General features: G+C 69.7%; 55 protein-coding genes, 1 tRNA gene and 1 pseudogene (1 of these 57 only partly in view). 39 read left to right on the top strand and 18 right to left on the bottom strand.

Annotation, left to right across the window (positions count from 1 at the left end; translation table 11 throughout):
- The 5 genes from ACIQ7D_RS10645 to ACIQ7D_RS10625 form a co-directional block, all read left to right on the top strand.
- Window positions 1–651: the end of a hypothetical protein gene (locus ACIQ7D_RS10645; protein ID WP_403935905.1), read on the top strand. Its footprint begins 678 nt before the window's first position; the window shows 651 of its 1,329 coding nt (coding positions 679–1,329); its start codon lies beyond the left edge, outside the window; it ends in the stop codon at window positions 649–651.
- Window positions 652–706: 55 nt separating this feature from the next.
- Complete coding sequence (locus tag ACIQ7D_RS10640) at window positions 707–3,508, top strand: tetratricopeptide repeat protein (RefSeq protein ID WP_403935903.1); 2,802 nt, start codon at window positions 707–709, stop codon at window positions 3,506–3,508.
- A gap of 3 nt (window positions 3,509–3,511) precedes the next feature.
- Window positions 3,512–4,909, top strand: coding sequence for a protein phosphatase 2C domain-containing protein (locus tag ACIQ7D_RS10635; RefSeq protein WP_403935901.1), 1,398 nt, complete (start codon window positions 3,512–3,514; stop codon window positions 4,907–4,909).
- Between the two features lie 193 nt (window positions 4,910–5,102).
- Complete coding sequence (locus ACIQ7D_RS10630; RefSeq protein ID WP_403935899.1) at window positions 5,103–6,461, top strand: VWA domain-containing protein; 1,359 nt, start codon at window positions 5,103–5,105, stop codon at window positions 6,459–6,461.
- A gap of 81 nt (window positions 6,462–6,542) precedes the next feature.
- Entirely contained in the window at window positions 6,543–7,808 is a 1,266-nt protein-coding gene (locus ACIQ7D_RS10625; protein ID WP_403935897.1) for an FHA domain-containing protein, read from the top strand.
- On the opposite strand, the gene ACIQ7D_RS10620 is transcribed toward ACIQ7D_RS10625, so the two are convergent.
- Window positions 7,809–8,852, bottom strand: a complete 1,044-nt coding sequence (locus ACIQ7D_RS10620; RefSeq protein WP_403935895.1) for a methyltransferase domain-containing protein — start codon at window positions 8,850–8,852, stop codon at window positions 7,809–7,811.
- Between the two features lie 115 nt (window positions 8,853–8,967).
- On the opposite strand from ACIQ7D_RS10620, the gene ACIQ7D_RS10615 reads away from it, so the two are divergent.
- Window positions 8,968–9,372 carry a globin gene (locus ACIQ7D_RS10615; protein ID WP_403935893.1) on the top strand — a complete coding sequence of 135 codons (405 nt, stop codon included), beginning with the start codon at window positions 8,968–8,970 and terminating at the stop codon, window positions 9,370–9,372.
- A gap of 90 nt (window positions 9,373–9,462) precedes the next feature.
- Here ACIQ7D_RS10615 and ACIQ7D_RS10610 read toward each other — a convergent pair whose 3' ends face one another.
- The 7 genes from ACIQ7D_RS10610 to ACIQ7D_RS10580 all read right to left on the bottom strand — a co-directional run bounded on the left by ACIQ7D_RS10610 (window position 9,463) and on the right by ACIQ7D_RS10580 (window position 18,444).
- Window positions 9,463–10,218, bottom strand: coding sequence for a hypothetical protein (locus ACIQ7D_RS10610; RefSeq protein ID WP_403935891.1), 756 nt, complete (start codon window positions 10,216–10,218; stop codon window positions 9,463–9,465).
- The gene (locus ACIQ7D_RS10605) at window positions 10,215–10,640 is read right to left on the bottom strand and encodes an acyl-CoA thioesterase (RefSeq protein WP_384909917.1); all 426 of its coding nucleotides are present in this window, start codon (window positions 10,638–10,640) and stop codon (window positions 10,215–10,217) included. Before ACIQ7D_RS10605 ends, ACIQ7D_RS10610 begins: the two co-directional genes overlap by 4 nt.
- Window position 10,641: 1 nt before the next feature.
- Window positions 10,642–12,306, bottom strand: a complete 1,665-nt coding sequence (gene ettA, locus ACIQ7D_RS10600) for an energy-dependent translational throttle protein EttA (RefSeq protein WP_403935890.1) — start codon at window positions 12,304–12,306, stop codon at window positions 10,642–10,644.
- A 232-nt stretch (window positions 12,307–12,538) separates the two neighbouring features.
- Window positions 12,539–13,990, bottom strand: coding sequence for a Cys-Gln thioester bond-forming surface protein (locus tag ACIQ7D_RS10595; protein ID WP_403935888.1), 1,452 nt, complete (start codon window positions 13,988–13,990; stop codon window positions 12,539–12,541).
- Between the two features lie 224 nt (window positions 13,991–14,214).
- A complete protein-coding gene (locus tag ACIQ7D_RS10590; protein ID WP_403935886.1) occupies window positions 14,215–14,721 on the bottom strand; it encodes a single-stranded DNA-binding protein in 507 nt (168 codons plus the stop codon).
- Window positions 14,722–14,938: 217 nt separating this feature from the next.
- Complete coding sequence (locus ACIQ7D_RS10585; protein ID WP_403935884.1) at window positions 14,939–16,834, bottom strand: GTPase; 1,896 nt, start codon at window positions 16,832–16,834, stop codon at window positions 14,939–14,941.
- 5 nt (window positions 16,835–16,839) lie between these two features.
- Complete coding sequence (locus ACIQ7D_RS10580; RefSeq protein ID WP_403936104.1) at window positions 16,840–18,444, bottom strand: dynamin family protein; 1,605 nt, start codon at window positions 18,442–18,444, stop codon at window positions 16,840–16,842.
- Between the two features lie 314 nt (window positions 18,445–18,758).
- Between ACIQ7D_RS10580 and ACIQ7D_RS10575 the strand changes: the two genes are divergently transcribed.
- A tRNA-Arg gene (locus ACIQ7D_RS10575) sits at window positions 18,759–18,834 on the top strand.
- Window positions 18,835–19,554: 720 nt separating this feature from the next.
- On the opposite strand, the gene ACIQ7D_RS10570 is transcribed toward ACIQ7D_RS10575, so the two are convergent.
- Complete coding sequence (locus ACIQ7D_RS10570) at window positions 19,555–20,946, bottom strand: tyrosine-type recombinase/integrase (RefSeq protein ID WP_403935882.1); 1,392 nt, start codon at window positions 20,944–20,946, stop codon at window positions 19,555–19,557.
- Window positions 20,946–21,143, bottom strand: coding sequence for a helix-turn-helix transcriptional regulator (locus tag ACIQ7D_RS10565; protein WP_403935880.1), 198 nt, complete (start codon window positions 21,141–21,143; stop codon window positions 20,946–20,948). The genes ACIQ7D_RS10570 and ACIQ7D_RS10565 overlap by 1 nt, the downstream gene beginning before the upstream one ends.
- Before the next feature lie 1,490 nt (window positions 21,144–22,633).
- Here ACIQ7D_RS10565 and ACIQ7D_RS10560 point away from each other — a divergent pair.
- Complete coding sequence (locus tag ACIQ7D_RS10560; protein ID WP_403935878.1) at window positions 22,634–22,813, top strand: hypothetical protein; 180 nt, start codon at window positions 22,634–22,636, stop codon at window positions 22,811–22,813.
- 5 nt (window positions 22,814–22,818) lie between these two features.
- Window positions 22,819–23,334, top strand: coding sequence for a hypothetical protein (locus ACIQ7D_RS10555; protein ID WP_403935876.1), 516 nt, complete (start codon window positions 22,819–22,821; stop codon window positions 23,332–23,334).
- 231 nt (window positions 23,335–23,565) lie between these two features.
- Here ACIQ7D_RS10555 and ACIQ7D_RS10550 read toward each other — a convergent pair whose 3' ends face one another.
- On the bottom strand, window positions 23,566–23,784 hold the full coding sequence (locus ACIQ7D_RS10550) for a DUF397 domain-containing protein (RefSeq protein ID WP_403935874.1): 219 nt from the start codon (window positions 23,782–23,784) through the stop codon (window positions 23,566–23,568).
- Window positions 23,784–24,671 (bottom strand): helix-turn-helix domain-containing protein, encoded by an 888-nt coding sequence (locus ACIQ7D_RS10545; protein ID WP_403935872.1) that lies wholly within the window; start codon window positions 24,669–24,671, stop codon window positions 23,784–23,786. The genes ACIQ7D_RS10550 and ACIQ7D_RS10545 overlap by 1 nt, the downstream gene beginning before the upstream one ends.
- Window positions 24,672–24,956: 285 nt before the next feature.
- Here ACIQ7D_RS10545 and ACIQ7D_RS10540 point away from each other — a divergent pair, with 285 nt between their 5' ends.
- The 25 genes and pseudogenes from ACIQ7D_RS10540 (at window position 24,957) to ACIQ7D_RS10420 (ending at window position 47,726) form a co-directional block, all read left to right on the top strand.
- A complete protein-coding gene (locus tag ACIQ7D_RS10540) occupies window positions 24,957–25,457 on the top strand; it encodes an ATP-binding protein (protein WP_403935871.1) in 501 nt (166 codons plus the stop codon).
- The gene (locus tag ACIQ7D_RS10535) at window positions 25,454–25,954 is read left to right on the top strand and encodes a GntR family transcriptional regulator (RefSeq protein ID WP_403935869.1); all 501 of its coding nucleotides are present in this window, start codon (window positions 25,454–25,456) and stop codon (window positions 25,952–25,954) included. The genes ACIQ7D_RS10540 and ACIQ7D_RS10535 overlap by 4 nt, the downstream gene beginning before the upstream one ends.
- Entirely contained in the window at window positions 25,954–26,490 is a 537-nt protein-coding gene (locus ACIQ7D_RS10530) for a hypothetical protein (RefSeq protein WP_403935867.1), read from the top strand. The genes ACIQ7D_RS10535 and ACIQ7D_RS10530 overlap by 1 nt, the downstream gene beginning before the upstream one ends.
- A 178-nt stretch (window positions 26,491–26,668) precedes the next feature.
- Complete coding sequence (locus tag ACIQ7D_RS10525; RefSeq protein WP_403935865.1) at window positions 26,669–28,006, top strand: ATP-binding protein; 1,338 nt, start codon at window positions 26,669–26,671, stop codon at window positions 28,004–28,006.
- Between the two features lie 3 nt (window positions 28,007–28,009).
- Window positions 28,010–28,468 (top strand): roadblock/LC7 domain-containing protein, encoded by a 459-nt coding sequence (locus tag ACIQ7D_RS10520; RefSeq protein ID WP_403935863.1) that lies wholly within the window; start codon window positions 28,010–28,012, stop codon window positions 28,466–28,468.
- Complete coding sequence (locus ACIQ7D_RS10515) at window positions 28,465–28,818, top strand: DUF742 domain-containing protein (RefSeq protein WP_403935861.1); 354 nt, start codon at window positions 28,465–28,467, stop codon at window positions 28,816–28,818. Before ACIQ7D_RS10520 ends, ACIQ7D_RS10515 begins: the two co-directional genes overlap by 4 nt.
- Complete coding sequence (locus tag ACIQ7D_RS10510; RefSeq protein WP_403935860.1) at window positions 28,799–29,398, top strand: GTP-binding protein; 600 nt, start codon at window positions 28,799–28,801, stop codon at window positions 29,396–29,398. Before ACIQ7D_RS10515 ends, ACIQ7D_RS10510 begins: the two co-directional genes overlap by 20 nt.
- Window positions 29,395–30,708, top strand: coding sequence for a cytochrome P450 (locus tag ACIQ7D_RS10505; RefSeq protein ID WP_403935858.1), 1,314 nt, complete (start codon window positions 29,395–29,397; stop codon window positions 30,706–30,708). The genes ACIQ7D_RS10510 and ACIQ7D_RS10505 overlap by 4 nt, the downstream gene beginning before the upstream one ends.
- Complete coding sequence (locus tag ACIQ7D_RS10500) at window positions 30,621–32,114, top strand: cytochrome P450 (protein WP_403935856.1); 1,494 nt, start codon at window positions 30,621–30,623, stop codon at window positions 32,112–32,114. Before ACIQ7D_RS10505 ends, ACIQ7D_RS10500 begins: the two co-directional genes overlap by 88 nt.
- The gene (locus ACIQ7D_RS10495; protein ID WP_403935854.1) at window positions 32,114–32,341 is read left to right on the top strand and encodes a response regulator transcription factor; all 228 of its coding nucleotides are present in this window, start codon (window positions 32,114–32,116) and stop codon (window positions 32,339–32,341) included. The genes ACIQ7D_RS10500 and ACIQ7D_RS10495 overlap by 1 nt, the downstream gene beginning before the upstream one ends.
- Before the next feature lie 50 nt (window positions 32,342–32,391).
- A complete protein-coding gene (locus ACIQ7D_RS10490) occupies window positions 32,392–32,727 on the top strand; it encodes a hypothetical protein (protein ID WP_403935853.1) in 336 nt (111 codons plus the stop codon).
- 269 nt (window positions 32,728–32,996) lie between these two features.
- Entirely contained in the window at window positions 32,997–33,368 is a 372-nt protein-coding gene (locus ACIQ7D_RS10485) for a hypothetical protein (protein ID WP_403935851.1), read from the top strand.
- Window positions 33,369–33,378: 10 nt separating this feature from the next.
- Window positions 33,379–34,011: a JmjC domain-containing protein gene (locus tag ACIQ7D_RS10480; protein WP_403935849.1), complete on the top strand. Its 633-nt coding sequence runs from the start codon at window positions 33,379–33,381 to the stop codon at window positions 34,009–34,011.
- An 82-nt stretch (window positions 34,012–34,093) separates the two neighbouring features.
- Entirely contained in the window at window positions 34,094–34,927 is an 834-nt protein-coding gene (locus ACIQ7D_RS10475) for an endonuclease/exonuclease/phosphatase family protein (RefSeq protein ID WP_403935847.1), read from the top strand.
- Window positions 34,928–35,238: 311 nt separating this feature from the next.
- Window positions 35,239–36,459, top strand: a complete 1,221-nt coding sequence (gene fxlM / locus ACIQ7D_RS10470) for a methyltransferase, FxLD system (protein ID WP_403935845.1) — start codon at window positions 35,239–35,241, stop codon at window positions 36,457–36,459.
- Between the two features lie 54 nt (window positions 36,460–36,513).
- Window positions 36,514–36,720, top strand: a complete 207-nt coding sequence (locus ACIQ7D_RS10465; protein ID WP_403935843.1) for an FxLD family lanthipeptide — start codon at window positions 36,514–36,516, stop codon at window positions 36,718–36,720.
- 88 nt (window positions 36,721–36,808) lie between these two features.
- Complete coding sequence (locus ACIQ7D_RS10460; RefSeq protein WP_403935842.1) at window positions 36,809–39,868, top strand: lantibiotic dehydratase; 3,060 nt, start codon at window positions 36,809–36,811, stop codon at window positions 39,866–39,868.
- Complete coding sequence (locus ACIQ7D_RS10455) at window positions 39,865–41,091, top strand: lanthionine synthetase C family protein (RefSeq protein WP_403935840.1); 1,227 nt, start codon at window positions 39,865–39,867, stop codon at window positions 41,089–41,091. Before ACIQ7D_RS10460 ends, ACIQ7D_RS10455 begins: the two co-directional genes overlap by 4 nt.
- Window positions 41,092–41,126: 35 nt before the next feature.
- Complete coding sequence (locus tag ACIQ7D_RS10450) at window positions 41,127–42,074, top strand: thiopeptide-type bacteriocin biosynthesis protein (protein ID WP_403935838.1); 948 nt, start codon at window positions 41,127–41,129, stop codon at window positions 42,072–42,074.
- Window positions 42,071–43,240, top strand: coding sequence for a hypothetical protein (locus ACIQ7D_RS10445; protein ID WP_403935836.1), 1,170 nt, complete (start codon window positions 42,071–42,073; stop codon window positions 43,238–43,240). The genes ACIQ7D_RS10450 and ACIQ7D_RS10445 overlap by 4 nt, the downstream gene beginning before the upstream one ends.
- 279 nt (window positions 43,241–43,519) lie before the next feature.
- Window positions 43,520–44,757 (top strand): IS3 family transposase gene (locus tag ACIQ7D_RS10440; protein ID WP_403935834.1). Its coding sequence is split into 2 segments (ribosomal slippage): window positions 43,520–43,844 and window positions 43,844–44,757, totalling 1,239 coding nucleotides; the frame shifts between segments, so codons are not numbered across the junction.
- Between the two features lie 89 nt (window positions 44,758–44,846).
- Window positions 44,847–46,091 carry a transposase gene (locus ACIQ7D_RS10435; RefSeq protein WP_403935832.1) on the top strand — a complete coding sequence of 415 codons (1,245 nt, stop codon included), beginning with the start codon at window positions 44,847–44,849 and terminating at the stop codon, window positions 46,089–46,091.
- Window positions 46,092–46,449: 358 nt separating this feature from the next.
- Window positions 46,450–46,632, top strand: coding sequence for a transposase family protein (locus ACIQ7D_RS10430; protein ID WP_403935830.1), 183 nt, complete (start codon window positions 46,450–46,452; stop codon window positions 46,630–46,632).
- 8 nt (window positions 46,633–46,640) lie between these two features.
- Window positions 46,641–46,838, top strand: a pseudogene (locus ACIQ7D_RS10425) (transposase); the annotation flags it as partial.
- Window positions 46,839–46,925: 87 nt separating this feature from the next.
- A complete protein-coding gene (locus ACIQ7D_RS10420; RefSeq protein WP_403935828.1) occupies window positions 46,926–47,726 on the top strand; it encodes a transposase in 801 nt (266 codons plus the stop codon).
- 325 nt (window positions 47,727–48,051) lie between these two features.
- Here ACIQ7D_RS10420 and ACIQ7D_RS10415 read toward each other — a convergent pair whose 3' ends face one another.
- A complete protein-coding gene (locus ACIQ7D_RS10415) occupies window positions 48,052–48,273 on the bottom strand; it encodes a hypothetical protein (protein WP_403935826.1) in 222 nt (73 codons plus the stop codon).
- A gap of 293 nt (window positions 48,274–48,566) precedes the next feature.
- Here ACIQ7D_RS10415 and ACIQ7D_RS10410 point away from each other — a divergent pair, with 293 nt between their 5' ends.
- Window positions 48,567–49,334 carry an endonuclease/exonuclease/phosphatase family protein gene (locus ACIQ7D_RS10410; RefSeq protein ID WP_403935824.1) on the top strand — a complete coding sequence of 256 codons (768 nt, stop codon included), beginning with the start codon at window positions 48,567–48,569 and terminating at the stop codon, window positions 49,332–49,334.
- Between the two features lie 6 nt (window positions 49,335–49,340).
- Here ACIQ7D_RS10410 and ACIQ7D_RS10405 read toward each other — a convergent pair whose 3' ends face one another.
- The 5 genes from ACIQ7D_RS10405 to ACIQ7D_RS10385 form a co-directional block, all read right to left on the bottom strand.
- The gene (locus tag ACIQ7D_RS10405) at window positions 49,341–49,928 is read right to left on the bottom strand and encodes a hypothetical protein (RefSeq protein WP_403935822.1); all 588 of its coding nucleotides are present in this window, start codon (window positions 49,926–49,928) and stop codon (window positions 49,341–49,343) included.
- A gap of 633 nt (window positions 49,929–50,561) precedes the next feature.
- Window positions 50,562–51,155, bottom strand: a complete 594-nt coding sequence (locus ACIQ7D_RS10400; protein WP_403935820.1) for a hypothetical protein — start codon at window positions 51,153–51,155, stop codon at window positions 50,562–50,564.
- Window positions 51,145–52,341, bottom strand: a complete 1,197-nt coding sequence (locus ACIQ7D_RS10395) for an MAB_1171c family putative transporter (protein WP_403935818.1) — start codon at window positions 52,339–52,341, stop codon at window positions 51,145–51,147. The genes ACIQ7D_RS10400 and ACIQ7D_RS10395 overlap by 11 nt, the downstream gene beginning before the upstream one ends.
- The gene (locus ACIQ7D_RS10390; RefSeq protein ID WP_403935816.1) at window positions 52,338–52,787 is read right to left on the bottom strand and encodes a secondary metabolite protein; all 450 of its coding nucleotides are present in this window, start codon (window positions 52,785–52,787) and stop codon (window positions 52,338–52,340) included. The genes ACIQ7D_RS10395 and ACIQ7D_RS10390 overlap by 4 nt, the downstream gene beginning before the upstream one ends.
- A gap of 259 nt (window positions 52,788–53,046) precedes the next feature.
- Window positions 53,047–53,529: a transcriptional regulator gene (locus ACIQ7D_RS10385; protein WP_403935814.1), complete on the bottom strand. Its 483-nt coding sequence runs from the start codon at window positions 53,527–53,529 to the stop codon at window positions 53,047–53,049.
- Between the two features lie 624 nt (window positions 53,530–54,153).
- On the opposite strand from ACIQ7D_RS10385, the gene ACIQ7D_RS10380 reads away from it, so the two are divergent.
- The 4 genes from ACIQ7D_RS10380 to ACIQ7D_RS10365 all read left to right on the top strand — a co-directional run.
- On the top strand, window positions 54,154–55,059 hold the full coding sequence (locus ACIQ7D_RS10380; RefSeq protein ID WP_403935812.1) for a helix-turn-helix domain-containing protein: 906 nt from the start codon (window positions 54,154–54,156) through the stop codon (window positions 55,057–55,059).
- A 7-nt stretch (window positions 55,060–55,066) separates the two neighbouring features.
- Window positions 55,067–55,765 (top strand): hypothetical protein, encoded by a 699-nt coding sequence (locus tag ACIQ7D_RS10375; protein WP_403935810.1) that lies wholly within the window; start codon window positions 55,067–55,069, stop codon window positions 55,763–55,765.
- 145 nt (window positions 55,766–55,910) lie between these two features.
- Window positions 55,911–56,549, top strand: coding sequence for a WhiB family transcriptional regulator (locus ACIQ7D_RS10370; RefSeq protein WP_403935808.1), 639 nt, complete (start codon window positions 55,911–55,913; stop codon window positions 56,547–56,549).
- Window positions 56,546–57,671: hypothetical protein (locus ACIQ7D_RS10365; protein ID WP_403935806.1), on the top strand; the 1,126-nt coding region annotated here is incomplete at its 3' end. The genes ACIQ7D_RS10370 and ACIQ7D_RS10365, both read left to right, overlap by 4 nt.

Below are 57,671 nucleotides of genomic sequence, written 5' to 3'. Positions count from 1 at the left end.
CGGCCCGCGCCGGGCAGTTCGGCCCCGGGCGGCGGCCGTCCCGACACCGAGCGCTACGACCGGGCGGCCCGTGCGCTGGAGGACGTACGGAGCGAGATCGAGGCGGTGCTGCGGGTGCGCCAGGACTCGGAGGAGCGGCTGATGCGGCTGCGCGACGTACTGTCGCGGGCCGACCGTACGCTCACCGAGGCGCGCGCGGCCCGCGGTGAGGTGCTGGCGAAGATCGCCGCGTCCGAGGTGCCCGCGGTGAGCGGCCCGCCGACCGTGCTCCACGAACGGCTGACGACGGCCGCCGAGTACCGCAGGCATGCCCAGTGGCACCGGCTCTCGCCGCTGCTGGAGTCGCTGGAGCGGGACGCCGAGGACGAACTGCTGCGGGCCCGCGCCTCCCTGACCGCCGTCACGGCGCCGCTCGCGGTCCGCGCCGAGCTGCGCGGCCGGCTGGACGCGTACAAGGCCAAGGTCGCCCGGCACGGCATGGCCGAGGACCCGCTCCTGGTGGAGCGGTACGACGCGGCGCGCCGGATGCTGTGGAGCGCGCCCTGCGATCTGCGCGTCGCCGAGGAGGCCGTGCTGCGCTACCAGCGGGCAGCGGCGGACGTCCTCGTCCCCGGCCCGCCGGGACCCGCCGATCGCGGGGGTGGGGCGTGAGGGCGAACGGCTCGATCACGGACAGCGGAACGACAGCGGGAGAGCGGGGGGACGGATGAGCGGGAACACGGCGTGCCAGCGCCCCGGCTGCGAGGGCTCGTACGAGGACATGGGCGGCGGCGAGCTGTACTGCGACACCTGCGGTCTGGCGCCCGTCGTCTCCCCCAACGGGTCGCTCACCTCGCCGCCCACCGGCATCACGGGCGGCGGCCGGGGCGGCGGCGGTTCGGGCGGCGGCGGGGGGAAGGACTCGGGGAAGGGCTCGGGCAGCGGGGACTCCTCGCGTTCGTCGACCTCCCGTTCCTCCCGGGCGTCCTCGCGCTCCTCGACCTCCAGGCGCTCCGTCTCCGGGCGGCTCTCGCGCACGCTGTCGGGCCGGGTGTCGTCCCGGTCGGTCTCGGTGCGCAACTCCGGCTCGTCACCCAGCTCCTCGGGGCGCAACCGGCTGGGTGCGGGCCTGGTCTCCGTACCGGACGTACCGCGCCCCGATCCGCGCTCGGCCGTGATGGAGCGTCCGGAGGTGCCGGAGCGCAAGCGGTACTGCTCGCGTTCGGACTGCGGGGCGGCGGTGGGCCGGGCGCGCGGCGACCGCCCCGGGCGTACGGAGGGGTTCTGCACGAAGTGCGGACACCCGTACTCGTTCGTGCCCAAGCTCGATGAGGGCAATGTGGTGCACGGGCAGTACGAGGTCGTGGGGTGTCTGGCGCACGGCGGCCTGGGCTGGGTCTATCTGGCCATCGACCGCGCCGTGTCGGACCGCTGGGTGGTCCTCAAGGGCCTGCTGGACACGGGTGACCAGGACGCCATGGAGGCGGCGATCTCCGAGCGGCGCTTCCTCGCCGAGATCGAGCACTCCAACATCGTCCGTATCTACAACTTCGTGGAACATCTGGACCAGCGCACGGGCTCCATGGACGGCTACATAGTCATGGAGTACGTGGGCGGCAAGTCACTCAAGGAGATCGCCAACGGACGGCGTACGAGCGCCGGCAAGCGCGACCCGCTGCCGGTCGAGCAGGCGTGCGCGTACGGCATCGAGGCGCTGGAGGCGCTGGGCCACCTGCACAGCAGGAATCTGCTGTACTGCGACTTCAAGGTCGACAACGCGATCCAGACCGAGGATCAGCTCAAGCTGATCGACATGGGCGCGGTCCGCAGGATGGACGACGACGAGTCGGCGATCTACGGCACGGTGGGCTACCAGGCCCCCGAGGTGGCCGAGGCCGGTCCTTCGGTCGCCTCCGACCTGTACACGGTGGCGCGCACCCTGGCGGTGCTGACGTTCGACTTCCAGGGCTACACCAATGTGTTCGTGGACTCGCTCCCGGACCCGGACAACATCGACGTCTTCCGTACGTACGAGTCGTTCTACCGGCTGCTGGTGCGGGCGACGGACCCCGATCCAGCCCAGCGGTTCTCCTCGGCCCAGGAGATGGCGGAGCAGCTCACGGGGGTGCTGCGGGAGGTCGTCGCGCTCCAGACGGGGCGCCCACGCCCCGCGCTGTCCACGCTGTTCGGCCCCGAACTGCGGGTCACGGACACGGAACTGTTCGCGGAGCTGACGGAGGACGTCTCGCGGCTGGGGGTACGGGCGGAGCCGAAGGGCGGCCTGTTCGCCCGACGCGCCGGGGCGGTGGGCGGCACGCGGGCCAGGCCCGCGGTCGAGGCGCCCGCCGCGCTGCCCGCGCTGCCCGCGCTGCCCGCGCTGCCCGCGCTGCCCGCGCCGGGCGCCAGACCGGGCACCGCCGGATACGGCGGCCTCGATCCCGCGGTGCCGCCGGTGCGCCCCCCGGTGGCCGCGCTGCCCGCGCCGCGTGCCGAAACCCCGGCCGGCGGTGCGGAGACCGCCTTCGGCGTGCCGGTGCACGAGGCGGCGGGGGCGCCCCGGCTCGCGCCGCTCGACGCGGCGGCGACGGCGCTTGCCCTGCCGGTGCCGCGCGTCGACCCGAACGATCCGAACGCCGGGTTCCTCGCCGGTCTGATGGCCTCCGCCCCCGCCGAGCTGATCGCGGCGCTGGCCTCGGCGCCCACCGACTCCGTGGAGCGCGGGCTGCGCGAGCTGCGCGCCCGGCTGGAGATGGGCGAACTGGCCACCGCGACCGAGGCGCTGAACGTGCTGGAGGAGCGCCGCCCCGACGACTGGCGGGTCGTCTGGTACCGGGGGATCGCCTCGCTGGCCACCGGGAACCACGAGATCGCGGCGCTCTCCTTCGACGCGATCTACGACGCGTTCCCCGGCGAGCCCGCCCCGAAGCTGGCGCTCGGCGTCTGCGCGGAGGTGCTCGGTCAACTGGACAACGCGGCCGAGTACTACCGTCTGGTGTGGACGACGGACCCGAGCTATGTCAGCTCGGCGTTCGGTCTGGCCCGGGTACGGCTCGCCGCCGGGGACCGGGCCGGCGCCGTACGGACCCTGGAGTCGGTGCCTGAGGCGTCGATCCACTACACGGCGGCGCGGGTCGCGGCCGTACGGGCCCGGCTGCGGCAGCGCGGTGTCCCGGCGCCCGGGGAGGGCTTCGGTACGGAGCCGGCGTTCGGTACGGAGCCGGCGCTGATCGACGATCTGACGGCCGCGGCGCAGCAGGTCTCCGCGCTCCAGCAGTTCGATCTGGACGCCGTACGGCGGGAGCAGTTGTCGACGGAGGTACTGGGCACCGCTCTGGACTGGGTACTCTCCGGTAGTCCGGGCTCCCGCCCCGTCCAGAGCGTGCTGCTCGGCAGCGAACTGGACGAGCGTGGTCTGCGTCTTGGACTGGAACGCTCGTACCGGGTACTCGCCCGGCTCGCTCAGCGCGGCGAGGAGAGGATCGAACTGGTGGAGCGGGCCAACCGTTTCCGCCCCCGGACGTGGGTGTGATTGATGTCCCAGATGCACCGGTCGGCCGACCTGCCGACCTGCCCGAGCTGCGAGGAGCCGCTGGAGTCCGGCGACCTGTTCTGCGGCGGGTGCGGCTACGACCTGTCGGGCGCCCGGCAGCACCCGGACGATCACCCCACGCTGGTCATGCACGGCGCGGGACAGACGGAGCCGCACCCTCCGGTCACCCCCGCGACGCCCCCTCCGTCCACCGCGTCGGGCGCTCCTGCGGCCGGTGTGGAGTGGCCCCCGGCCACCGGTGTGGACAGTTCGGGCACCCCCGTACCGGCCCATCTGCCGGAGGAGGTGCCGGGGCTGGACTCCACGGGGTCGCGGCTGCCCGCGCACCCGGGCGACTTCGAACTCCCCGCGCCCGCCCGCCCGTCCGTCGCACCGCCCGCCCCGGCGGCCCCGGCGCCCCCGCCCGCGCCGCCGGTCAGGTCGGACGACCCCCGGACGTCCGCCGCCGGGGCGGGGCCGCCGGCCGGGGCGAAGATCTGCGTGGCCTGCCGCGCGGGCCGCGTCGACACCGACGGCTACTGCGAGAACTGCGGCCACGCGCAGCCGCGCGAGCGCGACCACATGGAGCAGGAGCTGTGCTCGGTGGCCGCGGTCAGCGACCGCGGGCTGCGCCATCACCGTAACGAGGACGCGTTCGCCGTGTCGTCGGCCGCGCTGCCGGACGGTTCGCCCGCCGTGGTGGCGGTCGTCTGCGACGGCGTGTCGTCGGCGACCCGCCCGGACGAGGCGTCGGCCGCCGCGTCGGCGTCGGCCAACGAGTCGCTGCTGGGCGCCCTGGAGCGCGGGACACATCCGCAGCAGGCGATGCACGATGCGATCGTGGCCGCCGCCGACGCCGTCAACGCGCTGGCCGGCTCCGTCGCCCCGGAGCGCGAGCACCACCACCAGAACGCCCCGGCCTGCACGATCGTCGGCGCGGTCGTGGCGAACGGGCTGCTGGTCATCGGCTGGATCGGCGACAGCAGGGCGTACTGGGTCCCCGACGACCGCGGCGGTCCGCCCGCCCGGCTCACCGAGGACGACTCGTGGGCCGCGCAGATGGTCGCCGCGGGGCTGATGAGCGAGGCGGAGGCGTACGCGGACGAGCGCGCCCACGCGATCACCGGCTGGCTGGGCGCCGACGCGTACGAACTGGAGCCGCACACCGCGTCGTTCAAGCCGGACCGCCCCGGTGTGGTGGTGGTCTGCACGGACGGGCTGTGGAACTACGCGGAGGGCGCCGACGAGATGGCCAGGGCGCTGCCCGCCGACGCCGCGCGCCGCCCGCTGCACGCCGCCCAGGTCCTGGTCGGGCACGCGCTCGACGGCGGGGGCCACGACAACGTAACGGTGGCGGTGCTGCCGTTCGCCGTACCGGCGCAAGGGGCAGGATCCGCCTGAGTGCGGCGTGGGGGCCCTGCGCCGCCGCGCCGCCGCCGAACGCGCCCCACGCCCTTTCCCTTCCCTCTCCTCTCAACTCTCCTTTCTCCTCTCGTTTCTCCTCTCGTTTCTCCTCTCGGCCTGTCCCACCGATCTATCTCACCGACTTCTCCCACGGGTCTCCGTCGTGCGGAGCGTCAAGGAGCCGATACAGATGGCGAACTTCTCCAAGTCGAACGTGCCGCAGTTCTCCGTCGACGTGTACCAGAACGCCTACCTTCCGGAGGGCGGGCGTGAGGTCAACGCGATCGTGACGGTCACGTCGACGGGCGGCGGGACCACCGGTGGCGTGCCGCTCGCGGGAGCCTCGCCATCGCCCTCCACCCTTCCCGGGTACAGCCCGAACGCGGCTGTGGTGATCATGGTCGACTGCTCGGGTTCGATGGACTACCCGCCCACGAAGATGCGCAACGCGCGCGACGCCACGGCCGCCGCCGTCGACACCCTGCGCGACGGTGTCGCCTTCGCGATCGTCGCCGGTACGCATGTGGCGAAGGAGGTCTACCCGGGCGACGGGCGGCTGGCGGTCGCCGACGCGCGCACCCGGGCGGCGGCCAAGGAGGCGCTGCGCAGGCTGAGCGCGGGCGGCGGCACGGCGATCGGCACCTGGCTGCGCCTCACCGACCGGCTGCTCGCCTCGGCCGACGTACCGATCCGGCACGGCATCCTGCTCACCGACGGCCGTAACGAGCACGAGGCGCCGGAGGATCTGCGGGCCGCGCTCGAAAGCTGTGCGGGCCGATTCACCTGTGACGCGCGGGGTGTCGGTACGGACTGGGAGGTGAAGGAGGTCACCGCGATCGCCTCCGCGCTGCTCGGCACGGCCGACATCGTCGCGGATCCGTCGGGGCTGGCCGCCGACTTCACACGGATGATGGAGAACGCGATGGGCAAGGAGGTCGCGGATGTCGCCCTGCGGCTCTGGACCCCCGTCGGCGTGGAGATCGTCTTCGTCAAGCAGGTGGCGCCGACGGTCGAGGAACTGACCGGCCGGCGTACGGAGTCGGGGCCGCGGGCCGGGGACTACCCGACCGGGTCCTGGGGCGACGAGTCCCGCGACTACCACGTGTGCGTACGGGTCCCGGAGGCGGGCATCGGCCAGGAGATGCTGGCCGCGCGGGTCTCACTGATCCTGCCCGCGCCGGGCGGCGGTACCCCCGAGGTGCTGTCGCAGGGACTGGTACGGGCGGTGTGGACGGACGACATGGCGGCCTCCACCTCGATCAACCCCCAGGTCGCCCACTACACGGGCCAGGCCGAGCTGGCCCAGGTCATCCAACAGGGGCTGGATGCCCGCAAGTCGGGTGATTTCGACGGCGCGACGGCCAAACTGGGCCGGGCCGTTCAGCTCGCCGCCTCCTCCGGGAACGCCGATACGGCGAAATTGCTTTCGAAGGTGGTGGACGTGGTCGATGCGGCGACAGGTACTGTGCGACTGAAGGCGAAAGTCGCGGATGCGGACGAGATGACCCTCGAAACGCGCTCCACCAAGACCGTTCGCGTCAAGAAGTAGCCAAGAAGTAACCGTCGACAGCGGCCCTGGGGCCGAACACGAGAGCGGCCCGCGGGCCGGACGAGAGGAGGAAGCGCCGACATGCCGACCTGCCCGAACGGACACCAGTCGGGTTCCGAGGACTGGTGCGAGGTCTGCGGCCATCGCATGGCCGGCCCCGGCGCCCCGGCGGGCGCCGTACCGCCGCCGCCTCCCCCGCCGCCCCCCGCGCCCGGCTACGGCTATCCGCCGGGCGGGCCCGACGCCACCGCGCAGGCGGAGCTGTGCCCGCAGTGCCGCACGCCTCGGGAGCCGATGGCTCCGTTCTGCGAGGAGTGCCGCTGGAACTTCCTGACGAACACGGCGACGTCGTACACCCCGCTGGCCCCGCACCACGGCCCGAGCGGCGGTTCCGGTGGTCCAGGGGGTCCCGGCGGTCCCGGGGGCTTCGGCCCGCCCGGCGGCCCTGGTGGCCCCGGCGGGTCCGGCGGTCCGGGTTCCGGGCTGAATCTGCCGCCCGGTTTCCAGGCGCAGCAGCCCCGGCCGCCCGAGCCGTTCGAGTACCAGAGTTCGCGCCCCTCGCAGCTCAACCGGCCCGCCGAGCCGCTGTCGCCGGACCAGTCGGCGCCGCACGGGGCGTCCCCGGGTACGTCCGCCCCCTCGCGCCCCGCGCAGGACTACGCGCGTCCCGACTACCAGCAGCAGGGCCCGCCGCCCCCGCCGCCGTACCAGCAGGGGCCGCCCTCGCCGTACCAGCAGGACGGTCCGCCGTCGGCGCCGCATCTGCCGCTCTCGCCGGTCTTCCAGCAGTCCTCCGCTCCCCCGGCCCCGGCGCGGCCGCAGCAGAGCGGCGAGGACGACTGGATGCTGCCGCCGCCCTCCTCCTCGGCGCCCCGGTCACAGGCGCCGCAGGGCCCGCAGGAGTCCCCGCGGCACGATCCGGCGCAGCAGTATCAGCGCGCGGCGAGCTGGACGGCGGTCGTCGGTCCCGACCGCGACTACTTCATGGCGATGATGCAGCGCAGCGGCCCCGAGGCCACCGGGCTGAATCTGCCGGCGTACTCCCCCGAGCAGCGGCTGTCGCTGTCCGGCAGCCAGATCGCGATCGGCCGCCGCCGGCACTCCACCGGCGAGTCCCCTGACATCGATCTGTCGGTGCCGCCGGAGGACCCGGGCGTCTCGCACCAGCACGCGGTCCTGGTCCACCAGCCGGACGGGAGCTGGGCGGTCGTCGACCAGAACTCGACCAACGGCACGACGCTGAACGGCGCCGAGGACCCGATACAGCCCTTCGTCCCTGTCCCGCTCAAGGACGGTGACCGGGTGCATGTCGGCGCCTGGACGACGATCACGATCCGCCGCGACTGATCATCCGCCGCGACTGGTCCGCCCCGGCCCGGTCCCGGGGCCGTCGTCCTGGCCGAGCGGCCAGACGTACGGTCCCGCCGGGTCGTCCAGCCAGGCCCACTGACCGTCCTGGGTGACGGTGACGCCGTACCGCTCCCGCGCCGGGCGTCCTTCGCGCTCCCAGAGCGAGAGCGCCTCGCGCGGATCGAGCCGGCCGGCGGTCAGACTGAGCAGGAAGCGGAACAGCTCGTGCTCGCTCGCGCGCCGCGGCAGTCCGCCGAGGGGACGGTGCGGTCCCGCCCGCCCGGCCGGGACGCCCCGCAGCGGTACGAAGTACGCGGCGGTGTGCAGGAACCGCCCCTCCGCGTACCGGCCGTGCGGCGCGTCGGTCACCCCGAGCGCGATCAGCCCGGTGGCGAGCGGGGCCAGGATCCGCGCCCCGGGGCTCGACTGCGCGGTCCAGGCCCGTGGCACCGACGGCAGGGTGCAGGTCGCGATGATCCGGTCGAACGGCGCGCGCTCGGGGCAGCCGCGCGCCCCGTCGCCGGTGAGCACGGTGGGCCGGTAGCCGGCCGAGGCGAGATGGGTACGGGCCGACTCGGTGATCTCCGGTTCCAGATCGACGGTGGTCACCCGCGCGTCGCCGAGCCGGTGGGAGAGCAGGGCCGCGTTGTAGCCGCTGCCCGCGCCGATCTCCAGGACGCGGTGCCCGTCCCGTACGTCCAGCTCCACCAGCATGCGGGCCATCAGGGAGGGCTGGCTGCTGGACGAGATCAGCTCGCCGTCGCGCACGCGGATGGCGAGCGGGGCGTCCGCGTACGCGCCCCTCAGCCAGCGCCGGCGGCGCCCGGGGTCGGGATCGCCGCCCCAGAGCCGGTCCCAGCCGCCGGGCCGGCTGGTGAAGTAGTACGGGACGAAGAGATGACGCGGCACCTCCTCGAACGCCGCGCGCCAAGCGGGATCGTCCAGCGCCCCGGTCAACGCGATCTCCCGGACCAGCCCGGCGCGCGCCTCGGCGGCGGCCGCTTCGTCGGGGCCGTACGGATCGACCGGATGTGCGCCCACCCCTCCACTGTCGTGGCTGAGGGCCCGGGAAGCGAACGGACCCGCCCGTGGGGCACGGGGGCCGGGTGGGACCAGGACCTGGGTCCTCGGCCGTGGTGTCTGAGACGATGGACGGGTGAACGATATTCCGCACGGCACGCTTCAGGAGCAGACCTTCTACGAGCAGGTCGGCGGCGAGGAGACCTTCCGGCGCCTGGTCCACCGCTTCTACCAGGGGGTCGCCGAGGACCCGCTGCTGCGGCCGATGTACCCGGAGGAGGATCTGGGTCCGGCCGAGGAGCGCTTCGCGCTCTTCCTCATGCAGTACTGGGGCGGCCCGCGCACCTACAGCGACCAGCGCGGCCACCCCCGGCTGCGGATGCGGCACGCCCCGTTCGCGGTGGACAGCGCCGCGCACGACGCCTGGCTGCGGCACATGCGGGTGGCGCTCGACGAGCTGGGGCTGTCCGAGGCGCACGAACGGCGGCTCTGGGACTACCTGACGTACGCCGCCGCGTCGATGGTGAACACCGCCGGCTGAGATCCCGTACGGGGGCGGCGCTCAGGCCGGGGCGAGACCTCAGGCCAGGGCGCGCCTCGGGCCGGGGTGACCGTCAGGTCGGGGTGACCGTCAGGTCGGGGTGACCGTCAGAGCGCCGAGCCCGGCCTGGCGGACCGCGATGGAGCCGAACGCCGTACGGAGCCGGAGCCAGCTCCCGGACTCCAGCAGCGCCAGCGGCTCCTCGGGGGCGGCGCCGGCGGGCACCAGCGCGCGCACCGGGCGCAGGAAGCCCAGCGACTGCGCGGCGTGCACGGCCCGCAGCGGCAGACGGGTGTCGCCGAGGGTGCGGGACCAGATCTCCCGGCCGATCCGGTCGCGCGCGGCGCGCGTCCGGTCGCCGGGCGCCAACTGTTCGTCCCTGGCGCGGAACTCCGCGACCGCCCCGGCCAGCGCGCGCCGTACGGCCTCCGCGCCAGGGAGCCCGGGCACCTGGCGCCAGCCGCCGCGCGGCGGCAGCACCCCGGCCCATGGCGGCCCGGTGACGGCGGCCGGGACGACCGCGGTGCGCGCGGCCTCCCCGGCGGAGTCGGGGGCGGCCGGTGCGTCGAGGGAGTCGAGGAGTTCCCCGGCGGAGACGGTGACGTCCAGCGGGGCCGCCGCCCGCGGGCTGTACGGGGCGCCGAGCCGGACCGTACGGATGGCCAGCACCTCGAAGGACGCGGGGCGGCCGAAGACCGCGAGCGCGCCGCCGCCCGCGCCGCCGCCGGCGGCCTGGAGCCGGACGGCGGCGGCACGGTCGTAGTGGATCAGCCGCGCGAGGAAGGCACCGAGATCGGCGGCCTCCCGCGCATCGGCGAACTCCAGGGTTCTGACGGACAGGGTCATGCTGCGAGCGCGTCCTCGTCGTCCAGATACTGCAGGAGGTGCGACTTCTCCTCGGCGGAGATCCGCCGAGGTCTGGCCGCTTCCAGGTCGTACGGCACGACGACCGTCGAGGCCCTTACGTACACCTGGTCACCGTCCTTGATCTCGTACGCGATCGTCAGCGACGCCGCGTTGATCTTGGTCACCCAGGACTCGATGGTCACCGGCTGGTGCCGGTGGACCAGCGGTCGCTTGTAGTCGATCTCGTGCCGGGCGACCACGGATCCACCCGAGAAGGACGGCGAGCCGTCCCCCGGCGCCAGCCGGAACATGAAGTCGATGCGGGCTTCTTCCAGGTAGCTGATGAAGACCGCGTTGTTGACATGCCCGAAGGCGTCCATGTCCGACCAGCGCAGGGGGCAACTGTAGATATGACGGGCCATCTCAGCCCCGCGTGAGCTTCTTGTAGGTGGCGCGGTGCGGGCGGGCGGCGTCGACGCCGAGCCGCTCGACCTTGTTCTTCTCGTACGACTCGTAGTTGCCCTCGAACCAGAACCACTTGGAGTCGCCCTCGTACGCCAGGATGTGCGTCGCGACGCGGTCCAGGAACCACCGGTCGTGGGAGACGACCACGGCCGCGCCCGGGAACTCCAGCAGCGCGTTCTCCAGCGAGGACAGGGTCTCGACGTCGAGGTCGTTCGTCGGCTCGTCGAGGAGGAGCAGGTTGCCGCCCTGCTTGAGGGTGAGCGCCAGGTTGAGACGGTTGCGCTCACCGCCGGAGAGCACCCCGGCGGGCTTCTGCTGGTCCGGGCCCTTGAAGCCGAAGGCGGAGACGTAGGCGCGCGAGGGCATCTCGACATGACCGACGTTGATGTAGTCCAGCTCGTCCGAGACGACCGCCCACAGCGACTTCTTGGGGTCGATGTTGCCGCGGCCCTGGTCGACGTAGCTGATCTTGACGGTGTCGCCGACCTTGATGGTGCCGGAGTCCGGCTCCTCGAAGCCCTGGATCATCTTGAACAGCGTGGTCTTGCCGGCGCCGTTCGGGCCGATGACCCCGACGATGCCGTTGCGCGGAAGCGTGAAGGACAGATCGTCGATGAGGACCTTGTCGCCGAACGCCTTGGAGAGGTTCTCGACCTCGACCACGACACTGCCGAGCCGCGGGCCCGGCGGGATCTGGATCTCCTCGAAGTCCAGCTTCCGCATCTTGTCGGCCTCGGCGGCCATCTCCTCGTACCGCGCGAGACGGGCCTTGGACTTGGCCTGGCGCCCCTTCGCGTTGGAGCGGACCCACTCCAGCTCGTCCTTGAGCCGCTTGGCGCGCTTGGCGTCCTTCTGGCCCTCGACCTTGAGCCGGGCCTGCTTGGTCTCCAGGTACTTGGAGTAGTTGCCCTCGTAGCCGTGGAGCCGGCCGCGGTCGACCTCGCAGATCCATCCGGCGACGTTGTCGAGGAAGTACCGGTCGTGGGTGACGGCGACGATGGTGCCGGGGTACTTGGCGAGGTGCTGCTCCAGCCACTGCACGGACTCGGCGTCCAGGTGGTTGGTGGGCTCGTCGAGGAGGAGCAGGTCGGGGGCTTCGAGCAGCAGCTTGCAGAGCGCGACGCGACGGCGCTCACCACCGGACAGGTTGGTGACGGGCCAGTCGCCGGGCGGGCAGCCGAGGGCGTCCATGGCCTGTTCGAGCTGGGTGTCCAGGTCCCACGCGTTGGCGTGGTCGAGGTCCTCCTGGAGCTTGCCCATCTCCTCCATGAGGGCGTCCGAGTAGTCCGTCGCCATCAGCTCGGCCACCTCGTTGAAGCGGCTGAGCTTGCCCATGATCTCGGCGGCGCCGTCCTGTACGTTCTGCAGGACGGTCTTGGACTCGTCGAGCTCCGGCTCCTGGAGAAGCATGCCGACGGTGTAGCCCGGGGACAGGAACGCGTCGCCGTTGGACGGCTGCTCCAGACCGGCCATGATCTTCAGGATGGTGGACTTTCCCGCGCCGTTGGGTCCCACCACACCGATCTTCGCGCCCGGCAAGAAGCTCTGCGTCACGTCATCGAGGATGACCTTGTCGCCGTGCGCCTTACGCGTCTTGCGCATCGTGTAGATGTACTCAGCCAAGAGAAACCGTCCGGCAATCGAGAAGGGCCAATGTGCGGCTCCGCCGCGTGAGGGCAGATACACCCCATCTTGCCTGACGTCCATCCCCCGAAGGAAACCAGTACCGCTTCGCGGACAGCGTCCCCGGCCGGTTTTCCGGGGGCCTGCGCGCGCTGTGCGGGCGTGGCCCCCGGGACGTCCACGCGTCCCGGGGGCCACCACCTGCGGCGGGTCACTCAGTGCCCGTGGTCGTTCACTCTCCGGCGGTGGGGCCGTTCTTCCTGCGGAGGAGGTAGACGGCTCCGCCGCCGACGACGACGAGGGCGATGGCGACGCCCGCGATGACCGGGGTGGCGGCGGAGGAGCCGGTCTCGGCGAGGTCGCCCGTGGCGGTGGTGGCGCCGGTGGCGCCGGCCGTGCCCATGGTTTCCGCCGAGGAGCCGCCGGCCGAGGCCGGGAGGGGCTGCCCGGAGGCGTGCTGGGTGACGATCTCGGAGTTGCCGGTGGTCACGCAGTCCAGGACGCCGTCGAAGTTCTTCGAGAACCCGCCGGATCCGGTGACGGTGATGCCGTACGTCTCGTCCTCGCCGACCGGGACGACGACCGTGGTGGACCCGCCGGGCGTGACGGAGTGCTCCTGGCCCGCGATCTCGAAGACGAACGGCTCGTCGCCCTCGTTGGCGGCGGCGATGTCGACTCCGCTCTTGGCGCAGTTCTTACGTGCGGTGACCGCCGGTATCGGGCCCCTCTCGGCCCAGTTGGCGGTCGCCGTCGCGGAGACCGTGGAGTCGCTGGATCCGGCGAGGATCTGGGTCTGGCTCCTGGTCACCCCGGCGAAGGCGCGGCCGACGGGCACGGAGGTGGTGGCCTGGACGGAGAGGGAGGCGGTGCCGTCGGCGGTGTCCTCGGGCACGTCGAAGTACAGCTCGGTGCCGTCCGCCGCCGTGGTGACGGGTGTGCCGGCCTCGTCGGTGATCCGGATGCCGCTGGCGGCGGCGTCGGCGGGCGGTGCCACCGTGACCCCGGCGGCGTCCGTGCGTACGGTCACGGGACCGAGCCGTTCACCGGCGCGGCCGGAGACCACGCCGGGCTCCAGGGTGAGCGACGCCTTGGGCTCGGCGCTCTCCTGGGCGCTCTTCTCCAGCCAGTCGGCGAGCTTCTCGGCCGCGGGGTCGCTCGCGTCGACGTCGGCTCCGTCCGAGTAGCGCCAGATCGCGACCTGGGTGCCGGCGGCGGCGGTCTTCTCGGTGAGCGGTCCGGTGCCGGCGGTCTCGGCGAGCGCCGCGAGGTCGTCGACCTGGGGGTACGAGTGCTCCAGAATCCAGCGGATCCTGCCCGCGTCCGGGTTGGCGCCGAGCGAGGTCTCGTCCCAGGGGGTCTCCCGGTACTTCGCCTGCTCCTGCGTGGGGTTGTGTATGTCGATGCAGTACGTCTTGAGCTTGCCGCCGCCGTCGACGGTCATCTCGAACAGCCCGGCGGGCAACCGCTGGTCCTTGCCGTCCGTGTGGAGCACGGCCTCGCCGTAGGTCTTCAGGCCGTCGAGGGTCGCGGCGGCGCCCCCCTGGTGCTGGGAGCCGTCGTCGGCCACGGCGGTACCGGCACCGGTCAGCGAGGTCAGCGCGACCAGACCCGAAGCGAGAACCGCGGCGGCGAGGCGGGCCGCGCCCCGCCGCCGCACGGATGACCCAGATATCGCAGAAAACACAGAATTCCCCTTCGGGCGAGGGTTCTTTCGCGTGGAACGCGTGGGGGGTTGCCTCGCCTGCAGACTCAAGTGCCCAGTGAGTACTCGCGAATCCTATGGAGGCCGCGATGCGTGGAAGGGCGCCCGGCCACCGGGACAGCCGTTCCGCATCGGAATCGTTATCCAGTGGCCGATACACACATGGAAGGTGACCGAGAGTATCGACAGATCTCCACAATCACCTCTCAGGAAGCGGGAGTCGGGGCGGCGACCGGATCGGCCGGTGCTCCCGGCGGCGGTCCCGGCCGCGCCGACTCCCCCTCCCACGGTGTCCGCGCGGCCGTCTCCTGTCGCTCCGCAGCGCCGCCGTGACCGACCGTCAGGACGGGGGCCGCCTTGACCGACCGCCGGAACGCGGAGGTCCCACGCGTCAGGTCATGACCCACCGCCACCGCGTCGACCTCCACGGACGTCCGCCACTGCCCCTCCCGCTCGTCCTCCCTCACCCTCAGCCGGCCGTGCACCACCAGCGGTTCGCCCACCGAGACCGAGGCCGCCAGATTGGCTCCCAGCGCCCGGCGCGCCCACACCGTGTAGAAGCTCGTGGGCCCGTCCGTCCAGCCGCCGCGCGCCCGGTCCCAGCGACGCGTGGTCGCCGCGAATCGGAACCGCGCCGCCCCGCCTGTCTCCGACTCCCTGAATTCCACCCGCGTGGCGACATTCCCCACCAGCGTTACCACCGTGTCGTTCATAATCTGCCTCCCGTCCGGTCGCATTCGACTGATCCCATGCTGGACCGGACGGAAAGAATCTGCTGACACCTGTGGATTACCTGTCAGTTGTGGAAAACTCCGTCACTCGATCCAGTGAGAGTCAGCCGGCGATCCGGTGCCGGCCTGCGGGCGATCCGGTGCGGGCCGACGGGCGATCCCGGGCGGTCCCGGGCGGTCTCGTGTGATCCCGTGCCGCTCATCCGCCCGCCCGCGAGACCGTGACGTACTGCTCCCGCACCTCCCGGTAGCGCATCAGCTCGGCCGAGATCGGGTCGAGCACCCTCGCCCGGCCGCACCCCGCCGCCGCCTCGCGCAGCCGCCGCTCCGCGTCCTGCCCGTATCGCCGGGCAGGCCCCCGTGCCGCCGCGCCGCACGCCCACTCGACGAACGGGCCGCCGACGATCCCGGCGAGCATCACCAGCACGGGCGGCAGCAGCCCCGGCTCCAGTACGCCGATGATCTGGCCCACCAGCCAGAGCGCCCCGAAGATCTGGAGCAGCGTCATGGACGCCTGGGCCAGGACGGCGGCGGGCCACCAGGCCGGGCGCGGCGGCCGGCCCGGCGGCGGGCCCGCCGTCACGGCCAGTTCGTCCAGTTCCTCGGGCAGCCCCTCCGCGCCCCGTACGGCCGCCTCGCGCACGGAGTGCGCCCATGGCTCGGGCAGCCCGGCGGAAGCCTCCTCCACCACCGTGCGCACGGCCTGTTCGACGCGTTGACGCGCGGTCAGCTCGTCCTCCACGACCGCCGGGGCCGCCAGGGTCCCGCCGCCGGGCGTGCGCTTCCTCTCGTACCACCGCCACAGGCGCAGCCAGGGTGTGCCGCACGCGCGTCCGGCGTTCCTGTGCCACTCGCGCTCCGCCGTCTCGCCGGCGGCGACCGCGCCGACGGCCCAGGCCAGCCGGTCGGTGAACTGTTCGCGGGAGCGTTCGCCGAGGCCGGCGCGCCCATCGGCGACATACGCGGAGCGCAGCTTCACCGCGGCGGCGTCCACGTCGGCGGTCAGCCGCAGCGCCGCGGCGCCGCGCCCCCGCACGAACCGGCCGAGCAGGTCGCGCAGTTCGCCCACGCCCTGTCCGGTCAGCGCGGAGACCGCGAGGACGGTGGCGCCCGGCTCACCGTGTTCGCCGAGGGCCATGCCGTCCTCGTCCAGGAGGCGCCGCAGATCGTCGAGGACCTGGTCGGCGGCGTCGCCGGGGAGCCGGTCGATCTGGTTGAGGACGACGAAGGTGATCTCGGCGTGCCCGGCGAGCGGCCGCAGATAGCGCTCGTGGAGCGCGGCGTCCGCGTACTTCTCGGGGTCCACGACCCAGATGACGGCGTCCACGAGGGCGAGCACCCGGTCCACCTGGTCCCGGTGGCGTACGACGGCCGAGTCGTGGTCGGGGAGGTCGACGAGGACGAGGCCGTGCAGTTCCTCGTCGCCGTCGCCGCCCGCGAGCGGCCTGCGGCGCAGCCGTCCGGGGATGGCGAGCCGGTCGAGCAGTCCGGCCGCGCCGTCGGACCAGGTGCAGGCGATGGGGGCGGAGGTGGTGGGCCTGCGCAGGCCGGTCTCGGAGATGGGCACTTCGGCGAGCGCGTTGAAGAGCGTCGATTTGCCGCTGCCGGTGGCGCCCGCGATGGCGACGACGGTGTGGCGCGAGGAGAGCCGCTGCCGTGCCGCCGCCTCGTCCAGGACGCGGCCGGCCTCGGCGAGGACGGCGCCCTCGACGCGGGTCCTGGACAGCCCCACCAGTTCGCCGAGTGCGTCGAGCCGGGTCCGCAGCGGGCCGCCGTAGGCCCCGCCGATGGGCGTGTGCGCCTCGTTGTCGCCCTCGGAGCCCCCGGACAGCTCTGACAGCTCCGCCAGGCCGTCCAAGGCGTCCAGGCCCTCCGTGGCACCTTTCTCGCCGGCGCGGCGGGCGATCAGGCCGTCGTCCCAGGATCGGCCGGTGTCGGCGGGCTCCCCGGATGTTCCGGAGGGCTTCCCTCCGGGCGGGGCGGCCTGCGGCTTCGCGTCCTTCGTACCCTTCGCGTCCTTCCCGTCCTTCCCGTCCTTCCCGTCCTTCGCATCTTTCGCGCCCTTTGCGGCCTTCGCCTTCTTGGCGTCGGTCACGTCGATCACCTTTCCCTCTGAAGTACGGACAGTGCGGCGATCAACTCGGCCTGCGGTTCTGGGCTGACCTCCAGTGCGTCGAGGGGCGCCAGCCGCCGGTCGCGCTCCCCGTGCAGTACGCGGTCGATGTACGTCGTCACCAGTGCGCCGCCCCGGTCGCGCAGCCGCAGCGCCCCCTGCGCCCCGATGCGTTCGGCGAGCCGTTCCCCGGCGAGCCTGGCCCGCCGGCCGCCGAGCAGGGCCGCGGCCAGGAGGGCGGCCACCGTCTCGGCGTCGGGCGCGGCGTTGCGCTCGTGCTGCCGTACCTCCTCCTCGGCCAGCTCCTCCAGGACGCGGCGCCAACGGCGTACGGCCATCCCGACCCGTTCCACGGCCTCCGCGTCCGGGCCCGGCACCGGCAGCACCCCCGCCGCGGGCTCGCGGCGCCAGACGGCCTCCACGCGCTCGTCGGCGGCGGCCACGGCGCACTGGAGGAGCGCGCCGAGGCTCTCCACGAGCGAGTCGAGCAGTTCCCGCGAGGAGCTGTCCCTGGGGTGGCCGCGCCACCGGGTCCGCGCATCCCCGGCGAGGACGGCGCCGCGCTGGAGCTGGCGCCGCACCCGCTCCCCCTCGGCCGTGTACGCGTCCTCCACGGCGCCTGTCAGCCGTACGGCGGCGGCGTACTGCGCGGCGACCGCGCCCGCCAGCTCGGGCATGCGCGCGTTGAGCGAGTCGATGACCCCGGCCGCCGTACGGACGAGGGCCTGCTGGCGGGCGGCGGGGTCCTGCACCCGGTGCGCCAGCCAGGCGAGCAGCGGCGCGACGGCGGTGGTGGGCAGCAGCCCGCGGCCGGCCCCGGCGGACTCGGGCAGTTCGGGGATGGTGAACCGGGGGACGTCGCCGAGGCCGGCCCGCTTGAGGAGGGCGCCGTACTGCCGGGACACCTCGTCGATCACCTGGTGGGGCACCCGGTCGAGGACGGTGACCAGGGACGCGTCGTACTCCTTCGCGGTCCGCAGGAGGTGCCAGGGCACGGCGTCCGCGTACCGCGAGGCGGTGGTCACCATCACCCACACGTCGGCGGCGCAGATCAACTCCGCCGCGAGCAGCCGGTTCTCCACCACGAGCGAGTCGATGTCGGGCGCGTCGAGCAGGGCGAGTCCGCGGGGGAGCGCGGTGGCGGTGTCGATGCGCAGCGCGTTCTGCACCGTGCCGGCCGCTCCGTCCGACCCCGTGCCGGGCGCGGGGTCCTCCTCCTGCTGGGGCAGCCAGACGCGGGCGAGGTGGGGAAGCACCCGCATACCGGCGAACCAGTGGTGGTCCTCGGGATGACAGACGAGTACGGGGGTACGTGTGGTGGGGCGCAGCACCCCCGCTTCGCTGACCCGCCGCCCCACAAGGGAGTTGACCAGCGTGGATTTTCCGGCCCCGGTGGAGCCGCCGACCACCACGAGGAGGGGCGCCTCGGGGTCCCGGAGCCGCGGCAGCAGATAGTCGTCGAGCTGCGCCAGCAGTTCGGCCCGGGTCTGCCGGGCGCGTGGTGCCCCGGCGAGGGGCAGTGGAAGACGCACGGCGGCGACACGGTCGCGCAGTGCGGAAAGTGCGTCGATCAACTGGGGCCGTACGTCCAAGGTCACCACATGCGAAGAATGCCCAATTTTGGAGCCTTTTTGAAGCGTATGGGCATCTCTGCGCGCCGATTACGCTTCGGGACAGACGGGACGAGTGGGGCGCAGGCATAACGAGTGCACAACACCCGGGGCGCGAGAGCCCAAAAGCGATGCACGAATCGCACCTGCCTGCGATTATCGGTTCGCTTCACTGAACCTCCACAACGTGCCACGCACGTGAAGCAACCGGGTCAGGGTGATCGGAGCCCTATCCTTGTCCCGGCAAGGTCACGGAACCGCCCACCAGTGGCTCCTGGCCACCGAGGCCACTACCGGCCCCCGTAGCTCAGTGGATAGAGCAGGTGCCTTCTAAGCGCTTGGCCGCAGGTTCGAATCCTGCCGGGGGCGCCATTGGAATATCATCAGGACGCCGACGTTTTTGCAGGTCAGGCGGTGTCTTTCTGGCCCATCGGATGAAACGGGCGTCACCCTTCCGCGGAAGGCAGAGTCCGGCTGGCGCCGGCCAAAACCGAGCTTCTACGGGTGTCCGTCCCACATACGTCCCACAGAATCGAGTGGCTTTAAGGTTCCGTGCGGCCGATCTTGGCTTTGGGAGGATGCCACCCATGATGGATACACGAAGGGGCCTTGTTGTGTGGAACACGTGCCTCGCTTCGGGCGCGGGAAACGCGCCTGGGGGAAGATTCTGGGTACGCTATCGCGACGTGCCGAGCTATTCGGGGGCCGCGAATGCTGCCGTCCGCGCGCTCGAACAAGGTTGACTGCCTCCCGGCATCGCGTCAGTAGCGTTGGGCGTGGAGGTCCGCACGCGTCCACGGCGCCAATCGCCGGTGGAGACGGTGGGGAGACCGAGTTCGCGTGTCCCTGCTGCGGCTAGGGCTGGCCCCAGGAGGAGCCGCAAAGAGCTCTGTTCACGCTGCTGCCGAGGGGTGCCACCGAGCCCCGATTGCAGATCGAGCATCTGGATACAGTGGCCGCGTCCGGCATCGGATCGGCTTCACCGGCAAGAACCTCCCGCCGCAGTTGGACTGCGAGGTCTTGTCCGACTCCCCCGATGCGGCGCGCAGCAGAGCGGCCTCGGCCCTGCTAGAGCTGGCCCGAGGCCGCTTGTCACACGCGCTCTGGCCGACGGTCTTCGTCATCTTCAAGGGCCTTCAGGATTCCCTCGACTTCCCCGTCGATACAGCGCGCGTAGATCGTGAGCAACACCAGGGTGCTGTTGCCCGCCCACTCAGCTACCCGGGCCGGCGGAGTGCCCCTGTTGAGCCATGTGGTCAGGCAGGTATGGCGTAGGTCATACACGCGTTTGCCCATCGGGGTTTCCTGCTCGCGTTTGGAGAGCACCTCCTCACGCGCCTTGCCCCATACTCGCCGGAATACAGAGCCCGCGAGCATGCCTCCCTTTTCCCCCGGGAAGAGAAGGTCCACCTCTCCTAGATCATATTCCCTTATCACCTCACGGAGGACGCGAACGAGAACCGGCCGAATAGGTATGACGCGCGTATCTCCCTCACCTCGCCCCTTGAGCCAACGCTTTTCGTGGGCCTCGCGGGAGTCGGTCCACCGGCTGCCAACCTCCGGCTGGGCTTCATGGACGAGGAACTCGCCCCACCCGGTCTCCGGCAGCGTGGCGTCTCCGACGCGGAGGGCGACGGCTTCTTCGGGGCGAAGACCCGCATAGTAGATAGTGGCGAAGAAGGCTCTGTAAAGGGCACCTCGTCGCGGACGCTCACCTATCCAGTCCAGCATCTTCGCGACCAGGGCGCGGTTCAGCAGACGCCGCTTGTCAATGGAGTCCGCCACCTTCGGGGACGTGCGGTCCTTGCCCTTCGGGAGTGGATTCTGCTTCAGGTAGTCGTGCCTGATGGCATAGCTCATGACGAGGTTCATGGTCCGGTCATTACGCTTCACCGAACTGGCGGCTACCGCAGTCCCGTCCAGACGGGTACTGAGGGCGACGACGACCTTGTCAACGTTCTCAGCCTTCTCCCAGGCACTCATCGGGGGAGAATTGCGCCTGACCCAGTCGAGGATCGCCTGAATATCATCCGGAATAGGGTTGTCGGGATCATTACGGCAATTACTGAAGGCGAACTCCCGGAGCGCCCTGCGCACCTTCACCGAATTGAAGTGATCCGGTATCGGTCTGCACAGCAGCGCGATGGTCGCGGGCGCCAGGACCTTGGCCATGTTCTTCCGGGTGTTCGCGGAGGCGCTCGGCCATTTCCAGTCGAGGTATTCGACAACAAAGTCGAACCAGTTCGTCCCGGACGCCTTGGATGACAGCCACGTTACCGGCAGGCCCATTTCAATATCAAACGGCTCACGCTTCCGCTGTGCGGCCATGAGTTTCGAGCGCTCGTCGTCCGCAACGACATACTTCTTGTACGTCTTGCTGTGCTTTTTGTGGGCGACTTTCCAACGGACAGTGTACGTGTTGCCCTTAACTCGCTCGTTCGTCTCGATGGGATAGAAACGAACATCCAACGAACTGGTGTCCATCAGGGAGTGTCCTCGCAATCCATGAGCCAATTCTCGAAGTCTCCACGCCGTACACGAAGTTGTCCGTTGGGGAGTCGAATACATCGCGGTCCGCGGCCCTTCTGCCGCCAGTCATAAAAGGTGGACCGCGCGATCTGAAGTTCGGTGCAAATTTCATCTACCGTCAGCTTCTGGCCTGACCTAATAGCTACTCCCATGCACCCATCAATCCTCGCCAGGAGATCATGGAAGTGGACCGACGCCCAAGGAACATGGACAACTGAACCCGAAAAAATGCAGGGGGTATCGCGAGGTGGCGCATGAGAGAGAATTTCCTTGCTGAGACATGAGGAGCGACAGAGTCTCGACAGCACCAACACCTCGCGCGGCGCGCGAGGGCCGGCCGCCTTCTGGCGGTGTGCGCTGTCCACGGCAGAGGACGCCCTGGCAGAGCTACTCTGCGCCTCCTCTCGACTGCGCGAAGCTGCCTCCGTCCGCCACAGCTCCACCGTCAAGCACAGTCGAGTGCAACACCATTAATCGTCGCGATAATCACCGGTTTGGCTAACCGGGGATCGTCGTTTATGTTGCGCCCGCCCAGCCCCTTGGGACGTCCACGGCAGCGGCCAGCGACGCCGCCAGTAGGCGCTCAGGCGCCCGATTCCCACCTGCTCCCCGACCAGTGGACCTGTCTCACAAAGGTGCTTGGGCCTCACGACGACAACAAGACGTGGAAGCCAAGGGGCGGGCTACACAGACGATGATGCGACGGTCAATGCGGTACTAACCTTGCACGAGGCGCCCGCGGAACAGGCCGACCGCGCAGACGGGGCGCACAATCCGGTGGAGACGGCTCCGCAGGCTCCCGTCACTTGGCCGAACCAAGCGGCCTGCAGTAGGGGGAAAGAGAGCGGATTCAGTGAAGCGGACGGAGCGAATAGCATTATCAAAAAGACGAGCCTTCCAGGTAAGGACCATGACAGCAGCCTCACGCGATGCGGAATTCCGGGTGAATCCGCAACTCTAGCCGTAGCAGAGTAGCTGCACCTTCTGACCTGATGTTTGCAGGGACGTTGTACATTGACATGATCCCGGCGAAGGTTTCCAGTCTTTTGAAGTACTTTCTTGTCTGCCGTGGGCGAATGCCCACGCTCGGACCCAGCGGCGACTCCTGGCCTTGGATCCATGAGATGGAAAAAACATATCGATACCTGCACCGCGAAGCCGTTGTACGATTTCACCCATAAGGCCGCGGTCATTCACCACAGGACTCGGTATGCGGACCGGAGATTCCTGGACTGGGTTCGAGAAACACATTCGCGAAGTGCGAGCCGCCAACGAAACCAATCGGGCCCGGCAAGCCATGAAAGAAGAACGAGGCCAAGGTGCACGCCGCTCCGCGGGACGTGAAGGATCGGCTGCCGCACGACCGACGCCCTTGCTGTACGTCGGCGAGGAGACCGCTCAAGCTCTCAAGGAGGCTGAGGAGGATAAGTCACCGCAGCGCCGTACGGCTGTGGGTCTGTTCGAGGCGTGATGGTGTGCGGAGCAGGGGCGGGTGGCGAAGCCGTGCACCACGGCGAGGTAAGCCGAGTACGGGCGTCCCCTGATGGCGCGCGGGCTCAAGGTCTCCTTGATTCGGCACTATATGTCCCTGATCCGGACGTCGATGCCAGCCGGGGAGCGGCCTGACCCGAGCGTGTACCTGATGCTCCTCCGCCACCACCGGAAGAAGAACAAGCGGGCGCTGCGCCGCAAGGAAGCGTTCCCCATCACCCTGTCGTACCTGGTCCCGATGATGAAGAAGGCAGAGGCGGACGACCGGCCGATCGGGTGGCGGGACTCGGCCGCAGTGTCGAAGACGTCGACCTGGACCTTGAGGACCTGACGGTCTTGGACGACATGGTCATGGTGTGGCTCGCCGAGGACAAGACGCACACGGGCGAGGAACAGACCCTCTACCTCCACGACGGCGAAGACCTCCGGCTGGTCCTCCGGATGCGCCGCTGGGTCGGCTACCTTGCTGAACAGGGCATTACAACCGGGCCCGTGTTCCGGGAGGTCAAGCGCAACGGCACCGTTGCCTCGTCGGAGACCCGCGCGAAGACCGCCACCATGCGCGGTGACTACCTGCGCCCGCAGACCGTCAACACGCGGGTGAAGCTGTGGTTTTTGAAGGCGGGACTCAAGACGGACGGCCGTCCTGTGTCATCGCACAGCCTTCGCGCCGGCGGCGCCACCGACCTCGGTATCAACGGCGCGACGGACGAAGAACTCGAAGAGGCCGGCCGCTGGAAGAAGGGCTCATGCATCCCCCGAGAGCGGTACGTGCGCCCGACGAAGAACAAGAAGAAAGACCCCTTCAAGAAGGTTCCGATGCACGACCCTGCGGCTCAGGCGCAGAACTGACGCGGGTTCGAGAGGGGAGGAACATTACCGACGCCGTGGACGTCGACGGACACCGGGGCCGTGTCGTGCGTGCGGCTGACGGCGACGAGCGGATAGGCGACGGTCGCCCTCACCTGGGGCCCGCTCGTCTGATTCGGGGGGTTGCTTACGAGGCTAATGTGGCAGAAATAATAGAGCGGGGCCCTCCTCTCCGCGAGTGAGGAGGGCCCCGCGCACCATGCGGTGAGCAGCTTAGTCAGTGGTGATCATGCCGACGAAGCTGCTCCATGCGCTCGTGGGAACCACCAGCTTGGGCCCTGCCACGTTCTTTGAGTCGCGGATGCCAACCTGAACGGTCAAATCGGCGATTTCGACGCAGTTGTTTCCGGCGCCATCGGAGTACGACGATTTACGCCACGAAGTGTCGGCCCTGACAAGAACCGACACTTCGCGGATTGGAGGATTGGTCATTACTTCAACTCTCGGCTCAATTTTTTCAGAAAGGTGGGCGTGTCCTCCGGCGGGAGCGCCGAAGCCGTGATCGCGTTGAATTTGCGGGTGAAACGGCCGACTTCACGGGGCTTGTCGGTGACCGACGTGGCACTCCACGCGTTGTCGACTTGCACCGAGGTCGGCAGATCACCGTTCAGTTGCAGGACGCTGAAGTCATGCACAGGCACGTACCCCCGGATCTTTGGCGGGTGTATGGGCAGAACCTGGATGGTGACGTTGGGGAGGGAGGCGAGGCTGGCGAGCTCGTCGTACTGCTCGCGCATGACGGCCGGGCTTCCGATGAGGTAGCGGAGCGCCGGCTCCCATAGAACAGCTCGGAGGATGAGCGGTTCCTCAGATCTGGTGATGGCCTCTTTGCGCCTCATCCGTACTTCCACATTCCGATTGATGAACTCGGTAGTGGTCTCCTCGATCGGCTGAGACAGCTCGTACAGCGTCTGTGAGTATGCCTTCGTCTGCAACAGCCCGAGCACGAGCACCGGGTGGAACGCCCAGGTCTCCCGGGCCGCCGACTCGACGCCCACGAAGCGCGGCATGCCGGACGGCATCGTGGAGCGGAACGGCGTCCACCAGTCCTGACTTGCCCCCTGACGCTGGATATCCAGTAGCTGCTCCACATCGCGCTCGTCAGTCACGTTGTAGAGGTCCAGAAGCCCCCGGAGGGCGCCGGCCGTGCCCAGGTCTTGAAGACCGGTCTCGACCCGCTGGAGCTTGGCGAAGTGCAGCCCGCTGACCGCTCCCGACTCGATCACTTCTTCGAGCGTCATCCCTGCCCGTGCCCGCAACTGCCTCAACTCGTAGCCAAGCTCGATGCGTCGCACCGTCGGCCTAGGCTTTTGCACCATGTTGTAGTCCTCCCCATCTCATGCTCCTGCCGAACGCGCCCATGCTCCCGCCTGACCGAGTCAATCGATCAGTCTTCCACGCCATGCGATCGCGGAATCAGTCGATGCATACGCTTTGACATATGCCGGTTTCTACTCTCAAGAATATTCACTGGCGTAGTCGTTGCCCTGTAACTGTCCCATAGGGCACGGTGGTTGAGCCACAGCGGAGCGTGAGCGGAACGTGCCCTCTGCCCCCTGTTTGGCGTGCTTGAGCAACACCTGCCCCCTGCGGAGGAACCCCCCATGTCTCGCATCGCCAGCTTCGAGCGTTATCAGAGGGAGCGCGTGAACCAGAAGGCGAAGGACGCGGCGCTGGCCGGGTTCGCCCTTGCTCTTTCCCGGACCGCGTGCCGCGACGGGATGGCGCCGGGGGATGCGTGGAAGCCGCGGCAGGCGCGGCAGTGCCTGTGTGGGCGGCTCGTTCAGTGGGAGTTGCCGCATCTGGTGGAGCCCGTGGGGCTGCTGGTGTCCGAGCTGGTGACCAACGGCTTCCGGTACGGGGCCGGCACGACGGTGGCGGTGTCGCTGCGGCTGGCCGAGGGGGCTGAGGGGGACGTGCTGCGGCTGACCGTCTGGGACGGGTCGCCGCAGTGCCCGCAGATCTGCCTGCCGGGTCTGTCGGCGGAGGGCGGTCGCGGACTGTTGATCGTGGAGGCGGTCGTCACCGAATGGTGCGGCGAGTGGGGCGTCAGCCCCGATTGCGCCATGACGTGGTGTCTGCTCCCGGTGGCGGGCGCCGCGTGAGCAGCACGTCGTACGAGCCGAACGAGAGGGCGTTGGCCGCCCTTGACGACATGCGCGCCCGGATCACCAGCGGGGAGACGGGGACGAGGTTCCTTCAGGGCAATCAAATAAGGGCGTACTACAGGATTCGGCATCTGTCTGCTGCCTGGATTCTGGACACGTTGCGCGAAGAGTCGCTTGTCGAAACGAGAATGGGCAAGGGCAGCCGGGTGGTCTCGCCGAGAGTTCCGCCCTGGTCCCAGACGCCCAAGGGTTTGACCGCGCTGGAGCACATCGAACGGACTGTCCGGTCGCGGATTTACCTTGACGTCTACCCGGTCGGCAGCAGACTTCCGTCGGTGTCCGCACTGGGGGAAGAATTCGGGTTTCATTTCAACACAGCGGCGAGGGCGATTCGGCCGCTCCGGCGGGATGGACTCATTGAATACCGGCGCGGGCAGGGAAGTTTCGTGCTCGCGAATCCCGCGCGGAAAGATCACAGAGGGAAGGCGAAGTGATGGCAGGAGCAGGACGGGAGTTCCAGCGGCGGTCTTCCGACACGCTGCGGGATCTGGACGCGCTGCGGGGTGTCCTGGTGGCGCTGAGGGCCGATCTGCTGAACGCTGCTCCGCCGGAGCCGGAGGCCGACGAGATCAGGCGGCTCTGTGTCTTCGTACTGGGGGGATGCGTTGTCATGGCGGACGCCGAGGAGGCGGAGACGCTGTGTCTGGCGCTGCGCCGGTACGTCGACGTCCTGGCCGTGCGGGCGCCGTCGGGCGTCGATGAGTGGAGCAGGGCGCGGGCTGGGGAAGTGCGGCGTCTGCGCGCTGAAAGCGCGGAGAGCGGTGTGGGTTTCGGGTTCGCGGTACGGCTGGCTCGGATATGCCTGGATCTGCTGCGGGTCGTTGACGCGCCAGCCGTGAGGCGCGGGAGCGGCGCGGCGGCCGGGCCGGTCTGCCGTACGGCCGCGGAGGCCAAACGGCCTCCCGTTCTTCCTTTGCGTTGGCGGGGCGCTCGGGGGACTCTCCGGCGATCCGGTCTCTTCGGCAAGTAATTCGGAAACTGCCCGTTCTGGATCTTTTTCTCGATCCCCGATCTCAGGATTACCGATCTGAATGCTGACGGACCCTTTTGTGATATCCACTTTCGCCGGTTCGGCGCTGATCCTGACCGGATCCGCTCTCGTGATCACTCGGCGCCAATTGAAGGCTTCAGCCCGTGAACTCCTCCGGTTGAAGGAGGATTTTCGGACGACGGCCGCCGCGCACGCCACAGCCCTGGAGCAGGCGCGGCGGGCCGGTTCCAGGGCGGAGCGGGACGAGCGGGACGAGCGGGACCGCCGCGAGCGCCTAGAGGCCGAGTACCGCGTCCATCTGCGGCGGCTGGAGCGGGTGGTGCTGGAGGAGGAGCATCTGCGTACGGTCCGGATCCCCAGCCTGCTGATGCATCTGAGGGCGCCGCACATGGCGGTGCCGGGGCTGCTGCACCAGGAGCTGGCCGGTACGTCGATCGACGTCGAGCACCGGACGGTGCTGGAGGCGGTCGGCCGTGGGGTGACCGAGGAGGGGGTGCGGGCGGACGAGGCCGGGCTCGCGGTCGTACGCGGCGTGCTGGCGCAGGCCCACTCGCTGCACCTGCGGATGCAGGACCAGATCAAGGCGATCGTGGACGGACATCCGGACGCGGACCCCGTGCTGATGCGGGCGGTGCTCGGTCTGGACATGGCGAACGAGATCATCGGCCGGGCGCTCCAGACGCCGGCGGTCGCCTGCGGCGCTCCCGCGCTGCTGTTCCGGGAGCAGACCTATCTGGTCGACGTGGTGCTCAGTGCCGCGAGCCGGGTGCACGGGTTCCAGGACCGGATCCAGGAGCCCGCGAACCACCTGCGGCGGCGGATCGGGGTGGCGGAGCAGCACGTCGAGGCGCTGCGGATCATCGCGTCGGCGCTGCTCGCGAACGCGGTCGAGTGCTCGCACAGCACGCTGAAGGTCGCCGTCGAGCTGCACGAGGCGCCGGCCGGGGTGAGCGTGACGATAGATGACCCGGGTGTGGGGCTGTCCGCGGAGCAGCTTGAGCGGGGGCGCCGGCTGGTGAGCGGGGCGCGTGCGGTGCGCCTGGTGGAGCTGGGGGATCCGCCGAGGTCGGGGTGGGCGGCCGTGGGGATGCTCGTGCGGCAGCACGGGTTCCACGTGAGCTTGGGGAAGGGGCGGCACGGCGGGGTGTCGGCCGTGATCCACATTCCGAACGCCCTGCTGGTGGAGATGCCCGCGGACGAGGAGCCGTCGGTGCTCGCGCCCGCCCCGGTCTCCCCCGCCCCCGCCCCCGTCCGTACGGGACCCGCCAGTGCGGTGGAGGGGCGCAGCGTGGAGACGGGTGGGTTGCCCTGGCGGCGCCGCCGGGCGAAGGAGCCTGCCGAGGCGCACCAGGGCGGTACCGGCGGGGAGCACCGGTCGCCGCAGGAGGCCGGGCAGGTTTGGGGGGCGTGGCGCCGCGGCCAGCAGGAAGGGCTCGCGCTGGTCGAGCATTCCCGGTCGGGCGATGACGCCGATGAGCACACCGAAGGGAACTGAGCGATGTCTTCACCTGATTCGCAGGGGGCCGTGTTCGCGGCGCCGCTGGCGCAGGATCTGTCGTGGATTGTGACGCCGCTGCTGGAGTTGCCGCATGTGACGGCCGCGGTGGTGTTCAGCCGGGACGGTCTGATCCTGGGCCGGTCTCCCGATCTGCTGCGGGAGACCGGTGAGGGGATGGCGGCGCTGACCGGCAGTGCGCTGGGTGTGGCCCGCACGATGGTCGCCACCGCCAGTTCCGACACGGACGCGGTCGCGGACCTGGTGGTCAGCACCCGGGAGGGCGGTGTCTACTACGTCGCCCCGGCGGGGGCCGGTTCGGGCCTGGTGCTGTGGGCGAGCCGCGGCGTGGACATGGGCCGTCTGGCGCGTGAGGTCCAGGTCCAGGTCAGCAGGCTGGTCGCGGCGTTGGACGAGGCGAGCAAGAGCCGCACCCCCAGCGCACCGCCGCCGCGGTCATGAGCCCGGCCCGGCGCCGGATGGTCCCCGCCTTCATGGGCGTGGCCGGCCTGGACGTCCCGGACCGTATCGGCCTGGACCGCACCACCCTGCTCTACCCCGCGGCGGACGCCACCGCGGTCGCGCTGGACGTGCCCGCGCGCCGGCTGCTGCACCTGATCGCCGAGCAGCACGGCGGGCTGTCCGTGTACGAGGCGGCTGCCGGTCTGGGGCTGCCGTACTGCGTGGTGCGGATGCTGAGCGCGTCCCTCGCGTCCCGCGGGCTGCTGGAGGCCCATGATCCGCCGCAGCCCGCCCAGTTGCTCGACGCCTCACTCCTGGAGATGGTCCTCGATGGCCTCCGCGCCCTCTGACACAACGGCTCTCCGGCCGGTGCAGTTGAAGATCGTCATAGCCGGTCCGTTCGGGGTCGGCAAGACGACGCTGGTCGGCGTCGCCTCGGAGATCGCCGCGCTGACGACGGAGGAGACCCTGACTCAGGCCGGGGCCGTCGTGGACGACCTCGCCGGGGTCCGGTCGAAGACCACGACGACGGTCGGTATCGACTTCGGACGGCTGACACTGCGCGCGGCCGATCCCGCGCACCCCGGGGTCGTGCTCTTCCTCATCGGCGCGCCGGGGCAGGCCCGGTTCCGGGCGCTGTGGGACGAGCTGACCTACGGCGCGCTCGGGGTACTGGTCCTCGCGGACACCCGGCGCTTCGACGCGAGCTTCGACGTCCTGGACCTGGCCGAGATGCGGGGCCTGCCGTACGCGGTCGCGGTCAACCAGTTCGACGACTCCCCCACCCACACCGTGGACGAGCTGCGCCGTGCGCTGGATCTGGCGGACCGTACGCCGCTGACCCTGCTCGACGCCCGCGACCGGGCCTCGGCCCGGGACGCGCTGATCACCCTGGTCGAGCACATCAAGGAACAGGTGCTGTCCTCATGACGACTTACATACCCGGTGCGGCCCGTCTGTACGGCGCCGAGTTCGCCGCGGACCCGCAGGCCGTCTACGCGATGCTGCGGCAGCAGTTCGGGCGGGTGGCGCCGGTCGAGATCGCCCCCGGAATCTACGCCCACCTGGTGATCGACTACCGGGCCGCGCTGGACGTCACGACCAACGCGGGAGAGATCTGGTCGAAGGACCCGCGGCCCTGGCAGGCGGGCCTGCCGGACACGGCCGCGGCCCGGGGGCTGATGGGCATGATCGGCTACCGGCCGAACTGCCTGTTCTCCGACGGCCAGGCCCACCAGCGCTACCGGCGGGTGATCTCCGACTGCTTCGCGATGATCCCCCCGCACCGGATGCGGGAACTGGTGATCGAGTACGCGGACCGGCTCATCGGCGCGTTCGCCGCCACGGGCCGCGCCGACCTCGTCAGCCAGTACGCCCGGCTGATCACGCTGCACCTCTTCAACCGGCTCTTCGGGCGGCCGGACAAGGACAGCGCCGCCCTGACGGCCTCGCTGAACGGGCTCATGGACGCCACCCCCGAGCAGGGGGAGGCAGCCACCGCCGCGTTCGGCCAGTACATGAGCGACCTGCTGCACTCGAAGTACGAGCGGCCGGGCGACGACTTCACCACCTGGCTCCTGCACCACCCCGCCGCCCTGAACCACGAGGAGGCCCTGCACCAGCTGATCCTCACCGTGGGCGCGGGCAACGAACCGCTGGTCAACGCGATCACGACCGCGATCTCCCGCTGGCTGACCGACCCGCGGTTCGCCGCCTCGCTCACGGACGGCGCGCTCAGCATCCACGACGTCCTCCAGGAGGTGCTGCGGGAGGAGCCGTCCATGGCGAACTACGGCCCGTACTTCGTGACGCGGCCGGTCGAGTTCCACGGGAGGTGGATCCGGCCCGGCGAGCTGGTCCTGGTCTCCTACGCCGCGGCGAACACCGCGCCGACGGTGCTGCCCGACGGGCCGCGCAGCGACACCGGAGCCCATCTCGGGTTCGGGGCCGGCGCCCACCGCTGCCCCGCCGCCGACCCCGCCCTCCTGATCGCCCGGACCGCGATCGAGCGGATCCTCACCCTTCTGCCCGGCCTGCGCCTGGCCGTCCCGCGCGCCGAACTGCGCTGGCGCCACGGCCCCTTCCACCGCTCCCTGGCCGAACTGCCCGTCACCTTCACCCCCGTCCGCCCCGACCAGCCCGGAGAGACCCCGTGGACCAGCAGCCCACCGCCCTCGACCCCTACGGCCGCGACATCCCCGGCGAATGCGCCCGACTGCGCGCCGCCGGCGACGTCGTAGCCGTCACCCTCCCGGGCGGCATCCCCGCCTACGCCATCACCCGCCACGACCACCTGCACGACCTGATGCTCGACGACCGCGTCAGCAAGGACCCCCGCCGCCACTGGGCCCTGTGGGACCAGGCCCTCACCCGCCCGGCCTGGCGCTGGGTCCTGGGCTGGATCGGCCCGCAGAACATGCTCAACACCTACGGCCGCGACCACACACGGCTCCGCAAACCGCTCCAGACCACGTTCACCGCCCGCCGTATCGAGGCGCTGCGTCCGCCGGTCAGCGCGATCATCGAGCGGCTGCTCGCCCCGCTGACCGTCCTGCCGGCCGGAGCGACCGCGGACCTGCGCGCCGTGCTGGCCTACCCGCTGCCGATGGAGGTGATCAGCCAGCTCTTCGGCGTGCCCGCGGACCGCCGCCCCCAGCTCGCCGGTCTCGTCACGCGGATCATGGACACCACCGCCACCGACGAGCAGGCCGCCGAGACCGTCGCCATGATCGACACCGTCGTCTCCGCCCTGATCGACCACAAACGCAAACTGCCGGGCGACGACCTGACGAGCGCCCTCATCGCCGTCCTGGAGACCGATGACGGCCGCCTCACCCCCGACGAGCTGCGCGACACGATCCTCCTGACCTACGGGGCCGGATTCGAGACCACCGTCCACCTGATCGCCAACGCCGCGCACCTCCTGCTCACCCACCGCGGCGTTCTCCGCCGCCTGCTGGCCGGAGAGATCTCCTGGGAACGCGTCCTCGCCGAGGTGCTGCGGCTGCGCCCGAGCATCGCCAGCCTCCCCCTGCGCTACGCCGTCGAGGCCATGACCCTCAGCGGCGTCACCATCCCCGCCGGGGCGGCGATCCTCACCACGATCGCCGCCGCGAACCGCGACCCCGAGCGCTACGGCCCCGACACCGACGAGTTCAACCCCGAACGCCCCCGCGACCCCCGCAGCCACCTCGCCTTCGGCGTCGGCGTCCACCACTGCCTCGGCCGCGCCCTCGCCCTCATGGAGGCCGAAATGGCTCTGCGCGCGCTCTTCCAGCACTTCCCCGGCATACGCCTGGCCCACGACCCCGAGCCCGGACACGTCCCCTCGTTCATCGCCAACGGCCCCGCCACCCTCCACGCCACCCTCAGCGCACCCCCGATACCCGCGAACATCACGGGCAAGGTGCTGACTTTCGGAGGCCAGGATCACCCCGCGATGAAGGAACTGCGGGACTACGTCCTCTACGCGTACGACGGCGGCCGGACCGAAGGCGACAGCGTCCGCACCATCGCCCTGAACACCCGCCGGTCCAACGGCTCCACCTACAAGATCCTCGCTGAAGCGGGCGTTCCGCTGCGCTCACGCGGCGGCACCATGCGCTCCCCCTCCGCGCGCGCACAGCGCCACCCCCGCGCCTCCTGATGACGGAGCAGATACCGATCACGGAGCAGGAGCGCGCCGTGCTGCTGCTGGCCGCCGAGGGCTACACGAACCAGCAGATCAGCCGCCACCTCGGGATCTCTGAGCGCGCGGCAGCTCGGCGACTCGGCGAGTTCACCGACCGCCACGGCCTCCGTGGGCGCACGCACGCCGTGGCGTACGCGCTGCGCAACAGACTCATTGAGCCAGTGGAGCCGGATGACGGGTAGCACTCCGCAACCAGGCGGACAGTCCGCCGCCCAACCCACGCACACGACTGATGGGACGTCAGCCCATGCACACCAACCCCACCATCACCCTGCCCGACCATGACGAAATCGTGCGCCGTCTGCTGACGGTCAACGACGAGCCGCACATGAGGAAGGGCTTCTACCCGCGCATCGCAGCAAAGGCCGGAGCCACGCTCAACGGGCGCGGCGTCGCCTTCGCGCTGCGCCTGGCCGTCGCCGACTACATGGCCGGCGGTCCGCCGTCACCGATGAACCGGATCCTCGAAGAGCTGCTGCCCGCGTACGTCACGGTGCTCGTCGACGACACGGACGTACGGGCCGACGCGCACGCCGCCCTCGAAGAGGCACGACGGCAACGAGAGTAACGAGCACTGCGCCTCCGATCCGACCACCACCCAGGGTGGCCCCCGCACTTCGTACGGCCGCCGCGAGTTCCGGCGACCGTAGCCGCCCGCCTCGACTCCGTGCCGCCGACGGGACACCCCCGTCTCCGAGACCCGTCGGCGGCACGGTCCCACCCCCTCCGCCGTACATCCGCGTTCCCAGCCCGGTCCCCGGCGGAGGGACCCGGCCGCTGGTACTCCCCGCGGGGAGTACCAGCGGACCATCCGATACCGAACAGAATGCAGGAGAAATGACCGCGGTACTCCCCGAAGCGACGTTGATGGAACAGCAGACCGACATGCTGCGGCAGATCGGCGCGATCTTGTCGAACAGTCCCGCAGGCGCCTCCCTGCATCTCCTGGTCGCCCCGTCAGAAATGACGATCGGCGCCGACGAAGTCCTCGTCCAGACGTTCAACAAGGAGCGGGGGATCATAGAAATCCAGCCGCGCAGCATCACCGACCTCCACCCCACGGACATCATTCACGACACGCAGGTGGTCGATCCAAGGGATCAGGGCTCCATCGATTACGGAAGCAAGCCGATGGCCAGCAACTGCAAATACATCCCCCACCGCCCCAGCGAGGGCCTGACCGCAAAGGGCCACGTCTACATCATTTAGGGGCGCAGGCGTGGACTCCCAGATGCATCAGAATATTGCCGCAGAGATTGTTGCCCCGCTCTGGTCCGCCGCTCTGCCGTCCTACCGTGCCGGCGGAGTTCAGGTCCGGCATCTGCCGCGCCTTTTCGAACCGGACTGGACGGCCGGGCTGCCTCTCCCCCTGGCAGAGCAGCGACCCCCTGGTCAGACCGTGGCGCTGGCCGACGACGCCCGCTTCCACCGCGAAACCGACGAACGCAGTCTCTCCACCGCCTACAGCCAGCAGCCCCGCACACGGGTCTACGAAAGCATTGACGCGCGAAGCGACGGCTGGCACAGCCTGGTGACCACCAAAATGGCAAGCCTGACCCGGCATCGCGTCATATGCACGATGTATGAATCAAACGCCATCGATCAGAATCTCGGCGCCCACTACGACGCGTGGTTCGGGGCGATCATGCAAATGCGTGGCGCGAAAACCTGGAAGGTCTGGGAACACCCTCAGAAAGACCCGAAGGAGATCGTCACCAGAGCGGGAGATGTACTCCTCCTTCCCCCGCACGTGCAGCATGACGTCACCACTCCGGAATACTCGGTACATCTCGTATTCGCCATCACCGGAAACCCCATAGCGAGCAATACGCCGTACGAGAAATCCGCCTGACCCTATTGGTGGTCTCGCCGAGACCCCTCGGCGAGACCACCAGATTCACCCAGCCCACCCACCGGCATACCGAAGGGCCCGCATGACCCGCTACGTCAATTTGAACGCGTACAACGGCGGGATCGACGCCGACGATCCCCACGAGCACCGGCGCCACGAGCAGACCCTCACCCTGGCCCAGCTCGACCCCCCACCGACCTTCGTCGGGATCCAGGAGGCCACCGGCTGGCACCGCGACGGCTGGAAGCGCCTCCACCAGCTCGCCAACGTCCTGGACATGGTCGCCCTCCACCCCGTGACCAGCCACGTCGGCGACGGCGAAAACGCCACGGCGCTGCTGTACCGGCCCTCGGCCGCGAGACTCCTCTCCTACACCCCCGGGGTCGCCGTCGAAGCCTTCCACCACGGACTGCTCCGGGGCACCTTCGACATCGACGGCCGGGACGTGATGGTGCTCGTCACCCACCTCAACCCCTTCGACGGCGGCGCACGGCTCGCCGAGGCGAAGCGCCTCACCGACTACGCAGGCACCTTCCCCGGCACACCCGACCGGGTGGTCCTGCTCATGGACGGCAACATACCCTCCGACGACGATCCCGAGCCGGACTGGGAGACGGGCGCCCCCGCACACCTCCACGCCCGATACCGCATCGTGAACGAGGACGGCTCCTTCGGCTCGATGGACCGGCGCGCCATGGGCGCCCTGAAGGCGGCCAGCTGGAGCGACCCGCAGGACCACCTGGCCATACAACGCGAGGCGACTGTCGGCCACTGGTACCCCAACGAGCCGACGCCGCTCCACCTGGACCACATCCTCACCTCGGGCCCCATCACCCCGCGCGCGTACTGGACCATCGACACCCCGAAGGCCCGCACGCTCAGCGACCACCTGCCCTGCGTGCTCGACACGGACTGACCACTCGCTGGCTCCCGACGGTGCGAGCCAGGCGACCCGGCCACCGGGAATGGCAGCTCGCGCCCTCGGAAGGCGGCTGGCCCGCACCACACATGGGTCAGACGTTGAAACGCTCGACCGTCTGAACGAGAGGGGGATGAACGGCAGGCGAGCGATGGGACTGCTTTCAGCCGAACTCCCACGGTCATCCCGCCCGGCGGCGCGTAGCCGCTGTCACGGGACAGCGGCCTCGCTAGCGTCCCAGAGGACCGACGGGCCAGGACGCCTATCAACCCGCTCAGTTGTACGAGACGCCACGTAAGGACCTTTCTGTGACCGATGCGACTGTGGCCCCCGACGAGGCCGCCCAGCTCCGCAACAAGGCCGTCGACCAACTCAAGGAGGACGGCACGATCGAGTCGCCGGACATCGAGGCGGCCATGCGTAAGGTGCCTCGGCACCTGGCCGTTCCGGAGGCGCCGCTCGAAGACGCCTACAGCACCTACAACGCCGTGATCACTCAGGAGGACGAGCACGGCAATCACACCAGCTCGGTGTCCGCACCGCAGATCCAGGCGATGCAGTTGGAGCAGGCCGGCATCCGTCCTGGCGACAATGTGCTGGAGATCGGCACCAACGGACCGAACGCCGCCTACCTCGCGGAGCTGGTCGGACCCACGGGGCAGGTCACCACTCTCGACATTGACCCCGAGCCCGCCGCCCGCGCCGAGCAGTTTCTCTCCGAGACCGGGTACACCGGCGTCGAGGTCAACGTCGGTGACGGCGAGAACGGCTTCGCCAAGCACGCTCCCTACGACGTGATCGTGGTGACCGTGGGCGCCTGGGACATCCCGCCCGCCTGGTTCGACCAGCTCAAGGACGACGGCCGACTCGTCGTGCCGCTCCGCGTCAACGGTCTGACTCGTACCTACGGATTCGCCCGGAACGGTGACCATCTGGTCGCCACGAGCGCCCATGTGTGCGGTTTCGTGCCGGTACAGGGCAGCGGTTCCCACCTTCAGCAGGTGATGCAGCTCCCCGGTGACCCGGGCGTCACGCTGCGCTTCGACGAGGGGCCGCCCGCCGATCCGTCGCTGCTGGACGGAGTGCTGGACACCCCCCGCGTCGAGACGTGGACCGGGGTGACCGTCGCCAGCCAGGAGCCGATCGGCACTCTTCAGATGTTCCTGGCGACGCACGTGCCCACGTACTGCGGCATGACCATCGACCCCGAACTGGCCACCGGCGCGATCGGCCCCACCGGCCTCGGGTTCTCGATGGTCGCGATCGACGGCCCGAACTTCGGCTACGCCGTGCTGCGCCGTACCCCGGAGGAGAAGAACGAGTTCGGGTTCCACGCCTTCGGACCCGACGGGTCCGGCTTCGCCGAACGGCTGGCCGGCATCGCGCGCGCCTGGGGCAAGGACTACCGCAGGGCTCCCGGTCCCCGCATTGCCATCCACCCGGCGGGCACCCCTGATGACCGGATCACCGGCGACCGGATCATCGACAAGAAGCACAGCCGGATCTCAGTCTCCTGGCCGGCCGCCTAACACACGGCTCGTGGCCAGGTGTCCTGCACCATCCAACCAGCAGGGAGTAAACGTATGACCACTGCCGTGCTCGACAGCGTCAATGCCATCAGCGAGCCGTCCTTCGGGGATCTCTCCGACGACGATTTCCATCTCGACGTCCGCGTCGTCATCTCCGAGAGCCCCGTCTACCACTTCGACTGCCCCACCAGCGACGGCTGCGGCAACACATGTGCCAACGGGGCCAGCTCCTGCACCTCCACCGTCGAGGACGCTGCCTAACGCGTCCTCCCGCTGTCGGGGTGGCAGCCGATCGTGGCGGCCACCCCGACAGCACCGGGCTGCACACGCCATACAAGAAGGGGCACCAGTGGCACACAGATCGCCCATCACCTACCAGTGGCAGCCCGGAGTGCTGCTGCGCGCCTCCACCGCCTCGCAACAGATACCCATACCGGACGTGGACATGTACGGCGAAGACACGGCCGCTCAGGGCCGCCAGTGGCTGGCCGAGGTGTGGTGCGGCCCGGTACCCGAGGCGCTGTCCGCCGCCAGTCCCGTCCTGTGCGGACGCGTCAGCGACATCCTGAACGGGGCCGTCGGCGACGCCCGCCGGATCCGCCGGGCCGTACGGTCGGTGGCGGCGTACCTCCTGCGCTGGAACCACCGGCCCACGCCGTTCGGGGTGTTCGCCGGAGTCGCCCCCGCGACGTCGGCTCAGTCGGTCCGAATCGAGTGGGGAGACGGCGGGTACCGGACGATGCTCCGGCCCGATTCCGACTGGCTGACGGACGTCATCACCCGGCTTGAAGGCACCCCGGCCCTCCTTTCCCGGCTGGCCGTCGTCACCAACAACACCGGCCAGTCGCGCGGGAACCGGCACGTGGTGGACGGGATGCCGACCGACGCGCACACCCCTCACCTCGCCCCGGTCGAACTGTCGATCCGTCTCACCCGGCCCGTGGCCGCCGTGCTCGCCACCGCCAGCACCCCGATCCCGTACAGCACGCTGCTGCACCGCCTCGCCAGCCAGTTCCCCACGGCACGTCCCGACCAGCTCACCGGCCTGATCGCCGACCTGCTGAGCAAGCACGTACTGATCAGCAGCCTGTGGCCCCCTATGACGTCGCTCGACACGCTCACCCACGTGTGCACACAGTTGGAGAAAGCCGACGCCGCCGGCATCCCCGGTATCGCAGACCTGGCCGCCCAGCTAACAGCCATCAGCGACCGGATCGACCACCCCACCCCCACCGGCCAAGCGCCGTGGGCACCCGACTCCGCCCTCGTCCAGGACATGCAGCGCCTCAGCACCGTCGCCCCGGTTCCGCTGCTGGTCGACGCCGCGCTGGACTGCACCCCTCACATCCCCGAAACGCTGCTGGACGAAGCCGCCGAAGCAGCCCAGGTCATGCACCGACTGTCGCCCCACCCGTACGGCTATCCGCAGTGGCGCGACTACCACCAGCGCTTCCTCGACCGGTACGGCACCGAGGCCGCCGTGCCCGTGCCGGACCTAGTCGCCGACAGCGGCCTCGGACTGCCCGCCGGATTCCTGGGCTCCGAGCGCACCCGAGCGCCCTACCAACTGGCCGACCGGGACGAGAAGATCCTGCGCTTGCTCCAGGAGGTGATGCTCGGCGCCAGCCGTGAGCTTGTCCTCACCCGGGCAACACTCGCCGACTTGACCGCCGACCACACCGAACCCCTGCTGCCCGTGCCCCGAGCAGAGATCGCCGTGGAGATCCACGCCCCCACCCTCGATGCCGTGCAGCGCGGCGACTACCGGCTACTGGTCACCGGAGCGCCCCGCCCCGGCAGCAGCATGTTCGGGCGCTTCGCCCACCTGCTGCCGCCCTCCGCACAGTCCGCGCTCACCGACTCCTACGCGACCTCCAGCCCCGGCGCAATCCCGGCGCAACTGACGTTCATGCCGCGGCGGCGCCGCAACGAGAACGTCTCCCGCACCGCGCAGGTCCTGCCGCACACCATCCCCCTCGGCCAGCACCACGAGCCCGGCCCCGACGTGATCCCACTCGACGACCTCGCCGTGACCGCCGACACCCGCCGGTTCTACCTGACGCGCACCTCGACCGGACAGCACGTCGAACCTCGCGTCCTCCACGCACTGGAGGCGTCCGTCCAAACGCCCCCGCTCGCCCGGTTCCTGGCAGAGATCACCACCGCGCGCAGCCCGGCCTACAAGACGTTCACCTTCGGCGCCGCGGCAACCCTGCCGTACCTGCCACGTGTCCGGTACAAGCGAACGATCCTCGCGCCGGCCCGATGGCTGTTGTCCGCTCGGGAACTACCTGCCCGGTCCGCGTCCATGGCCGACTGGGACCGGGCTCTGGACCGGTGGTGCGAACGGCTCCGCGTCCCTGACCGCGTTGCCCTGGTCGAGAACGACCAGCAGTTGCCCATCGATTTCGACCAGCGGATTCCCCGGGCACTGCTGCGCGCGGGTCTGGACCGGATGCGCCTGGTCGAGCTACGTGAAGGCAGCAGCGCGCAGGACCGGGCGTGGATCGGCCGCCCTCACCAGTTGCTGATCCCCCTGGCGAACGCCGTTCCCGCGCGCACGGCCCCACTCGTGCCGGCGGTCACCGTCGCGGGCCCGACACCTGGTCGCCCCACCGTTCTGTGTCTCCGTCTCTTCGCACACCCGAAGCGGTACAACGAGATTCTGACCGGCCACCTGCCCGGCCTGCTCGCCCAGCTCTCCGACCCACCGCGATGGTGGTTCCGGCGCCACCGCGACATCAACCGGGCCGACTCCGACCAGTGCCTGGAGCTGTACCTGCACCTGTCCACTGCGGACGGCTACGGTCCGGCCTGCCAAAGAGCCCACGACTGGGCCGAATCCCTCCACCACCAGCGCCTTGCCGCCCGCCTGGAGTTGGCCTCCTATCAACCGCAGACGGGCCGCTACGGTCACGGCCCCGCCCTGGACGCCGCCCACGCGGTCTTCGCCGCGGACTCGGCCGCCGGCGTCGCGCAGATCCTCGCCGCCGCAGACGACACAGCCACCGGGCAGGCCCTCGCCGCCGCGAGCATGGTCAACCTGACGGAGCAGTTCATCACCGACCCGGGCCGCGCCGCCGACTGGCTGGCCCGGAACCTGCCCCACGAACACGGCCCACTGGCCCGGGAACTGACCCGACGCACCCTCGCCCTGGCCGACCCCGCGCGCACCGCCCTGTTCGAGCTCCCCGGTGGCCCGGGTGTCGCCGCGGCATGGCAGCACCGCTCCACGACCCTGCGCGTCTACCACGACGAACTGGCTCTTCAGCGTGATCCGCTCACCGCGCTGCGGTCGCTTCTCCACCAGCACCACATCCGCGCTCTCCCCGTCAACCCGGACAACGAACGCGCTACCGGCCGCCTCGCGCGAGCCTGCGCCCTGCGCCACCGGGAGCGTCAGGCGTGACCACGACCACCAGCCCGGCCACCGCTGCCGACGCCCTCGCCTCACACCTGGCCGCCCCCGTATCCCCGCCCGAAGACCGGCTCTGGGCAGCGCAGTCCCTGGCCATCGGCGCAGCCGGTACCGCCCTCCTGCACATCGAGCGCGCCCGCACCGGAAACGGCACCTGGCAGCAGGCACACACCTGGATCAAGAGCGCCGTCGCCGCCGGCATCAGCGCCGCCGACACCAGCGGCCTGTACCTCGGCGCACCCGCCGTCGCCTTCATGCTCGGCTGCGCCGTCACCAGCGACTCGGACCGCTACCACCACGCGCTGTCCGCCATGGACCAGCACGTCACCACGCTCGCCCACCGGCGCGCCGACACCGCCGGCGCCCGCATCGCCGACGGCCGCCACCCCAACTTCCACGAGTACGACATCTTCCACGGCCTGACCGGCATCGGCGCGTACCTTCTACGCCGCGCCCCCACCGGTCACGCCATGGAACGCGTCCTCACCTATCTGGTGGCACTGACCCAGCCCACCCGCGACCAAGACCGGAACGAACTGCCGGGCTGGTGGGTCGGCCACGACCCCCACCTCACCCAGTCCCCGCACTTTCCAGGCGGACACAGCAACTTCGGAACCGCGCACGGCATCAGCGGCCCGCTGCTGCTGCTCGCCCGCGCCCTGCGCCAAGGCGTGACCGTTCACGGCCACGAAGCCGCCATCGACACCATCCTCGGCTGGCTGGACACGTGGCGGCAGGACAGCCCCGCCGGACCCTGGTGGCCCGAACACCTCCACCACGGCGACCTCCGCACGGGCATACCCAGCCAGACCAGCCCGGCCCGTCCGAGCTGGTGTTACGGCACACCCGGAATCGCCCGCGCGGGACAACTCGCCGCCATAGCCCGCCACGACACCATACGACAACACCTGTACGAGGACGCCATGGCCCGCTGCCTCACCGACCCCGGCCAACTGTCCACAATCACCGACACCGGCCTGTGCCACGGCTGGGCCGGGAGCTACCAGACCGCCTGGCGCGCAGCCCACGACGCCGCCACCCCGACCCTGCGCGCCGCCCTGCCCCGCATCGCCGCCGCCCTGACCCGGCACTCCCAACCCGGCCCCGACCCCAGCCTCCTGCAAGGCGACGCGGGCACAGCCCTCGCCCTGACCACCGCAGCCCACGACGCTGCGCCCACCTCGGGATGGGACGCATGTCTGCTGATCGACTGAACCAACCCGCCCGCCTGGAAGCGACCACGCGCGCCGTGACGGAGGTCCTGGCCGGCGGCAGCACCGACACCGCCGCGGCCCGAGCAGGACTCGAACCCGCGGACCTAGACGCCGCCATCGCCGTCTACCAGCAGGCGGGGCAGCACGCGCTCGCCCAGCAGGCAGGTCCGCCGACGTGGCGTCAGCTGTATATTCAGTTCAGCGACTGGGACAAGGCCGAGCAGACCGCCGCCAACGGTATCGTCCCCGTACTGGACCTGGCCCAACAGGACAGAATGATCAACGGCTGGTGGTTCATCCGCAAGCACCCGTGCTGGCGGATGCGTCTGCTCCCCACCCCCGAAACGCGCTTCCCCTCGGCACTGGCCAACACCCTTGACGAACTCACCGCCCGCGGGCAAATCGAACGTTGGTGGCCCGGTATTTACGAACCGGAAGCCGCGGCGTTCGGCGGCAGTGCGAGCATGGCCATCGCCCACACCCTGTTCCATGCTGACAGCCGCGCCATCCTCACCGCACCCCACGGCGACCTCGGCCGCCGAGAACTGTCCCTGCTGCTGTGCGCCAGCCTGATGCGCGCTGCCGGACTGGAGTGGTACGAGCAAGGCGACGTCTGGCACCGGGTCGCCAAGGAACGCCCTCTGCCTCCGGACGTGCCGGTCGCCAAAGTCCACGCCATGGCCGGGAGCCTGCGCCAACTGCTCCTCGCCGATACCGCCCCCACGGGCCCGATGCTCCAGTCGGAGCGCACGCTCAAGCCTGCCACCGACTGGGTCCGCGCGTTCCGGCACGCGGGAACAGCCCTCGGAACGGCCGCCCGCGACGGAACCCTCGAACGCGGGCTGCGCGCGGTCATCTCGTATCACGTGATCTTTCACTGGAACCGAATCGGCCTCAACGCGCGCACGCAGAGCATCCTCGCTCACGCGGCCCGCACCGCGATCCTGCACGCCGTCGACTCCACGGAAGGGCCACTGCCGTGACCGCGCCCCACCCGCAGACAAGGCTCGACCGGTTCGCCAAACGGTTCCCGTTGGTCAGCCAATCTCATCTCGTCTACCCCAGCCTTGCCGCCCGGGTCGAAGAGGTACGCACCTGCGCGGAGAAGTCGACACAGAACGGGCCGCCCCGGGGCCGGATCAACCTCGCGTGCGCTACCTGGAACCTGTCCGCACTGATCGCCTCCGACTGCGGCCTGACCGACCTGGCGACCGATCTGTGCCAGCGCCAGCTCCGTCTCTTCCAGGAGGCATGGCCTGTCGCCGGAGACACCGCCATTGCCTGCCTCCAGCCGATCGTCAACCTCATCCGTCTGACCGCCCGAGCAGGAGACCCGCAGGCCGCCTATCAGCACCTGATGAGCATGCACCGGGCCCTGTACGACGGCGGCACCGTCACTGTCCGCGGTCATCCCATCGACCTCACAGGTCTCGCTACCGACGCGACGCTGGATCACATTCAGCCCTGGCTACGCACCGTCCTGCTCGAAGACGGCACACGGCTCCTTGCAGCCACCGGTCAATGGCTCGAAGCGGCAGACCACGCGACCGTCTACGACAAGGCCCCGGAGCGGCTGCACACCAGCAGGCAAGCGCACGTCATAGCACATCTGCACACGGCCTCTCCGGATGCGGCCACCTCCTTGATCGACACGGCCACGATCACCGAGCGGTGGGAGAGGGCCGTCGCGCAGAACCTCCGCCACTACGCCGACCATCTTGCCGACCGCGCCACGGCAGAAGCCTTCTCCGCTGTGGTGAACACCGTTCGGGGCGCCCTGGAACCGAATCCGCCGAACCTGCGCATGTTCCGGGCGAGGCTGGTCCTGGCGGCAACAGACCTGGCCTCAGAAGGCTGCGAAGCCCAGACGCGCCCCCTGCACAACGCGCTCATCAGCGACACCATTCAGGCAGGCGACGCGTATGCTGCGCGCGAGATCCTGCGCCACCCCGCTCTATCCGCCAGCGAGCGATCACACCGTGAGTTGGAAGCGATCGTCCGCGACGGCCGACTCAGCCAGGGATCCCTGCCGAAGTCAGTGCTGTCCACGATGATGCGGGCAGTCAACACCGCGGGCACGAGCCTCGTTCACTGCCTGGCTGAGGAACGGACCGCGACACCGAATTCGAGATGCCCAGAGGGCGACTGAGAGAGAAGCCAACAGGACGGTAGACAACGACGTAGGTGTAACAGAACAAGGCCGTTGACGTTCGGAGTGTGAACGGGGTTGCTCTCTAAAGGGTTCTCCTGCTCCTCGGAGGTGTGCAGTTATTGTTTGCTGGGTGTGACTGGTCGGACCGGTGGCTGGACGTTGCCGTTGTCGACCGGTCGGGAGCCCTCCTGGGGGAGACTCGGATCGGGACCTGTCCCCGGGTGGTGGACACCTCTGAGCCCGGCCCCGGTAGCGGCCGGGTAGGAGGCATCTTTTATGGTGATGAAGGTCTACTCGCCCGAGTTCAAGGCGGACGCCGTCGCGCTGTACCTGTCGGACCCGAGCCATACCTTCGAGGGCATCGGCAAGGACCTGGGCATCAGCCGCGAGACGCTGCGCAACTGGGTACGGGCCGAACGGGCCCGCCGCGGCGGGGGCAGCACGACGAGTACGAGCATGGAGAAGAGCACGGTGGATTCCCCGCCGACGGCCGAAGAGCTTCAGGCCGAGAACGAGGCCCTGCGCCGTGAGCTGGCAACGGTGCGCAAGGAGAACCAGAAATTGGCCACCGAGCGTGACATCCTGCGCAAGGCCACGAAGTTTTTCGCACAAGAGATGACCTGGTGACCAGCCGCTTCCAGTTCGTCGAGGACCACCACCACGCCTGGGGCGTGAAGCGGTTGTGTGCTGTGCTGGAGGTCGCCCGCTCCAGCTTCTACAAGTGGCGGGCCGGCCGCCAGGCCCGCGCCGCGCGCGAGCGGGCCGACGCCGCGCTCGCCGAGCGGATCCGGGCCGTCCACGCCGACTGGGACGGCACCTACGGCCGCCCCCGCATCACCGCCGAGCTGCGCGACGACGGCGAGCTGGTGAACCACAAGCGCGTCGGCCGGGTCATGCGCAAGTTCGGCATCGCCGGGCTGCGGCTGTGCAAGCGCCAGGTCACGACCGTGCCCGAACCGTCAGCCACCCCGGTGCCGGACCTGTTCCGGCGCGACTTCACCGCGAGCGCCCCGAACTCGAAATACGTCGGGGACATCACCTACCTGCCGGTGGGCGACGGCGAGTTCCTGTATCTGGCGACGGTGATCGACTGCTTCTCACGCCGCCTGGCCGGCTGGTCGATCGCTGACCACATGCGCACCTCGCTGGTCACCGACGCGCTCCGGGCCGCCGCCGCGACCCGCGGCAGCCTGGCCGGAGCCGTCTTCCACAGCGACCACGGAGCGCAGTACACCTCCCGCCAATTCGCCGAAGCCTGTGCCGAGTTGGGGGTGCGTCAGTCCATGGGGGCGGTCGGCACGAGCGCGGACAACGCGCTCGCCGAGAGCTTCAACGCGGCCCTCAAACCCGAGACGCTCCGCGGAGCCCGCCGCTTCGATGGGGCCCACGCCTGCCGCCCGGCCGTCTTCCGCTGGACCACCCGGTACAACACCCGCCGACGCCACTCGGCGAACGGACAGCAGGCACCGAACGTCTACGAACAGCAGTCAGCTAACCTGACACTCGCCGCATAACGACACGAACAGGTGTCCACCCCTCGGGGACAAGGCCCCTCCTCTATGCCGCGAGCCCGGACGTCGTCGCCCGCTACCGGGAGTTCCTCGTGCCGCTGGGACGCAGATGGCGGGCGACGGTCACGGGCATCGAGGATGTGCACATCCTGTTCGCCCGCTCGTTGGCGGCGTCGGGAATGAAGGTCGTTCATGTGGATCCCACCCGGGCTGCCCGCCACCGAGCGGCATTCGGAGGGAGCAAGACCGATCGCGCCGATGCACGGCTGCTTGCTGCGATGACGCTTGCGGGGGCATCGCGCCCACTCGTTGTGAACTCCCCGGGCGCGGAGGCACTCCGCGTGGTGGCACACGCCCACCGGGCTGCCGTGGACCAGCGTGTCCAAGCCCTGCACGCCCTGCGGGCGGCGCTGATGAGGATCTGGCCGGCGGCCGTAACGGCGTGGCCGGCGAGTGTCGGCGGGCTGTGCAGCCCCCAGGCACGGGCCGTCCTCGCCGCTGCCCCCAGCCCCCGGGCGGCAGCCCGGCTGGACCGCAAGAGCCTGGCTGCGCTGCTGACCGCGGCGGGCAGGAAACGCACGGTGGACGACGAGGCCGAGCGGCTGCGCATGATCTTCTCCCGCCCGGTCATGCTGCTCGACGCTCGCGTGGAAGACGCCGAGGTCATACGGATCGGGCACCTCCGCATGACCCTCGATCACGCGGCCCAGCGGACGAACACCCTGCAGCGGAACCTGGAGGAGCACTACGCCGCCCACCCTTACCACGGGCTGGTCTCCCGCGTTCGCGGGATCGGTACCACACTCGGCGCCTACCTCTTGGCGGAGATCGGCGACCGGCCGACCGAGCGGTTCGGCAGCGGACGCTCCCTCGCCGCCTACGCGGGCGTGGCCCCTGTCACCTGGGCCTCCGGCCAGACCGTGCGGGTCACCTTCCGCCGGGCATCGTCCACCCACTTGCGGAGCACGCTGCACGCGGTGGCCTTCTCCATGGCAAACCACTCGCCCGGCGCCCGCACCTACTACCAGCTTCGCCGCTCCGCCGGCGATGCGCACGCCACGGCGTTGAGAAAGCTAGGACGCAAGATCGTTCTCTGCCTCTACCACTGCATGGCCACCGGCACGCAATACGACGACGCCACCGCGTTCGGCTACCCCCCTACTGCCGCAGGTGCTTCCACCCTCCAGCGGCAGAAACCGCTGGACGAACGGCAGATCGCACGCGCACACGACATGCTTGCCATCCCCGGCACCACCGTCACCGCCACCGCACGGGCCTTCGGGGTCAGCACACAGACGATCTATCGACATGTCCTCGGCCGCCCCCGGGCACAGTGAACACACAGACAATGCACACCGATCCCAGAACGGAGGCGTTCACCGTCCGGCGGTGAAGGCCCCCGCTCTGGGCCAGAGCGGGAGAGGCGGGCGGACCGCGGTACGCCCGAAGACAACCCCGGGCCGTGAGCCCCCACGTGGGAATGGCGCCCACGGATCCCGCCCGCCTCACCGGTACCCGACCTCTCCGGACGGGCGAGAACTGACAGTGGCCAGTTGAAATGCTTCTGATCCACTTCTTGTGGACCGGTGACCTGGCCTCACAACTGGCTGGCAGGGTGGCCGTTCGTGTGATGCAGCGTGTTCTCGACGTTCTCCACGGCGTTCTCTCATCTGTCGTCCGTGATGGTGATCAATGGTGGACGAGGTCAAAGTGGACGGCGGCGGGATAGCCCTCATGGCGCGGACGGTGACGAGAGAGGCAGCGTGTCCGGACTGCGACGCGGTGTCCGGCCGCGTCCATGATGGTTACCGGCGGCGCCTGGCCGACCTCCCGGCGGCCGGGCAGGAAGTCGTGATCGACCTGCTGGTGCGACGGTGATGTGATCACTGCCCGACCGCACTGCGGAAACCCTCACCGAGTGGCTGCGGGCACACCCCGGAGCGGAGATCGTCTGCCGGGACCGGGCCAGTGCCTACGCCGAGGCCGTACGCACCGCTTGCCCCGACGCGATCCAGGTCGCGATGATCAGCGACCGCTTCCATTTCTGGAAGAACCTGTGCGAAGCGGTCGAGAAGTGCGTTGCCGCACACCGTAGTTGCCTCGTCAAGCCTACCGAGGACGTGCCTGCTGACGCCACTGTCGAGCAGGAGCCGCCGGGGAAGCCGGAGGGGATGCGCGTAATCCGGCGCCGCGAGCAACACGCCGCCGTGCACGCCCTCTACGACAAGGGCGCCCCGATCCAGGCCATCTCCGAGACTCTAGGACTGGACCGCAAGACGGTACGCCGATACGCGCACGCGGCCACACCCGAGGAGGCATCGCTGGGCACCGGATCGCGCCGCTACTACCAGGCCCACGCCTACTCGCCCTATCTCCACCGGCGTTGGAACGAGGGCTGCACGGACTCAGCACGGCTGCACGCGGAGATCACCGAGCTCGGATTCAACGGCAGCAAGCGGACCGTGCGCCGGCACCTCCAGGAGATCCCGGCCAGCGGCAAGCCCGCACCCGACAAGCCCAAGACGCTGACGGTCATCACGGCCACCTGGCTGATCACTTCACACCCGGACCACCTGGACGGGAGCGGCACGCTCAAGCTCAAGAAACTTCTGGCCCGCTGCCCCGAACTGGACGCCGTCGCCGCGTGCTTCCGCTCCTTCGCCGCCATGATGGCCGAACGCCGGGGCCACGACCTGGAGAGCTGGCTCGCCAGCGCCGAGACCACCGAGATGAAGCCGCTGCAGAGCCTGGCCCGCGGACTACGCCAGGACTTCGACGCCGTCACCGTCGGCCTCACCCTGAAATGGAACTCGGGCAAGGTGGAGGGCAACGTCAACAGAGCGAAACGGATCAAGAGGGACGGGTACGGTCGCGCCGAGTTCGACCTTCTCCGCCTGCAGATACTCCTCAGCGACTGGGCCCCCGTCACACTCTGCAACCGGCCCACAAGAAATGGATCAGGACCCCACTGAAGACACTCACTTCCACCACACCTGTTGCAGAAGACGAGCGATGCATGCATCCACCTGAGCAGTACGAACGCAGCGCACCATCAGGCAAACAGTCGGCCCAACCCCAGAGAAGCTGGTGGTCCCCGCAGAGGTCGTCCCATATACCCGGTTAGCCATCGACGGGGTCCTCGCAGGTCGACCGTACTCGGAAGTGGGCTGGATAGCGCGATGAGCGGTGTAAAGCCGAGCTCCGCTTCCTGCCCCACCCATGCTCGGAGAGATCGTAGGCCGGCCGGGGTCATCCCCGCTCCTCGAGAAAGCGAGCGGCGAGTCCCTCCGTCAGTGGTCAGTGCTTCTCGTCGTACCGCTTCTGGGCTATCCCTTGTACGAACGATGCGGCTAGGCCGACGGTCAGCCCGCTGCCAAGGGCCACGCCCAGCCGGACGTTGTCCGCCCCGGAGAAAACCGAGTAAACCACCATCGCGACGGCACTCAGGGAAATAAGCGCGACCGCGAAGGATGGGATGCGATACCACCACGGTGTACCCGTCTCCCGGCCGACGTCCATGTGCCCTCCCCAGGTCGTGCTCGGCAGCTTACTGCCCCAAGGGACGCCGAGGGTGTGAGGAGAACCGGAGCGCGGAACCCACGACGTGGCGCGGTGGAGTTGTCTCCGGTGCCTGGTCTTGCTGATCAACCGTGTGCCCTCTCCCCGGAGGTCGCTACGGTAGGGCAACACGAAAAACCGGCTCAGTTACTACAGGGGGCGCGCCAATGGAGATCGTCGTGATGTCACAGAATCTGGGGCGCGGGGCCTGGAGGACGCAAAATGGCGTCTTTTCCGAGGACCGGTGGCCGACCTTGGCATCGAACATCGACAACGTGCGGCCGGACATTCTGCTGCTCCAGGAGGCTGAGGGGTGGAGCGCCGACGGGCATGCCCGGCTGATCCGGGCCGAGCGGGATCTCGACATGGATGGCGTGCTGGCTCCCAGCCCGTCCGGACTCGGGCCGGCAACCCTTTACCGCCGGTCCACCATGGGACGGCGGACCTACGCGAATCACGACTACTCCAGCACCGAGACCCACCACGGCTTCGAGACGCTCGGCTGGGAAGTGCCCGCGCTGCCGGCCACCCTGACCGCGGGCAGTGTCCATCTCTCCCCCTACGACCCGGTCCGTGCCGCCAGCGAGGCTGGCTTCATCGGCACGCGGGTCCTGCGCCCCGGCGGCGGGTACGCCATCCTCGGAGGAGACTTCAACTACCCGCCGGCGGCCGGACCAGACCCCGCCTACGAGAACATGCGCCCGTACAACCGCGGGTCACGGCTGAAGATCACCGACCCGGAGAACCCTGGCCCGGACGAACCCGACCGCAGTGTCGCCTGGAGGATCGCCAAGAAGGGCTTCGTCGACGTGGCGTGGCACCTCTACAAGCAGACCAAGGACGAACGGCTGCTGGCCCGGACCGGCAGCGACGACCGGATCGACTGGATCCTCGTCAGCTACGCCCTGGTGCCGTGCATCGTCGAGTACGGGGTTGTCTCCGGCGGCTCCGACCACGACGGGATCTGGGCCCGCCTGGACCTGTCCCGGGCCGCCGTCGACAACGTTTGGGAGTACCGGTAGCCGGTCTCAGCCGGACGCAGTGAGTTCTCGGAAGAACGCAGCCAGCGTGTCGAAGTTGTCCTCGGCCGAGGCTATGGCCTGACGCAGAGCGTCGGGTACGTGCTCGTCCTCCCAGTCCTGACAGGACAGCTCGGTGCCCGTCCACAGGGCATCGAGCTCGGTGGCGACAGCTTCCATGCCCACGGCAGTCGCACCGGTCATCACCATCTCCATCGGCGGTCTGAACCCTCGCTCGTCACGGGGCACCCTCGCGGCGGCGGCACGAAGTACTCCCGACATGTGCGCTACGTGGTGGGCACGCTGGAGGAGGCTCGGGTGCCCCGGGTCGCCCGGCGCCGGGGCCGACGGGTAGTCGTAGGCGGGTGCTTGGTCCAGCCCTAGTGTGCTGATCGCAGCCCGGTCCTCGGCTGTGACGACCCAACGTCCGTCGCCCAGCATCTCGCGCGCCGCCTTGAGCAAGCTACCCAGCAGCACCCGGTCGGCCGCCCAGCCGCCGTCGTATGGACCGCCGAACCCTTCCGGGGCGGCGCGCAGACCGCGAAGCGTGTATCCGAGGGTCCGGTCACCAGGATGGTCCCGGAGCAGAAGGGTCACGGTCTCCAGCACACGAGGCACATGCCGTGCCCGGGGAAGCTGACCCGCATGTGGGGCATCAGGCGGGAGCCGCCCCTCGGACAGATCCTTGGCAGTTACCTGGCCGCACATCGCTACAACGTCGGCGAGGGTCACCGAGTCGACCGGTCGCTGCTGCTCGACAGCCGTACGCCACAGCACGACCGCGAGGAGACTCGTCTCCCACATCCAATCCTGGCTGGTCTCCGGTCGGGCGCCGCTGTGGGCCAACTTCGCCTGTGGATCCAGGCCCAGGCGGTGCCGGACGTGCCACGCGTGCAGAGTCGCAGCTTGGTCCATCACACGCCACCACATGCCCGCTCCCCGTCGTCGTCAACCGCACCCTAGCGGTACGCACCCAGGTGCTCGGCGATTCCCGGATGCCGGACCTCGGCCGCGTGCTAGCACCGGCGGAAGAATAAGTCCCCTCCCATGGCCCCACCCGCAGAGTATGAAGCAGATGCTGCTCCTCACGCGCCGGCTCTGGCCTGCCTGTCCCTTCCTTGCGCCGTCTGAATCGTGCTCGGCCACCCCATCCCCGGTCGCCGAAAGGGGGCGAGCACCCCCGGATCGGGAGCTCTCCGGACGTCGGCTCACAGGTTTGGAACGGGATGGTCAGCGTGCCACCTGGAATACGGCTGCGGCCACGAAGGTGCCGAGGATCGTGCCGGCGATGACCTGGTTGCGTGTGTGGTCCCGCAGTTCGATCCGAGACCAGCCGACGATGACCACTAGGAGGAAGCCGAGGAGCATCCAGGGTCCGTAGGTCTGTACGAGCATCGCGCAGGCGCCGGCGGAGACGGCTTGGTGCACGGAGATTTTCCAGGCGACCGTGATCGCGGTGAGGATCGCCAAGGTGACGAGCATCGAGACGATGAGAGCGGTCATCGTCCGGGGGGCACCGGCCACGACCATGATCAGAATGCCGACGGTTACGGAGAGCAGGATGACGGCCATCACGATGAGCCGTGCGGACCTGGCCCCGACGTGCCGGTCGCCCCAGTGCCCCTTGCGGACTCCGTACTTGATAAAGGTGATGGGGACGACGGCGGCGAAGCACGCGCCGATCATTCCCCAGGCTATGCCGGTCCACTGCCCCGTGTGCCAGCCGATCAGGAGGGTGACAGCGATGATCCAGTTTTTCGGTTCGAGCGAGTCAGTGACGCGGCGAGCCACTGCGGACTCTGCGGGCTGCATGTCAGTTGTCACGAGAGAGGCCCCCTTCTGGGTGGTTCGCCGCTAGAGGGGCAACCGGTTCTTCTTGGCGGGCGAACTCTGCGACGACAGGCGAGGATGTGTACGCGTGTGCCACCGCGACGAGCCATGCGAGTTCACTGGTCTGATTACTACCCGAAACACCGAGGGACGGGTGTTCAACTCCCGCCAACTGGTTTGCAGTTCGAGCGCTAAGCGTGGCCACTCGGAGCCAGGATGCCTCGGCTACAGATTCAACTTCCTTTCCCTGTACGCCTTTTCGCGTAGCGAAGGCGCGGGCCCGTTCGTGAACCTCGGTCGGCACATATTCACGTAGCGCTAGACAGGCGTCCACGATTTCGATGACGCAGCGGTCAAGCCGGAAACGCACACGCCGTTTGGGAATCGATGTAGTCAGCACAACGTTGGGCACGGCTCCAGTCAGGTGGCGCCACAGGGGCTGAAGGCGCCTGAGCGTGGTCCAGGCGCGGATATGCTCCACGACACCAGCCAACGGCGGCAGACAGGCGCCGAGCGCGATCAACAGGATCGCCATCTGTTTCAGCGCTGCGGAGATCTGAATCTCCAACTCCGAGTGCCCTGCACCGGTGGCGAGGCGGACAACGACGAAGACCACCCGTTGTAGGGCGTAGAGGCTGCCGAGTAGGGTCCCCAGGCCCAGGAGCCCGAAGCCGGCCTTACCTGGCAGCGTTCGGCTGTTCTGGGCTCCGCCGAGGAAAAGCCAGGTGGCGACGATCATGGCGACGCCGATGTACAGGATGAAGGCCGCCGTGTAGAGGACGATATAGACCGCCCGCCTGCCCTCGTCGACCGCAGCTCCTCCCCCGGGCATCCAGATGGCCAGCGCGTAGAAGACAACCATGAGGGGCAACGTGACCCCGATCGCGGCGAGCCTGAGGCGGCGGGCCAGCCCGTGCGGTCGGACGACGGCGATCACGAAGTCCAGCAGGAACGCCGCAGATACCACGCCGAGCAGGTGTTTCAGCAGCGAAGACAGACCAGGAACGCCGGTGCCGCCGTCGACGGTGTCCCTGACCGCGGGCATTTCGAAGGTCATTGCAGCGGCCAGGACGGCGAAGGTCAGGGCCAGGCTCCGCTGCGTGTGGGAGTGGCGGAGGGACGGAAGGCGCCAAACGGTCACCAGCCACAGTGCTCCGGCGACGAGGGTGGAGGTGTTCATGAGCGGCGGTTCCTCCGGGGATGGCCGAGGGCGTCGTCAAGGCGGGTCATGGCGTTCGCCGGCCCGGGGTGGGCCAGTTCCTCGAAGAGACCACCGAGGTACGAGGCGGCCAGCTCGGCGTCGTACTCGGTTTCGCTGTCGTAGCTGGTCCGTCCGAGCGCGGTGAGCACGGCCTCGGGTGCGACGCCCTGCGGCATGATCGACTGAAGCGACTCCACGATGCCCGTGTTCTCACTGGTGTGCCCGAGCAGCAGGTGTGCCAGTTCATGGCGGACTATCTGCGCACGATGGCGTTCGCTCGTCGCCGCCACGTGGAAGATGTGGTCACTGACGTCGAACGCGATCATGAGGCCGCACGGGGCGTTGACACTCCCCAAGTCGGGCAGCTCGTGGAGGTGCAGCGGGCGCCCGCGCTTGAGCGCTAGCTGATCGCATATCTCGTCCACCGCGTTGGGGTCGGATATTTCGATTCCTCGCAGTTGCTCCTCACACTGCCGCCGCAACTGCGCTTCTTTTCGCGCATACCGCCGATTGAACACTGAACGACATCCTCGCTGCCCCGGGCGTGCGCACTTGCGCAGTTCTTTCTGTCGGCTCGCGGAATTCAGTACGGCCGGGGCGGAGCCTCGCACAGCCCCACAGGGGCAGCCAAGAGGATCATGAAGGCATATCCGTCAAAATCACGCGACAGTGAGGGAGGTCACATCACTTTTCAGTTTTGTCGAGTCCTTCAAGATTGCGTGCCTGCTCAATTACCGACTTGATCATCGCGAGACTTTCGGCCGAGAGTCCGTTGGCCCGCAGGGCGATCCCGCGCACCTCACCGTCACGCACAGCCTCGACCAGCTCCACCGAGGCACGAATCTTCCTGGACTCTTCGGCGTCGTAGTCGGGGAAAAAATACTGGGATGCGACATGGAAGTGGCGCGCCAGGGCCTCGACAGTCCTCAGCGTCGGGTTCGCCTTGACTCCGGAACGCAGTTGCGCAATGGCGCTCTCCGAAACGGTCGAGCCGTCCTCGCCGCCGGCCGCGCGAATCGAGCGGGATACCTCCGCGTTGGTGTATCTCTTCCCCGTTGACGGGTTTTTCACCGTTTCGAAGAGGTGGTTGAGTTTGTCCGCAAGACTCAACTGCCGGCCGCCCCGCTCCCCAGATGGCACTTCCACCGCCTCACCCGAATCCGCCACCACCCGACTCCTCCCTTTTGCGCCGACAGGCCCGACAGTACTCTGGTGTTGACAGGGGGCCAACCCGCATAACGGGACACCATGGTGTTGACAGGCCGGGATCACTCTGAGGTAGGTTCCAGTTACACGGCAGCACAAAGTGTTGTGACGCAGGCGAGAGCGCGTGTATCGCATTCCCCTCGCGTCGTTCACCCTCTACGCGCGAGGACCCCCATGATCGCCCGCCCCACGTCGCGCCAGGCCGCGCGACTTCTACAGACTTTAAGAACCAAGTCTGGATCTTGACGCGGGTGAGTGCGTATGTTCGTCGTCCCCGGGCAGCCCGCCCGACAGGTACGACCGTGGGGAGCAGCATGCGCGCGCAACGGACCACGTAGGTCCGGATACAGCGGCGGCGTCCGGGAGCAGGAACTCCCGGACGCCGAACGCTCAATCCGACGGCACGAACCGCCCCGGCAAGGGCGGTATCGCCATCATCACCACGCTGATCCCTGCCTAGGGGCGTCTCAGCGTGGCAACCAGAGGAGATTGTTACATGCGCTCCGCCCTGCGCAAAAGGCCCTACCCGGCCCGCGCGGCAGCCAGAGTCCGCATCAGCTCTCGTGTGTCGTCCGGGAGTGGCCGATGAGCAGCGATGCCCGTGAGTGGGTGTGGGAGCACAGCTCCAGCCGGGGAAACGCGCGCCTGGTCCTGCTGTCGATCGCCGACCGGGTGGCCGATGAGCAGTGTGTCTCCTGGGCCTCGCTGTCCAGCCTGGCCAAGCGCACACGCGCGTCCGTCTCCACGGTGCGCGAGGCTATCGAGCGCCTGGTCGACTCCGGCGAGCTGGAACAACTCGACGACCTCACCGGACCTCAGGGCAGCACGGTCTACCGTCTGCCCCTCGCCGCCGTAGCCGTGGCAGCAGCCGCCCGGGGCCAGGACGAGGACAACACGGACGGCACGGACTCGGTGGATGAGCCCGAGGACCCTCCCGTCGTGCGGATCTCGGCTCTGCGGCGGTACGGGATCCGGCTTCGTAAGGTGCCGGAATCCCCCGAGGGGTACCGGAAACCGGCAGTACCGGAATCCGGCAGGTCCCGGCGGAAACCGGCACCCCGGGGTACCGGAAACCGGCACAGGGGCGTGCCGGAATCCGGCACACAGAACCGTAGTGAACCTGATCTGAACCGTAGGTACAGCAGTAGTGGTGCCGCCGTCACCCCCGCTGCCGAGTGGGAAGTTGACGCGGACACCCACGCCTGGACCCGCCAGCAAGGACACCTCGACCGTCTCGGCGAGGAGGGCCTGGCCCTGGCCGACGCGAAGTGGCGTGCCCACCGCGCCGGTCACCGGCCCCGGTCGGCCGGGGTGTGGGCTACGGACTGGCGGTCCTGGATCGCCCGGGAACACGCCCCGAGCCGCCCCAGGCTCCGCGCCCTTCCCGGCGGCGCCGGTGGCGGCCCGGCTCCGGCGGGCGGGATGACCCGCGCCGAGGCCCACCTGGCCGCCCTGCGCGCCGCACTCGACGAGCCGACCGGAACGGAGTAGCACCCCCGTGACCCCCCGCGAAATCGGCGCCCTGCTCGCCTACATCGGCCGGATCGACCCCCGCACCATGCGTACCGACCCGGGCGAGGCCCGCGACCAGATCGCCCAGTGGCACGAGCTGCTCGGCGACGTTCCCCCGGCCACGCCCTACGGCTGGAACGCCCGGATCGCCGCCCGCCAGCACATCCGCGTCTCGCCGTACCCGATCCTGCCCGCGGACATCGCCCGCCCCTGGGACAGCTACCGGCGCGAGCGGATAGCACGGCACACCGATCCCACTCCCCTCGCCGACCCGGACGACCAGGCAGCCTGGATCGCCGAGTTGGCCGGCACCCGGCGTGCCGTCGCCACCGGCAGCGCCCAGCCCCGGCAGGACCGTGCCATCACCAGCGGTCGACGTCAGGTCGACCCGGAGCTGGAGGCGCGGCTGCGGGAGGTCGGCTCCTGCATCCCGCCTGCCGCCCGCGCTGCCCTCAGGCCCTTCCGGCCCGCCCGCGCGGCCCGCGAGGCGGCTGTGGCCCAGGGGCGGCCCGATGCCCTCGCGGTGCGGTGCGAGTGGTGCCAGGCACCGGTCGGCGAACCGTGCCGCAGCCGGCGGATCGGCCCCGACGGCGGAGCGTGTGGAACCACCCCGCGTGCCACCCCGCACCCCGGTCGCCTCGACCTCGCCACCACTCAGCAGGCCCGGCAGCCCACACCGGCCTGACCGGCCACGCCTGCGCCGGTGCACCCCGTCAAGGTGCACCGCCCCCCCACACCGGCCCCGGCGCGCCCCGTGCCGCGGCCGGTACCGAACGCCGTGTCCACCTCCCCGGCCCCCGTCGGAGGCGCGGCATGACATCGGAGACCTCATGCGCCACATCACTACCCACGCCACACCGGCCACCGGCCTGCGCGGCATCGGTGACACCAGCTGGCAGCCCCGAGGCGCCTGTCACGGCATGGACGTCGAGGACGCCGACGCTGTGTTCTTTCCCCTGCCCCGGGACCACGAGGCCATCGCCGAGGCAAAGGAGCTCTGCGGGTGGTGCCCGGTGCGCCGCGAGTGCCTCAACTTCGCCCTGGAGAACGTCCTCAAGGAAGGCATCTGGGGCGGGCTGACCGAGGCCGAGCGACGCCCCTGGCACGACGGGCTGCCCCAGCGCCGCGACTACCGGCGCGTGGCCGCCGTCCTCAACGGACGCGACGTCCACCTCACCGAGGCCGAGCGCCAGACCGTCATCGACCTGGCCCACCTGCGCGGGTGGCGTCCCGTCCGGCTCGCCGCGGCCCTGCAGATCAGCGTCAAGCACGCCCGCGACCTCCTCCACCAGGTCGCCAACAAGGTCTTCGACCGCGACCGCAACCTCGGCGTGCCACCCAACCCGTACAAGAAGAAGGGCAAGTGCAAGCAGTCCGCCCCAGCCGCCAAACGGCCCGCAACCACGCCGCCGGCACCCCGCCCGGGGCCGTCGGCCTGCGCGGTCACTCATGCTGGAAGGGCCGTATGACGTCCCTCGGCGCTGTCCCGGACCTGTCCGTCCTTCTCGCCGCCGGAGTTCCCTCCACCACCCTGGTCCTGGCCCTGGCGGGGTGGGTATTCCGCCGCCGGAGAACGACCACGAAGAAACGTTCCAGCAGTCCGGCGGTGAAGGTGGCCACGCTCGCCGCGCTCGGCTGTACCGCCTACAGCGCCGACACCTCGTGGCGGTTCGCCGCCGACTACCTCGACATGGCCGGCACCGCTGAACGCGCCGCCATGTTCGCCGCCGCCGAACTCGCTCTGTTCGCGACCGCGCTGATGGCCCGCCAGAACCTCGCCACTCTGGGGGCGCCGGGACTGCCCGGGACGCTGGTCTGGGTCATCACCGGAGTGCAGGTGATCCCCGCCTACGCCGAGAGCGGCCTCATCGGCGGCACGGTCCGCGCCTTCGTCGGCCCGGTCATGGCAGCGATGCTCTGGCACCTCGCCATGGGCATCGAGCTACGCCTGCACACCCCCGACGCAGCCTCCAACGGCCTGATCGCCACCCTGGGACGGGAAGCACGCGAGCGGCTGCTCTCCCGCCTCGGCATCGCCGCCCGGGACCGCGACGCCGCCCAGATCACCCGCGACCGCGCGACCGCCCGTGCCGTCGCCCTCGCCGCACGGCTCGCCGAACGCACGCCCGAACAGCGAACCGGCTGGCGCGGCAGGCGACTCACCCAGCGGCTGTCGAAAGCGATCGGCCGCGCCTCGGTCGGCACCGACCCCATCCAGCGGGCAGAGCTGCTCGACCAGCTGGCCGCCCGCCGCCACGCCCTCGACCTTGCCACGGTCCCCCTCCCCTCCCCCTGGTCCCCACACCACGACAGCGACAGGCCCGCCCCGGACCTCGCGGCCAGGGGACCGAGGACTGCGGTCTCCACCAGCGGTCCCCAGGCCGGCGCCGGACCGGCCGCGGACCCGGTCCCGGGGACCGCGAGGAGACCGGTCCCCGGGACCGGGGACCGTGATACGGGGACCGGTGAGGCACTCGTCGGCTGCACGGGGACCGCCGCTCCCGCAGGCGAAGTCGCCGCCCACGCAGGCAATTCGGACCGGGGACCGAGCGGCGCCGGGTCGGGGACCGACCCCACCGGGGACCGGGGAC

The organism is Streptomyces sp. NPDC096310, assembly GCF_044763125.1.
In the GTDB taxonomy this organism is placed as follows: Bacteria; Actinomycetota; Actinomycetes; order Streptomycetales; family Streptomycetaceae; genus Streptomyces.
This window is presented reverse-complemented; position numbering and strand designations above follow the sequence as displayed.

Bases quoted from the DNA above. Each gene is read 5' to 3' on its own strand.
- ACIQ7D_RS10640 (WP_403935903.1), top strand. From the start codon at position 707: ATGAGCGGGAACACGGCGTGCCAGCGCCCCGGCTGCGAGGGCTCGTAC.
- ACIQ7D_RS10635 (WP_403935901.1), top strand. From the start codon at position 3,512: ATGTCCCAGATGCACCGGTCGGCCGACCTGCCGACCTGCCCGAGCTGC.
- ACIQ7D_RS10630 (WP_403935899.1), top strand. From the start codon at position 5,103: ATGGCGAACTTCTCCAAGTCGAACGTGCCGCAGTTCTCCGTCGACGTG.
- ACIQ7D_RS10625 (WP_403935897.1), top strand. From the start codon at position 6,543: ATGCCGACCTGCCCGAACGGACACCAGTCGGGTTCCGAGGACTGGTGC.
- ACIQ7D_RS10610 (WP_403935891.1), bottom strand. From the start codon at position 10,218: ATGACCCTGTCCGTCAGAACCCTGGAGTTCGCCGATGCGCGGGAGGCC.
- ACIQ7D_RS10605 (WP_384909917.1), bottom strand. From the start codon at position 10,640: ATGGCCCGTCATATCTACAGTTGCCCCCTGCGCTGGTCGGACATGGAC.
- ACIQ7D_RS10590 (WP_403935886.1), bottom strand. From the start codon at position 14,721: ATGAACGACACGGTGGTAACGCTGGTGGGGAATGTCGCCACGCGGGTG.
- ACIQ7D_RS10570 (WP_403935882.1), bottom strand. From the start codon at position 20,946: ATGGACACCAGTTCGTTGGATGTTCGTTTCTATCCCATCGAGACGAAC.
- ACIQ7D_RS10565 (WP_403935880.1), bottom strand. From the start codon at position 21,143: ATGGGAGTAGCTATTAGGTCAGGCCAGAAGCTGACGGTAGATGAAATT.
- ACIQ7D_RS10560 (WP_403935878.1), top strand. From the start codon at position 22,634: ATGCTCCTCCGCCACCACCGGAAGAAGAACAAGCGGGCGCTGCGCCGC.
- ACIQ7D_RS10550 (WP_403935874.1), bottom strand. From the start codon at position 23,784: ATGACCAATCCTCCAATCCGCGAAGTGTCGGTTCTTGTCAGGGCCGAC.
- ACIQ7D_RS10545 (WP_403935872.1), bottom strand. From the start codon at position 24,671: ATGGTGCAAAAGCCTAGGCCGACGGTGCGACGCATCGAGCTTGGCTAC.
- ACIQ7D_RS10540 (WP_403935871.1), top strand. From the start codon at position 24,957: ATGTCTCGCATCGCCAGCTTCGAGCGTTATCAGAGGGAGCGCGTGAAC.
- ACIQ7D_RS10530 (WP_403935867.1), top strand. From the start codon at position 25,954: ATGGCAGGAGCAGGACGGGAGTTCCAGCGGCGGTCTTCCGACACGCTG.
- ACIQ7D_RS10520 (WP_403935863.1), top strand. From the start codon at position 28,010: ATGTCTTCACCTGATTCGCAGGGGGCCGTGTTCGCGGCGCCGCTGGCG.
- ACIQ7D_RS10515 (WP_403935861.1), top strand. From the start codon at position 28,465: ATGAGCCCGGCCCGGCGCCGGATGGTCCCCGCCTTCATGGGCGTGGCC.
- ACIQ7D_RS10510 (WP_403935860.1), top strand. From the start codon at position 28,799: ATGGCCTCCGCGCCCTCTGACACAACGGCTCTCCGGCCGGTGCAGTTG.
- ACIQ7D_RS10505 (WP_403935858.1), top strand. From the start codon at position 29,395: ATGACGACTTACATACCCGGTGCGGCCCGTCTGTACGGCGCCGAGTTC.
- ACIQ7D_RS10495 (WP_403935854.1), top strand. From the start codon at position 32,114: ATGACGGAGCAGATACCGATCACGGAGCAGGAGCGCGCCGTGCTGCTG.
- ACIQ7D_RS10490 (WP_403935853.1), top strand. From the start codon at position 32,392: ATGGGACGTCAGCCCATGCACACCAACCCCACCATCACCCTGCCCGAC.
- ACIQ7D_RS10485 (WP_403935851.1), top strand. From the start codon at position 32,997: ATGACCGCGGTACTCCCCGAAGCGACGTTGATGGAACAGCAGACCGAC.
- ACIQ7D_RS10475 (WP_403935847.1), top strand. From the start codon at position 34,094: ATGACCCGCTACGTCAATTTGAACGCGTACAACGGCGGGATCGACGCC.
- ACIQ7D_RS10465 (WP_403935843.1), top strand. From the start codon at position 36,514: ATGACCACTGCCGTGCTCGACAGCGTCAATGCCATCAGCGAGCCGTCC.
- ACIQ7D_RS10420 (WP_403935828.1), top strand. From the start codon at position 46,926: ATGCGCGTAATCCGGCGCCGCGAGCAACACGCCGCCGTGCACGCCCTC.
- ACIQ7D_RS10415 (WP_403935826.1), bottom strand. From the start codon at position 48,273: ATGGACGTCGGCCGGGAGACGGGTACACCGTGGTGGTATCGCATCCCA.
- ACIQ7D_RS10395 (WP_403935818.1), bottom strand. From the start codon at position 52,341: ATGAACACCTCCACCCTCGTCGCCGGAGCACTGTGGCTGGTGACCGTT.
- ACIQ7D_RS10380 (WP_403935812.1), top strand. From the start codon at position 54,154: ATGAGCAGCGATGCCCGTGAGTGGGTGTGGGAGCACAGCTCCAGCCGG.
- ACIQ7D_RS10370 (WP_403935808.1), top strand. From the start codon at position 55,911: ATGCGCCACATCACTACCCACGCCACACCGGCCACCGGCCTGCGCGGC.